At 34.3% G+C, this 42,244-nt stretch carries 32 protein-coding genes; 10 read left to right on the top strand and 22 right to left on the bottom strand.

From position 1 onward, the window contains the following. Window positions 1–324 (top strand): IS30 family transposase (locus C4S35_RS14995; RefSeq protein WP_159916778.1); only part of this gene is annotated, 324 nt, incomplete at its 5' end. Between the two features lie 69 nt (window positions 325–393). Here the strand turns inward: C4S35_RS14995 and lgt are convergent. From lgt to C4S35_RS14970, 5 genes are all read right to left on the bottom strand, one after another. After that, the gene (gene lgt / locus C4S35_RS14990; protein WP_104000958.1) at window positions 394–1,320 is read right to left on the bottom strand and encodes a prolipoprotein diacylglyceryl transferase; all 927 of its coding nucleotides are present in this window, start codon (window positions 1,318–1,320) and stop codon (window positions 394–396) included. A gap of 65 nt (window positions 1,321–1,385) precedes the next feature. Further along, the gene (gene yidD, locus C4S35_RS14985; RefSeq protein ID WP_104000957.1) at window positions 1,386–1,625 is read right to left on the bottom strand and encodes a membrane protein insertion efficiency factor YidD; all 240 of its coding nucleotides are present in this window, start codon (window positions 1,623–1,625) and stop codon (window positions 1,386–1,388) included. A 70-nt stretch (window positions 1,626–1,695) separates the two neighbouring features. Then, window positions 1,696–3,174, bottom strand: a complete 1,479-nt coding sequence (gene cysS / locus C4S35_RS14980) for a cysteine--tRNA ligase (RefSeq protein ID WP_104000956.1) — start codon at window positions 3,172–3,174, stop codon at window positions 1,696–1,698. Between the two features lie 118 nt (window positions 3,175–3,292). After that, entirely contained in the window at window positions 3,293–3,964 is a 672-nt protein-coding gene (folE, locus tag C4S35_RS14975) for a GTP cyclohydrolase I FolE (protein ID WP_104000955.1), read from the bottom strand. Window positions 3,965–4,199: 235 nt separating this feature from the next. Continuing rightward, complete coding sequence (locus C4S35_RS14970) at window positions 4,200–5,420, bottom strand: pyridoxal phosphate-dependent aminotransferase (protein ID WP_104000961.1); 1,221 nt, start codon at window positions 5,418–5,420, stop codon at window positions 4,200–4,202. A 125-nt stretch (window positions 5,421–5,545) separates the two neighbouring features. Here C4S35_RS14970 and C4S35_RS14965 point away from each other — a divergent pair, with 125 nt between their 5' ends. After that, window positions 5,546–6,880 (top strand): PDZ domain-containing protein, encoded by a 1,335-nt coding sequence (locus tag C4S35_RS14965; RefSeq protein ID WP_104000954.1) that lies wholly within the window; start codon window positions 5,546–5,548, stop codon window positions 6,878–6,880. 55 nt (window positions 6,881–6,935) lie between these two features. Here C4S35_RS14965 and C4S35_RS14960 read toward each other — a convergent pair whose 3' ends face one another. Continuing rightward, window positions 6,936–7,325 (bottom strand): DUF1573 domain-containing protein, encoded by a 390-nt coding sequence (locus tag C4S35_RS14960; RefSeq protein ID WP_104000953.1) that lies wholly within the window; start codon window positions 7,323–7,325, stop codon window positions 6,936–6,938. 218 nt (window positions 7,326–7,543) lie between these two features. Here C4S35_RS14960 and C4S35_RS14955 point away from each other — a divergent pair, with 218 nt between their 5' ends. After that, window positions 7,544–10,177, top strand: a complete 2,634-nt coding sequence (locus C4S35_RS14955; RefSeq protein ID WP_104000952.1) for a valine--tRNA ligase — start codon at window positions 7,544–7,546, stop codon at window positions 10,175–10,177. 246 nt (window positions 10,178–10,423) lie between these two features. Here C4S35_RS14955 and C4S35_RS14950 read toward each other — a convergent pair whose 3' ends face one another. The 13 genes from C4S35_RS14950 to C4S35_RS14885 all read right to left on the bottom strand — a co-directional run bounded on the left by C4S35_RS14950 (window position 10,424) and on the right by C4S35_RS14885 (window position 28,855). Continuing rightward, window positions 10,424–10,933 carry a pyridoxamine 5'-phosphate oxidase family protein gene (locus C4S35_RS14950; RefSeq protein WP_104000951.1) on the bottom strand — a complete coding sequence of 170 codons (510 nt, stop codon included), beginning with the start codon at window positions 10,931–10,933 and terminating at the stop codon, window positions 10,424–10,426. Window positions 10,934–11,575: 642 nt separating this feature from the next. Then, a complete protein-coding gene (locus C4S35_RS14940; protein WP_104000949.1) occupies window positions 11,576–12,904 on the bottom strand; it encodes an APC family permease in 1,329 nt (442 codons plus the stop codon). A 123-nt stretch (window positions 12,905–13,027) separates the two neighbouring features. After that, complete coding sequence (locus C4S35_RS14935) at window positions 13,028–13,576, bottom strand: PepSY-associated TM helix domain-containing protein (protein ID WP_104000948.1); 549 nt, start codon at window positions 13,574–13,576, stop codon at window positions 13,028–13,030. Between the two features lie 59 nt (window positions 13,577–13,635). Further along, the gene (locus tag C4S35_RS14930; RefSeq protein WP_104000947.1) at window positions 13,636–15,840 is read right to left on the bottom strand and encodes a TonB-dependent siderophore receptor; all 2,205 of its coding nucleotides are present in this window, start codon (window positions 15,838–15,840) and stop codon (window positions 13,636–13,638) included. Window positions 15,841–16,202: 362 nt separating this feature from the next. Then, a complete protein-coding gene (locus C4S35_RS14925) occupies window positions 16,203–18,377 on the bottom strand; it encodes a TonB-dependent receptor family protein (RefSeq protein WP_104000946.1) in 2,175 nt (724 codons plus the stop codon). A gap of 25 nt (window positions 18,378–18,402) precedes the next feature. After that, the gene (locus C4S35_RS14920) at window positions 18,403–19,500 is read right to left on the bottom strand and encodes a cytochrome-c peroxidase (protein WP_104000945.1); all 1,098 of its coding nucleotides are present in this window, start codon (window positions 19,498–19,500) and stop codon (window positions 18,403–18,405) included. A gap of 189 nt (window positions 19,501–19,689) precedes the next feature. Continuing rightward, entirely contained in the window at window positions 19,690–20,169 is a 480-nt protein-coding gene (locus tag C4S35_RS14915) for a DUF6265 family protein (RefSeq protein WP_104000944.1), read from the bottom strand. 236 nt (window positions 20,170–20,405) lie between these two features. Further along, window positions 20,406–22,697, bottom strand: a complete 2,292-nt coding sequence (locus C4S35_RS14910; protein WP_104000943.1) for a DNA topoisomerase 3 — start codon at window positions 22,695–22,697, stop codon at window positions 20,406–20,408. 536 nt (window positions 22,698–23,233) lie between these two features. Beyond that, the gene (locus C4S35_RS14905) at window positions 23,234–23,929 is read right to left on the bottom strand and encodes a hypothetical protein (protein ID WP_104000942.1); all 696 of its coding nucleotides are present in this window, start codon (window positions 23,927–23,929) and stop codon (window positions 23,234–23,236) included. Window positions 23,930–24,110: 181 nt separating this feature from the next. Continuing rightward, entirely contained in the window at window positions 24,111–24,695 is a 585-nt protein-coding gene (locus C4S35_RS14900) for a fasciclin domain-containing protein (RefSeq protein ID WP_104000941.1), read from the bottom strand. A 147-nt stretch (window positions 24,696–24,842) separates the two neighbouring features. After that, the gene (locus C4S35_RS14895; RefSeq protein ID WP_104000940.1) at window positions 24,843–25,271 is read right to left on the bottom strand and encodes a copper resistance protein NlpE N-terminal domain-containing protein; all 429 of its coding nucleotides are present in this window, start codon (window positions 25,269–25,271) and stop codon (window positions 24,843–24,845) included. A 374-nt stretch (window positions 25,272–25,645) separates the two neighbouring features. Then, window positions 25,646–26,728 (bottom strand): L-dopachrome tautomerase-related protein, encoded by a 1,083-nt coding sequence (locus C4S35_RS14890; protein ID WP_104000939.1) that lies wholly within the window; start codon window positions 26,726–26,728, stop codon window positions 25,646–25,648. A 309-nt stretch (window positions 26,729–27,037) separates the two neighbouring features. After that, window positions 27,038–28,855, bottom strand: a complete 1,818-nt coding sequence (locus C4S35_RS14885; RefSeq protein ID WP_104000938.1) for a hypothetical protein — start codon at window positions 28,853–28,855, stop codon at window positions 27,038–27,040. 497 nt (window positions 28,856–29,352) lie between these two features. Here C4S35_RS14885 and prfA point away from each other — a divergent pair, with 497 nt between their 5' ends. From prfA to C4S35_RS14860, 4 genes are all read left to right on the top strand, one after another. Continuing rightward, window positions 29,353–30,429, top strand: coding sequence for a peptide chain release factor 1 (prfA, locus tag C4S35_RS14875; RefSeq protein ID WP_104000936.1), 1,077 nt, complete (start codon window positions 29,353–29,355; stop codon window positions 30,427–30,429). A 58-nt stretch (window positions 30,430–30,487) separates the two neighbouring features. Next, window positions 30,488–30,847 carry a four helix bundle protein gene (locus C4S35_RS14870; protein ID WP_104000935.1) on the top strand — a complete coding sequence of 120 codons (360 nt, stop codon included), beginning with the start codon at window positions 30,488–30,490 and terminating at the stop codon, window positions 30,845–30,847. Window positions 30,848–30,884: 37 nt separating this feature from the next. Beyond that, window positions 30,885–31,706, top strand: coding sequence for an orotidine-5'-phosphate decarboxylase (gene pyrF, locus C4S35_RS14865; protein ID WP_104000934.1), 822 nt, complete (start codon window positions 30,885–30,887; stop codon window positions 31,704–31,706). A gap of 116 nt (window positions 31,707–31,822) precedes the next feature. Next, window positions 31,823–32,629 (top strand): ABC transporter substrate-binding protein, encoded by an 807-nt coding sequence (locus C4S35_RS14860; RefSeq protein ID WP_104000933.1) that lies wholly within the window; start codon window positions 31,823–31,825, stop codon window positions 32,627–32,629. Here the strand turns inward: C4S35_RS14860 and C4S35_RS15770 are convergent. Next, window positions 32,624–32,767, bottom strand: a complete 144-nt coding sequence (locus C4S35_RS15770) for a hypothetical protein (protein ID WP_167386530.1) — start codon at window positions 32,765–32,767, stop codon at window positions 32,624–32,626. The two genes, C4S35_RS14860 and C4S35_RS15770, sit on opposite strands and share 6 nt — an antisense overlap. 105 nt (window positions 32,768–32,872) lie before the next feature. Here C4S35_RS15770 and C4S35_RS14850 point away from each other — a divergent pair, with 105 nt between their 5' ends. Continuing rightward, complete coding sequence (locus C4S35_RS14850) at window positions 32,873–33,658, top strand: alpha/beta fold hydrolase (RefSeq protein ID WP_104000960.1); 786 nt, start codon at window positions 32,873–32,875, stop codon at window positions 33,656–33,658. A gap of 945 nt (window positions 33,659–34,603) precedes the next feature. Here C4S35_RS14850 and purU read toward each other — a convergent pair. Continuing rightward, window positions 34,604–35,458 (bottom strand): formyltetrahydrofolate deformylase, encoded by an 855-nt coding sequence (gene purU, locus C4S35_RS14840; protein ID WP_104000930.1) that lies wholly within the window; start codon window positions 35,456–35,458, stop codon window positions 34,604–34,606. Window positions 35,459–35,509: 51 nt separating this feature from the next. Then, complete coding sequence (locus C4S35_RS14835; protein ID WP_104000959.1) at window positions 35,510–36,217, bottom strand: DUF4197 domain-containing protein; 708 nt, start codon at window positions 36,215–36,217, stop codon at window positions 35,510–35,512. 287 nt (window positions 36,218–36,504) lie between these two features. On the opposite strand from C4S35_RS14835, the gene C4S35_RS14830 reads away from it, so the two are divergent. Then, on the top strand, window positions 36,505–39,957 hold the full coding sequence (locus C4S35_RS14830) for a methylmalonyl-CoA mutase family protein (protein WP_104000929.1): 3,453 nt from the start codon (window positions 36,505–36,507) through the stop codon (window positions 39,955–39,957). 968 nt (window positions 39,958–40,925) lie between these two features. Further along, window positions 40,926–42,244, top strand: a 1,319-nt coding sequence (locus C4S35_RS14825) for a SprB repeat-containing protein (protein WP_208618890.1), incomplete at its 3' end; no start/stop codon positions are given.

Raw genomic sequence — 42,244 nt, 5'->3', positions numbered from 1 at the left:
ATCGAATTACTACAGAACTGGAAACACTTTATAAATACAATAACTTCTGATAATGGAAAAGAGTTTGCGCAACATCAAGAGATTAGTTTGGCACTTGAAATAGATTTTTTCTTTGCCAACCCTTACAGCCCTTGGGAACGTGGTGCAAATGAAAATCTAAATGGATTAATAAGACAATACATACCCAAATCATCATCATTTGATGAAATAACTCCAGATAAAATTATAGAAATACAAGAGAAATTAAACAATAGACCAAGAAAAAGATTTAATTTTGAAACACCTAATTATATGTTTAATCAAAAAGTTGCATTTATAACTTGAATCCTGCTTTCAATGGTTTCTGTTTAATAAGAAATTCAAAACTTGCATTATTTATTAAATTACTTGAGTCTAAATTTGAACTGGTTTTTCGGCAGTAAAAACGAAATAAAATCCGATTAAAATAAAAGGAATGCTTAACCATTGTCCCGTGGATAATAATCCTAAAGCGTTTTCAAATCCACCTTGGCTTTCTTTTACAGATTCCACGACAATACGAACAGAAAATAATAGAACTAAGAATAATCCAAATAAAAATCCTGATTTTTTTCTAGCGTCAGTTTTCCAATATAAGAAAAACAAAATTGCAAAAACAAAAATATAGCAAAAGGCTTCATATAATTGTGCAGGATGCTTTGCAGGAACTTGTTCTAATAAAGCAGCAAATTTTGGGTCAGTAGCTATAGCATGATAAGCGTCATTTGGGTTAGCTATTTGGGTTGCATTAGTGGCGTCATTAGAACTAAATTTATCACGAATGAAACGAATTCCAAAAGAAGATGTTGTTTCTTTCCCGACAATTTCCGAATTGAAAAAATTCCCTAATCTTACAAAAATGGCTCCGCTAGCGACTGGAATGACTACTCTGTCTAAAATCCATAATTGAGGTCTTATTAATACGTTTTTACTAAAAAAGTACATAGCAATTATTATGGATATAGCAGCACCATGGCTCGCTAAACCTTGATAACCCGTAAACTCAAATTGAGGCGAAAAACGAAAAGGTAAAAATATTTCTAATAAATGATTGCGAAAATATTCCCAATCGTAAAATAAAACATGACCCAAACGGGCTCCAATTAATGTAGCTAGTACGGTCCATATAAACAAAGAATCTAATTTTTCTATTGATTCTCCTTCTCGTTCAAATATATTCTTCATAATATACCATCCTAATCCAAAAGCGATAACAAACATTAAGCTGTAATATCTAATTACAAAAAAACCTAAATCAATTCCTTCTGATGGATTCCAAATTATATTTAAAGCGTGTGTCATGTATGATTATTTTTTAATATTTTGTAAAAATAAAGAATTAAAGTAAAATTCGTACCAATAAAAGGTTAATGTTCATGATTGCATTTTTTTTTGGGAACTGGGTCATAACCGCTTTTTCCCCAAGGATGACAACTCAAAATTCTTTTCACTCCTAAAAATCCGCCGTAAAATAATCCGTATTTTTGTAGTGCTTCAATCATGTATGAAGAACAAGTTGGTTCAAATCTGCAAGCAGAAGGCGTAAATGGGGATATTGCGGTTTGGTAAAACCGCACTAATAAAACAAAAGGCGTGGTTATTTTCATGATTAAATTAGCTAATATGTCAATTAGAAAATGGCTAATTAATTAATTCTCTAATTGAAAAATTATTCCATTATATTGTAAAAGTAGTGCCGTCCTTTCCGTCTTTCAATTGAATTCCTAAGGCAATTAATTGATCGCGAATCTGATCAGACAATGCAAAGTTTTTGTTATCTCTGGCTTGTTTTCTCATTTCAATAAGCATATTTACAGTACCTTCTAATTTATCGTTATTGGTGTCTGAAAGTTTCTCGTCCTCAAGACCTAAAACATCAAATACAAAAGCTTGTATTGCTGTAGAAAATGTCTTTAAATCAATAGCGGCCAACGTTTCTTTTCCTTCCTTTAGCAAATTGATAAATCGAACTCCTTCAAATAATTGTGCAATCAAAATTGGAGTATTAAAATCATCATTCATAGCATCATAGCAAGACTGTTTCCAGCTCGCAATATCTAATGTACTATTGGAACTTGAATCTAATTCTTTCAATGATTCTATGGCTTCCATCAATCTTTTGTATCCTTTTTCGGCTGCAACAATCGCATCGTCAGAAAAATCAAGAATACTTCTATAATGTGCTTGCAGCATAAAAAAACGAGCTACAGATGCAGAGAATGCTTTGCTTAAAATGCTATTATCACCAGTTAAAATCTCCCTTGGCAAGATATTATTTCCAGTAGATTTAGCCATTTTTTTACCATTCAAGGTTAGCATATTAGCATGCATCCAATAATTTACTGGAGTTTGACCCGTACAAGCTTCATTCTGTGCAATTTCACATTCATGATGAGGAAATTTCAAATCCATTCCACCTCCGTGAATATCAAAATGATTGCCTAAATATTTAGTGCTCATAGCCGTACATTCTAAATGCCAACCTGGAAAACCATCACTCCACGGGGAAGGCCAACGCATAATGTGTTGTGGTTCGGCTTTTTTCCAAAGTGCAAAATCTTGTGGATTTCTCTTGTCAGATTGCCCGTCAAGATCACGGGTATTGGCAAGCATATCTTCAATATTTCGACCGCTTAATCTACCATAATGATTTGTTTCATTGAATTTTACCACATCAAAATAAACAGATCCATTGGCTTCATAGCCAATTCCTTTGTCAATAATGGTCTTAATAATTTCAATTTGCTCAATAATATGACCTGTTGCTGTAGGCTCGATACTTGGAGGTAAAAAGTTAAAAGCATTCAAAATATCATGAAAATCCACCGTATAACGCTGAACAACTTCCATAGGTTCCAGCTGTTCTATACGTGCTTTTTTAGCAATTTTATCCTCGCCCTCATCCACATCGTCAACAATATGGCCTACATCAGTAATATTACGGACGTAACGCACTTTGTAATCTAAATGCAAAAAATACCTAAATATCACATCAAATGACATAAATGTTCTCACATTCCCAAGATGCACATTACTATAAACTGTTGGCCCACAAACATACATTCCAACATTGCCTTCGTGAATAGGTGTGAAAGTTTCTTTTTCTCCCGAAAGAGAGTTGTATATTTTTAGGATTTGAGAACTGTATAATGGCATTTATATATGTTTTTTTTGGAGCTATTTCCTGCTTTCCGTTTCAATCCACGCAAAAAAGCGTGGGATTTACTCTTCAATCAGGGCTAGGCTTTATTGGTTAAATAGAATTTATTTTATTCTAGAACTTTGTTTCTAATTTGATGTAATCCAAAAATTCTCTTCGAGTTTGATCATTTTTAAATTTTCCGCCAAATTCAGAAGTTACTGTACTACTTTCAATATCACTTATTCCTCTTGAATTCACACAAAGATGTTTTGCGTCAATAATACAGGCTACATCTTCGGTACCCAAAGCACTTTGTAATTCTTGAACGATTTGCATCGTTAAACGCTCTTGAACTTGAGGTCTTTTAGCATAATATTCTACAATTCGGTTCATTTTAGAAAGCCCAATCACTCTTCCGTTAGAAATATAAGCAACATGTGCTCTTCCTATAATTGGTAATAAATGGTGTTCGCAGGTAGAGTAAACGATAATGTTTTTCTCTACTAACATTTCACCGTATTTGTAGTTGTTGTCAAAAGTAGAAGCTGCTGGTTTTCTGGCAGGATTTAAACCTCCAAAAATTTCTTTTACAAACATTTTTGCTACACGATTGGGCGTACCTTTCATGCTGTCATCTGTCAAATCCATCCCAAGGGTGAGTAGAATATTTTCAACATCTTTTTTTATTTTTTCTATTTTTTCTTCATCAGAAATAGCAAAAGCATCTTTGCGTACTGGATTTTTTGCAGATAAACCAATGTGATTGTCTCCTATTTCGTCTTGAAATTCTTCGTTATTTATCATTAAAAGCAACTATTATAGTGGGTGTATATATTTAAGCGGTAAAGATAATTAATAATAATTAAAGAATTTCTATAGCTTCTACTATTTAATGATGACTTTATGGATCTCATTAGCGAAGTGAGTTGATTAATCAGTTATAAAAAACTAAAGGCAATAACGTTTTTGTTACTGCCTTTGATTAAGTATTTGCGATTTTTTAGTTACTGAATGATAAAGCAAAGTTTTTAACTCATAATTATTGGGCAGCAATTAGTTTTTTTAGTCGGTTTGAATTGTAAATCGGGATAGCTTCTTTAAGAACACGTACAGCACTTATCAAATCTTCTTTTTTCAATACATAGGCAATGCGCACTTGATTTAAACCCATTCCTGGCGTAGAATAAAACCCGGCAGCAGGTGCAACCATAACCGTTTCTCCATTTAAATCATAACTTTCTAAAAGCCATTGCGCAAAAATATCAGCATTGTCAACAGGAAGTTGAGCAATGCAATAAAATGCCGCCTTAGGTTTAGTTACAATAACACCTTCTATTTTATTTAATTCAGATATTAAAGTGTCTCTACGTTCTCTGTATTCTGAAATTACTTCATCAAAATAACTTTGTGGAGTGTCAATAGCAGCTTCACACGCAATTTGTTCAACAGTTGGAGGACTTAATCGTGCTTGTGCAAATTTCATAGCAGTCGCCATCACTTCTTTGTTTTTGGAGACCAAGCATCCTATTCGTGCCCCACACATACTGTAGCGTTTTGATACAGAATCGACCATTATTACATGTTCTTCAAGCCCTGCAATATTCATTACTGAATAATGACTGTCCCCATCATAGATAAATTCTCGATATACTTCGTCAGCGATTAAAAAAATATCGTATTTTTTTACTAATGCTGCCAACTGCATAATCTCCTCCTTTGAATATAAATAACCCGTTGGATTTCCAGGATTACAAATCAGAATGGCTTTTGTTTTGGGTGTAATTAATTTTTCAAATTCAGAAATGGAAGGGAGCGCAAACCCTGTATCGATAGTTGAAATTACAGGAACTACACTACCACCTGATGCCGTGGAAAAAGCACTGTAATTGGCATAAAAAGGTTCGGGAATAATGATTTCATCACCCTGATCCATAATCGTTCCCAATGCAAACAATAAGGCTTCTGATCCTCCGGTAGTAATTATAATATCGTCATAGTCGACAGCAACATTTTGGTGCTTGTAAAACTCCGATAATTTTCTTCTGTAACTTTCATTTCCAGCAGAATGACTGTATTCTAAAATAGTTAAATTGATATTTTTTATCGCATTTATAGCTATTTCAGGTGTTTTTATATCTGGTTGACCTATGTTCAGATGATATACTTTGTGTCCCTTTTTCTTTGCAATTTCTGCGAAGGGAGCCAATTTACGTATTGGTGATTCAGGCATATTCTTGCCTTTATTGGATATTTTTGGCATGGTTGATTTATTAAAGTGCAAATTTGCATTTTTTTTTTGAAAATTTCTGTTAAACGCAATTGTAAATGTGACAGAAACGGTACAAATAATCAATATTTTGTGTATTTTTATCAAAATGATTATAAATGAAAAATCTAACTTCGGTATTTTTTATTCTGTTTTGTTTTTGGCCTATTTTGGCACAAGATAGTTTTCAATTCACCAAAGGGGTTGATAAAATAACTGTTCCTTTCAAATTTATTAATAATTTAGTTTTTATTCCTATCAAGGTCAATGGGGTCGAATTAAATTTTTTGTTGGATTCCGGGGTTGAAGAAACTATTTTGTTTAGTTTGGAAGAAAAAAAAGAAATTTCATTTTCTAATGTTGAAAAAATCACTCTTCGCGGTTTAGGTAGCGAAACGGCAGTTGAAGGACTAAAAGCAACCAATAATATCTTAGATGTTCAAGGAGTAAAATCGACAAATCATTTATTATATATTGTTTTGGACCAAGAATTTAATCTGTCTTCTCATGTTGGAATTCCCGTAAATGGAATTATCGGGTATCATTTTTTTAAAAATAATTTGGTACTGATTAATTATGAAAAGAAAAGAATTACTATCCAAAGAAATACGGATACGAATAAAAGAAAAATAGAAAAAAAATTTAGTAAAACCTCCATTACTATTGAAAAAAACAAGCCGTATATCGTAAATGGCGTAACGATTGATTCTATTGAAATTCCTGCAAAAGTATTAATAGATATAGGTAACAGCGATGCATTATGGCTTTTTGAAAAAGAATCTAAATTAATAAAAGTACCCGCTAAAAATTTTGATGATTACCTGGGGAAAGGATTTAGTGGAGATGTCGAAGGGAAAAGAGCGCGTGTTCTTAAATTTAAAATGGCTGAATTTGAATTTAAAAATCCTATTGCCGCTTTCCCGGATTCGATTTCATTAAAAAGTGTGAAAATGGTTTCTGGCCGTGTAGGATCAGTGGGAGGTGAAATTTTAAGACGTTTTACAATTGTTCTTGATTATGAGAATGGCATTCTTTATTTAAAGAAAAACAGGGAATTCAATGCGCCTTTTAATTACAATAAAAGTGGAATAGAAATTCAACAGCAAGGAATGCAATGGGTGCAAGAAACACTCTATTTGCAGACAGTGCCTATTGTAGTTTCCGAAGATCCTTTTAATATTAGAACAGAGAAGACTGGTAATAATTTTAAATATAAATTCAATTTAAAACCTGTTTATTCAATTGCTAATGTTCGAAAAAACTCCCCTGCTTTTAATTCTGGTTTGCAAAAAAGCGACATCATCATTTCTATAAATGGAAATCCTACCTATAAATATTCATTGCAACAAATGAATGCATTTTTGAAATCAGAAGACGAACAATGGATTACTATGGAAATTGAAAGAAATAAAAAAGTAATTAAATTTAAGTTTCAGTTGCAAAATGTTTTATAAAAAAAAGCGCTTAATGAAATTTTCATAAAGCGCTACATAGTATTAAATCAGGAATTTAATTGGCAAGAACTTCTCCTTTTATTTTTAGAGCTACTCTTCCTTCATCGTAATTCACTGCATTAGATTCAACCGTAATTGTTTTTCGAATTGGCCCTGCAGTCATATTGTATTTTATCTCGATTTTTCCTTTTTTACCGGGCAGTATTGCATCTTTTGTACTCGATAATATCGTGCAATTTGCTGTTGACTGTATTGAGGTAATTATTAAAGGAGAATTCCCTGTATTTGTAAATTCAAAAACTCGAATACCATTATCACTTGATTTAGATACTTTACCATAATCTATAGTGTTGTCTTTTGCTGAAAAATCAATTTTAGCTCCAGACTGGGCAAAAACCACACTGCTTACTAACAGGATTGCCATTAAAGTAATTATTTTTTTCATTTTTATTTTTTTAAATTCGTTAAAGTAAATGTACTTTGTTTTAATTAACGTACAAATATTTATTTCTCTTTTTATAGTGTACTTAATTATTTACTTTTGTTCCCACTATTAATTACAAATATCAGACCAAATTTTAAAAGGTTATTTGTTTAGTTGATTATTCATTTAACTGAACAAACATACAATCTAATTTAACGAATAAACGAATTTACGATAAAATGACAATTCCTGCACAATTTGACGCTAAAACTATTGAGAATAAGTGGTATGACTACTGGATGAAGAACAATTATTTTCACTCAGAGCCAGATCATAGAACGCCTTATACCATCGTAATTCCTCCGCCTAACGTAACTGGAGTTTTACATATGGGACACATGTTGAATAACACAATTCAGGATGTTTTGATAAGAAGAGCGCGTCTGAAAGGTTTCAATGCTTGTTGGGTTCCTGGCACAGATCACGCTTCTATTGCTACTGAAGCTAAGGTTGTTGCTAAATTAAAATCCGAAGGAATCAATAAAAATGATTTGACTCGTGAGGAATTTTTGGCTCATGCATGGGAATGGACGGATAAATATGGTGGTGTAATTTTAGACCAATTGAAAAAATTGGGTGCTTCTTGTGATTGGCAGAGAACAAAATTCACCATGGATCCAGACATGTCAGCTTCTGTAATTCGTTCTTTTGTGGATTTATATAATAAAGGATTGATTTACAGAGGATACCGAATGGTAAACTGGGATCCTGAAGCAAAAACTACTTTGTCTGACGAAGAAGTAATTTATGAAGAACAAGAAGGGAAATTATATTTCCTAAAATATAAAATTGAAGGAGGTGAAGATTTCCTAACTATTGCCACCACACGTCCAGAAACTATTTTTGGGGATACTGCTATTTGTATCAATCCAAATGACGAACGTTTTGCTCATTTAAAAGGCAAAAAAGCGATTGTACCTATTTGCGGCAGAGTGATTCCAATTATTGAAGATGTATATGTTGATATCGAATTTGGAACGGGATGTTTAAAAGTGACTCCGGCTCATGATAGTAACGACAAGGCGCTGGGAGAGAAGCATAATCTTGAAATTATTGATATTTTCAACGAAGATGCGACTTTAAATAGTTTTGGATTGCATTACCAAGGGAAAGATCGTTTTGTAGTTCGGGAAGAAATTGCCAAAGAATTAGAGACTATTGGCGCTTTGGCCAAAACAGAAATTCACTTGAATAAAGTGGGAACTTCTGAAAGAACGAAGGCAGTTATCGAGCCTCGTTTGTCAGATCAGTGGTTTCTGAAAATGGAAGATTTGGTTAAGCCTGCCATTAAATCGGTATTGGTTGATGGTGAAATTAAATTGCACCCTGCTCGTTTTAATAATACATATGCACATTGGTTAAATAATATACGTGATTGGAATATCTCTCGTCAATTATGGTGGGGACAACAGATTCCTGCTTATTTCTATGGAGACGGAAAAGAAGATTTTGTGGTTGCTGAATCTATCGAAGAAGCTTTAGAATTGGCAAAAGCCAAAACCTTAAATTCGAAACTTGAAATAAAAGATTTGCGACAAGACGTTGATGCTCTTGATACTTGGTTTTCTTCTTGGCTGTGGCCAATGTCAGTTTTTGGCGGAATAATGGATCCGGAAAGCGAGGATTTTAAATATTATTACCCAACCAATGATTTAGTTACCGGCCCGGATATTTTGTTTTTTTGGGTGGCGAGAATGATTATTGCAGGATATGAATATACTGGTAAAAAACCATTTACAAATGTATATTTGACTGGTCTGGTACGTGACAAGCAAAGACGTAAAATGTCTAAATCACTAGGTAATTCACCCGATCCTTTGGATTTGATTGAGAAATTTGGTGCTGATGGAGTTCGTGTAGGATTGCTTTTGAGCGCTTCTGCAGGGAATGACATTATGTTTGATGAAGAATTATGTAACCAAGGAAAAGCCTTCACGAATAAAATCTGGAATGCATTTAAACTAATAAAAGGTTGGGAACTTTCGGATGCTATTCCGCAACCGGAATCGTCAAAAGTGGCAATTGAATGGTATGAAGCTAAATTGCAACAAACCCTTGTAGAAATCGAGGATAATTTTGAGAAATATAGAATTTCCGATGCTTTAATGGCAATTTATAAACTGGTTTGGGACGATTTCTGTTCTTGGTTTCTGGAAATGATAAAACCGGCATATCAACAACCAATTGACAGCGTTACTTTTGCAAAAGCGATTGAAATGCTCGAAAACAACTTGAAGTTATTGCATCCGTTTATGCCGTTCTTGACAGAAGAAATTTGGCAGATTCTTGCTGAAAGAACTACTGAAGAAGCATTAATTGTTTCCACATGGCCAGAATTAAAACCTTTTAACGCTCTTTTAATTATAGATTTCGAAAATACAATTGAAGTGATTTCTGGAATCAGAACGATTCGTAAAGACAAAAATATCCCATTTAAAGATACCATTGAATTGAAAATCGTAAATAATGATAAAGCTTCAACCTATTTTGATTCGGTTCTGACTAAATTAGGGAACATAACTGATCTGGAATACGTTTCCGATAAAGTAGATGGCGCTTTGTCTTTCCGTGTAAAATCAAATGAATATTTTATTCCTATTACCGGAAATATAAATGTAGCAGAAGAAATTGCAAAATTAGAGGCAGAGTTGGTCTATACACTAGGTTTCCTGAAATCAGTTCAAAGCAAATTAGCGAACGAGAAATTTGTGGCTGGTGCACCGCAAAAAGTTTTGGATAACGAAATTCAGAAAGAAGCAGATGCTCTATCTAAAATTGAAACCATCAAGCATAGTTTGGCAGGATTGAAATAAAAAACAGCCTATTTATGTAAAAATCAAATCCCAATCCTGATATTTCAGCATTGGGATTTTTTATGTTTGAAAATCAAAATTCTGATTATATTTACGAACAAGGAGTTTACACAAGTTGCAAAAATAGAACTTTTTACTAATTCTATATTTTACTATTTTAGAATTAGAGTGATAAAATGTTCATTAAACAAATAAAATTGATCTTAAAAATTGTTTAAGAAAGGAATTATTGAATTTGATTATTTCCTATACATTCAAAGCTCCTTGATTGCCAGTAATTAAATTTGTTCCTGTGGCAACGGAAGCGACCATTTTAATAAAGTTTATCATTTGGTTGCCGGCCGTATCCCAATAATAAGCTGTCGTTGGACTTACTTTTATTACTGAAATATTGGGATCTTCTTTACCTTCTTCGAACCAAATTTTAGCTACTGGTGTCCATAGTTCTTCAATTTTTGTTTTGTCCAAAATTATTTCTGCTTCACCGTTTACAACTAAATAGCTGCTTTTACCAGGATGCGAAAAAAAGAGTTGCACATTTTTACCTTTTTCTATGGCTTTATTTTTATCGCTGTTCTTTTCACTGAAAAACCAAATATTACCTTCGTCACAAACTTTTATAGCTGACATCGGTCGGCACGTAGAGCCATCATCTGTTTCAAGGTCGGTGCAGAAAAGACAAATCATTATTTCATCAACTAAACTTTTCAGTTTGTCAATGGCTTCTTTGTTATTCAAATTTTTTGTGGTGCTCATTTTGTTTTTTGTTAACTTGGGATTATAATTTTACTCCGTTGAAATCTTGTTTTTATTTTTCTTTTCTCTTGTTATTATGAAAATCTTCATTTGCATAGTAGTGAACACAATCTTTATCTTTTTCTGCTGCGTTGCAGTTGTTGTAAATTCCGATGGTTGATTTTTATCTATTGTAAAGGAACTTAATTGTAATGGATCCTTATTAGTAAAGGTCAACTTCTTAATAAAAAGGAGTGTTACACAATTTGTGAAAAAGGTTGCAAAATTCACAGTACTTCCAAGAAAAGTTGCCAGTTTATTAAACCTTTTTAAAAACTTTGTGAGCGAAGTTTTAATCTTTGTATCCGCTTTTAATGATGATACGTCGATTTTTAATTTTCATCTTAAAATTAAAAGGGATGTGCAGGGTAACAAAGCCTAAAGCTACTTTGAGACGATAATTTTTTTAGTAATTCTTATGTATGCTGCGCCGTCGATACCTTGTCTAATATTGAAATTATGAAGCATAGGTTGGCTGGATTGAAATAAAATATAGCCTAATTTAAAATTTATATTTCAATCCTGATATTGCAGAATTTGGATTTTTTTGTTTGAAATAGGTACGGTTGTACCACTTGTTATTAACGAAATCTCTATCAAAATTTAAACCGAATCCTTTTTATTTCTTCGATTTAAAAGCAAAAAAACAGGGTAGGAAAGTCCTGAAATAACAAGAATAATTATAAAATTTTTAGTGTCGCCATAAGCAAAACCAATCAATAATGCTACTGTAGCAGTAATCGCGAGTATCGTGGTCCAAGGATAAGCCCAAGAGCGATAAGGTCTGGGTAAATCGGGTTCTTTATTTCTCAATTTTATAAGCGAACAATACGCCAATCCCCAAACAATAACTGACATGAAGGTTCCAAATGAAAAAAGCACTTCAAAGGAACCGATATAAATCAGTAGTAAACTAATTGATGAAGAGACTAAAAGCGCTATTATGGGAGTGCCGCCTTTGTTGATTTTAGTCCCTTTTTGAATAAAAAAGCCATCGCGACTCAATCCAAACAGAATGCGCGCTGGAATCATCATATAGGCATTGAGAATACTAATCAAAGAAAAAATGGCTATAACGGTTACTATAATTGCACCCCTAGTTCCAAATACCACTTTAGCAACATCTGCAGCGACCAATGGTGAATTAGCTAATGCGGAAACGGGCAATACATGAAAGAATGCCGTATTTATTAAAACATAAAGTACGATGACAATTATGGCTCCGGTATATAATGATTTAGGAATGTTTTTACTTGGGTTTTTATCCTCTTCTGCGAAAAAGCAAACGGCATACCAACCATCATAAGTACCAATTATTAATTGAAGTGATTTAAAAAATCCAAATATTATTCCCATTTCAAAAAATGGAGTGTCTTTTTCAATAGGATTAAATTGGACTCCCGAATACATAAAACAAGCGACGATTAAGGCCACAAAAACTCCGACCTTAATAATACTTGTCAACTGCTGGAAGTAACTGCCGTTTTTTACTCCACTTACATGAAGTACGGTAAAGGCAATTAAAAAAGCAATAGCAATAATTGTAGTCTGATTTTCCAAACTTGGAAATAAAATAACAAGATATTCGCTGATAACGATACAGTAAAATGCAGGTGGAACAGAATTTGCAATATAATCAAACCATCCTGATAGAAAACCGGCATAATCCCCAAAAGCTCTTTTTATATAATTGTAAGATCCTCCAGCTTTGGGCAACATTGTGGCTAATTCTGCATAGGAGTTTGCACCAATCAAGATATATATGCCACCAAAAATCCAGCAAGCAATTATTAGCCAATAATTATCTAACAGACCAGCAATAATACCTGGTGTACGTAAAATTCCAACACCAATTGTACCGCCAATTAATACTGCAATACCAAAACTTAAACCTAAACTTTTCTTTAATTGGTTGTTGTTTGAATTTTTCATAATGATTTTTTCGGGTTCATTTTTTGTTGGTTGTTCAAATATAGTAAAACGCGCTTTCTTTTTTAAAACAAAATCCTCGTTTATTACTAAACGAGGATTGGATATTTATGTTGAACAGTGTTTTTAACTCAGTAAAATCAAAAATAGTATAGGAAAAATAACGCCGGCTAATGCCAGTTTCCACCCTCTTTTTTTGAAACTGAATTTCCCTCCTTTTATCATTATTGTTCCGGTTAATGCAATGGTAATTAAGCTTAAAGCAAAAATATCAGAATAATATATCCAAAAATTGGAAGTATTTTTATGTAATATCATGGATTGACTGATAATTGGTGTTTTCATGAAAGAGACCACTTCTCCTTTTCCGGTTTTTATATCAATTTCGACATCATGGTTTTCAAAAGAGATTTTAAAGACATCCTTCTTTACATTATGGCGTCTCATCTTGTCATCGATACCTAATTTTTTTCCTAAATCTTCAGCAAATTTCTCGTTGATTTCACTTTCTGCAGGAAGTTGTACTTCTATGGCTTTGGTTTCAGTTGTGTATTTTTCAGGTTGCCAAGAATCTCGGTGATTCATCATCAGTCCTGATAAAGCAAATGATACGATAAGTCCAATATAGAAATAGCCCAAATCTCGATGTAAATTTCTGAAGGTCTTTTTGTTCATGTTTTTGGTCTGTTAAAATGATTAAAAAAATTAGACTCTTTTTTTAATAAAAGGTTTAATTAGAATTTATATTTTAAACTCGTCATTACTTGGCGTGGTGCAATTGGATTCACACTATAATTTTCATGAACAGTATAATTCAATTCATTCGTAATATTAGATAATTTGCAAAGGATTGAAAACTGTTTCCATTCGTACCCCGCAGATACATCAATAGTGGTATAACCGTCTAAAGGAATTTCTCTCTCCCAAACCCCATTTGGCATCTTTGAATCATATTGGTTATTCCACCCGCCCAATCTATTTCCAATGTAATTAGCCATAGACCCTACAGACAATCCTTTTAATACGCCTGTTGGTAATTTGTAGAATAAACTGAAGTTGGCAGTGTTGGCTGGCGTTCTAGCCAAACGGTCTCCCTGAATATTGCTTCCGTTTAATCCTGAAGTTTTGGTATAACGCATATCGTTATAACTGTAACCAGCCATGATATTCAAACCATCAATTGGTTTTGCGGTGATGTCTATTTCTACTCCTTTACTTTTAGTTGCTCCGCTCAAAACCTTTACGTTAGAATCTATATTTTGTGTAACACCATCTGCTTTAAATTCAGCAGTCTGAGCTAAGTTGCTATTTGTAATTTGATATAAAGTTACGTTAGTACTTAATATTCCTCTCCAGAAATCTTTTTTAACTCCAACTTCATATTGATCTATAACCGAAGGTTTAATTACTTCATTATTTACTGTAAATCCAGTATTTGGTGTGAATGAGTTAGCGTAGCTCGCAAACAAAGAGGTGTTTTTTGTTGGTTGAAATACCAGTCCCACTTTTGGCGAAAAAGCCTCATCAATACGTTTTTTCTCCTCCGTAATGGTGTTTTTTATCATGTCTGATGTTTCCGCATGTGCTTCTTGCCAAGACCAACGTACTCCTGCCAAAACCTTAAATTGTTCGGTAACTGAAATTAAATCTTGTGCGTAAATTCCAAAACGATTGGTATCTGTCTTTACTATTTTGGTGTTTTTTGAATTTGGTATAGCTCCACCTTGATCAAAATTATCAAAATCAAAAATAGTACCGCTACCATAAGTTGTTGGAGAAAAGGTAAAGGTATAGGCTTGTAAAAAGGAGTTTTCAAAATCCATACCAGCAAATAATTGGTGTTTCACTTTTCTCGTTGTAAAAGTTCCTTGCAAACTGAATTGTTCTCCTATGATTTGTTCTAAGTTTTTATTTTCTCCCAATGGTCGTTTCCAATCTCCATTAGTTGCAGGTACGATACGTTCTGTTCCTTTAGACGTTCTGTTGTAATCTTGCATTGAAGTATTAAAATCTAGTTTCCAGTTTTCATTAAAATTATGGCTTACCAATCCGGAAATGGATGCTGTTTTGGTTTGTCCATTAGACCAAGTTGCCCCTAAATAAAGACTACGAGGAAGATCGAGAATTTCTTTTCCAATGCTTCCCGTTCCAAAATCAGGTGTCCAATTGTCTTTTAAATAGTCTCCTTGCAAAGTAATTTCGGTTTTATCACTCACTTTGAAAAGAAAAGAGGGATTAATGTAATAACGTTCTTTTTTTACAACATCTCTAAAGCTTTCCGAATTTTCATAAGTACCATTAAAGCGGTAGGCGATAAATTTATTCAAAGGACCATATATATCAATTGACGGCTTGTAAAAAGAATAGCTGCCCAATTGCATAGCAATCTCTCCTCCTTTTTTGAATGAAGGGGTTTTAGTTACCATGTTCAAAATTCCTCCCGGAGCTACGTTTCCGTATAATAATGCAGCACTTCCTTTTAATATTTCTACTTTTTCCAATGAAGTTACTTCTGGAATTGAACCGCCATTTAAACGAAAACCATTTTTAAACATGTTGTTAGCGGTCATATCGTAGCCTCTTGACCAGAAAGATTCCTGAGCCCCACCGCGTATAGAGCCAACGTAAATACCGTTAACATTTTTTATTACATCGCTTAATCTAATTGATTGTTGTTGCGCTATGATTTCTGCACCAATTATTTGCACGCTTTGCGGAACATCCATTGGTTTTAAACCTGATCGTACCGCTGAAACTGATTTTTGTGGTTGTGTTATAATAACTTCTTTAAGAATTCCCCCTTTTTTATTTTTTATAGTATCTGAAACAGTATCAAATGTTTCAATTGAATTTGCTTTTTCAATACTACTTGCTGCTTCTTGTGCAAAGCCAGCCATACTAAATAATAAGGTTAAAGTTGGGAGCAAAATATATTTCATGATTGTTTATTTAGAATAATTAAAAATAATAATGCAAATATATAACCCACTTTTGATTTAACAAAACTTATTTAGACTAAATATTAATTAAAAACAAAATGAATTTTAAATTACTATAAATGAGAATATTAAAAATTATTTAAGAAAAAAAGTACTACTGGCATTAATCCAAATTATTTTATTTAATCTTGCAGGATGTGTTTTTTAACAAAAAAAAAACACATCTCAAAATGAAATGTGTTTAATGGAAAGTTGCGATTTGGTAATTTTACTATCTGTTTATTCGTTACCGATACTAAAAATAAATTAGGCGCAAATTGGTCATAACTTTTTATCTTTAAAAAAGAAAAATTAAATATTATTTATTGAAATTTAGCTGTAAAACCTAAATAAAAGCTTCTTCCTACCGCTGGTATAATGCCAGGCCCAGGATATTCATCTGTTCTACGGGTAAAGTATGATTTATCAGTTAAATTGTTGGCACCTAACCTAATTGCGAAATTTTGTAATTTGTAGGAAGCACTCCAGTCTAAAACTGTGTAGGCTGGAATATAACCCGCAACCGGATCTTCGCTGCTCATTGCATTTGAAGCGTCACCGTAAGCATCTCCAACAGAATTAACCTGAAAAGTGGTTGATAATTTACTAGTGCTAAAAATTAAACCCACGCGATTTATGGTTTCAGCTGCGGCCTCGACTCTTTTTCCTTTAAATTCTCCTGTGGTGTATTTTGCATTTACATAGGCAAAGGAATTGAAAATACTTAAACCAAAATTAGATTGTGAATTGAAGTATTTAAGAATATTAAACTCAATATAACTTTCGATACCCTGATGTACACTATTAGCAATATTTTTTCTAACAGAATAATAATCTCCAGAGATAGGGTCTGTCGCCAACGTCACGCCAATACGTTTGTTATAAGCCATATAAAATCCACCAATATCAAAATTCAGATAATTTCTAATCGTACCTCTGTATCCTAAATCACTATTAAATCCTTTTGAATCTTTAAGGTTCGGGTCAATTTTTGAGCTAACGCCAAAAGGTTCTAATTGGCTATAATCTATCGGGCGATAAGCTTGACTAATATTGGCATATATGCTGGTGTTTTTTGCTGGTTTTAATTCCAATCCAAGTCCTGCTAATGCAAAAGTTCTATTTCTAACTTCATCTGTAATTTGAATGTCGCCTTCTACTTCTTTATGTCCTTTAGCGGTACTTCTTAAATATTCAAACCGGAATCCAGGTGTGACAGTAAAATTTTTGGAGACTTTAAAAATATTTTCTACAAACGGAGCTAGATTGGTCGTTGTGAATTCTAAATCATATCCCCAATCTCCTGAAATTGACAAATTAAAATCGCTATTTGTTGTTCCTTCTCCACCACCTTGACGCTTAAACCAAGCAGAGCTTTGGCGAAAACCGCCTGCAAAAGTTGATTTTTGGTTGCCTAAGGAATAATTTTGTGAAAAACGTATTTCGGTAGTACTATTATTCATTTTTTCGATTCCTACTTCTCTAGGAACAAAAGCATTTGTAATAGGATCAATGTCGTCTGTCGCTGCTGCACCACCGTCTTCATTTCTCCAAACTAATGAACGGCTACTAAACAAAAAAGTTGACTTGACACTCAAAAGGCTATTTTCCGAAGGCGTATAATTGGCGTAAGCCGCTATGATATTCCATGGGCTTTTTAGCCAGTTTCTTGCACGTGTTGATATTTTTGGATTAGCATAGAATAAACTATCGGTTAATCCTCCCGGCATTTTTATTTTATTTCGAAGCAAAGAATATTCAATACCAAAATTTAATTTATCGGAATGATTGTATTGTATTTTTCCAAACCCAGAAACTTGTGATTGCTGACTATTGGGTCTGTAACCTTCCATATTACGGTATTGTAAAAATCCATAGTAACTTATTTTTTTATAATTCCCACCAACAGAATTAAAGGAATTATACAAACCGTAACTTCCTATAGTTTGTGAAGTAATGAATTCAAAAGGTTTGTTTTTTGGAACATCTTTAGTAACATAATTGACTAAACCGCCAAATTGTGAACCAAATTGCAACGATGCTGCACCTCTAACCATTTCGATACGACTTACGGCTTCCATTGGTGGAATATAATAAGATTCATTATAACCATAAGTATCAGCACTGATGTTGTAGCCATTTTGTCTCGTGTTCATCTCGATACTTTGCGATGGATTGAGCCCACGTGTTGCAATTCCGTTGGCAGTAAATCCGCTACTTTCCGTTTCTACAATATTTAATCCTGGGATTCTTCCCAGTATCTGACGCGTATTATTAATGGCTTTATTGGCATCGAGACTGTCAACAAGAATAATTTCATTTTTTTTGCCGGCATATATTATTCCGTCTTTGCTATCGGTCATATGACCCACACCATTTACGGTTTTGAACCCTTTTACAATGACTTCTTTCAAGATATTTTCCGTATCTTTTTGTGCCTGTATGGTTTGTAGTCCAGCTAAAGCAACAAGGGCAAGTATTATTTTATTAAAATTCATACAATGTTTTTTCTATTATAAAAAATTATTTTCGGTAATGATCGGTTAGTGTTCCAAGAAACGTTTCTAATTGCTTTTCTTCGTCGGCTGTCATTTTTAAATCGCCCAATTCATCTCTATTTACGTTTTCAAGTACTTCTGGGGCGGCGAATTCGCTGGGATTTACATCTCGAATATTATAAAAATGAATGACTTCTTTTAACGTTTTAAACAATCCGTTATGAAAATATGGTGCCGAAACAGCAATGTTTCGTAATGTTGGAACTCTAAATTTCCCATTGTGTTTGGTTTGCGAAACTACCGTTCCAATCCCTAAATCAATAAAGTTCGCTCCCGCGGGATTTATGGCTTTTGATTGATTATAAAATGGATTTTTTTCGTTTCTAGGAACTCCAATGTTGTCATAACTAAAATCAGTAAATAGAATTTTGCCCATTCTGGCATCCGGTTCTAAAACATGACATTGTGCACATTTCCCTTTTCCTTGAAAAATGGCTAAACCTTTCTTTTCAGTATCTGAAAATTTTATTAATTGTTTGGAGAAATAATCAAATTTAGATGTAAATGAATTTACTTCTTTAGATGTTTCAAAAGCGGCTAAAGCATCGGCAACATAAGACATTAATTCTTTGTCAGTCTTTCCTAATCCGTATTCTTTTTCTATTTCCGAAAAATAGGAACTGTTTTTTATTTTGGAAACAACGTTTGCAATATTTCCATTATTCATTTCTACTGCACTTATGAAGGGATGAATGAGCTGTTCTTTTAGGCTTAAAGATCGTCCATTAAGAAAAAATCCACCGATATAAGTTTCATCCTTAGCGTTATAAATACGCTCTGGGGAAAATATATTGTAAGCTATATTTGGAGAATTGATACTTGAAAAAGTACCAGATACAGCTCCTTCTGAAATGTCTCTGTGCAAAGGATCACTAAAGCCAGTTTCAGGCGCATGGCAAGAAGCACATGCTTGACCGATTGGGTTTGACAGGCTTTTGTCAAAAAAAATCAGTTTTCCAATGGCTATTTTATTGTTAATAACGGGCACATATTCAGAATCGTCGGTACAGCTGCATAGCATTATCGAAACAATATAGCCAATTAAAAAGCATTTTTTATTCATTTATTTGGAATAATTAAAAATAACGGTGCAAATATAGAAAGTCATTTGTATTTAACAAACTTATTTAGATTAAATATGAATAGTGGTTTAAAAATACTTTTTACATTGTTGAAATTCAGTATTTTAGCGGCATAAAAAAACCTCGCATTTTTAAAGCAAGGTTTTGATTTGAGTATGAAATGTTAATTTTTATTTGATTTTCTTCATCGAAAATTTCTCTGAACTTGGTTTTCCTGCTAGAATTCCAGAAATTTCAGCTACTAAACTATCTTCGGTTATTTGTGTATAACTGATTTTTTTCGGATAATCATGTTTTGAATTCTCAAAGACCAATTGTTTTTCGGTTAAATTGGTAAGTTTGAAAGTAACAGGCTTATCACCGTTTTGTCCTATTACGGCTGCATTATAAGTCAATTCTTCTCCTTTTTGTTTTAATGTTATGGTTTCAAAATGCAAGGTGTCTTTTTCTTTTATAAAGTAGGACTGTGCTTGAAAGGTGCTGTCATTTACTTTTTTCCAAGTTTCGGAAAGCTTTCCGTCTGCCAATTTGTTTTCCCAGTTTCCCAGTAACCAGCGTGCTACTTTGATTTTATCTTTTTCATTTGATTCGGAGTTTTTACAGGAAACAGTAGCTAACAATAGCAGTGCAAGAGTTATTTTTTGAAACATTATATAGAAATTTTTTGATGTTTTTTTGAAAGGCTAAATTATGAAAAAATAAAACAGTCTCCTTTTTTAGTTTTGGTATTGCAAAATAATGATCTTATATTCCACTTTCTTGTATCAAGTGCAACCGCTTTTAAAACTGTACCATATTAGTCATATTAGGAAATATAAGCACTCCTTTTTGCAGTTCGCTTAAAAATTCTTCTATGTTTTATAGGGTTAAACTTAAATTTATGGTATCAAATACTTTCTTTCAAAATAGTGTATACCAATTCTTTAGTGGGTTTTTGATCTTTTAGTTTAGTTCTGACGATATCAAAAGTGACTTTGAAATCACAACCCAATTTATAATCGCTGCAACCATAAGCCGTGTTTCCCTTGAGAACGATTCCTTTTTGGCATTTAGGACAAGCTAATTCGTCTGGAATGGCTTTCGCCAAAGTTTTCTTAGGTTCTAATTTGAGTTTGAAATTTTCGTCAAAGCGAAGCAAACCTTCCACAATGCCGGCATCTGTTTTGAAATCTTTTAAATTTACCGTAGACCCTTTTTGAAGCAATCGCAAGTATTGGTTCTCAGATATCTTTTTGTCTGCAAAAGTATAGGGCAATTGAAACGTACAACCCGCTTTGTAATCGCCACAGCCATAAGCTGATTTCCCTTTAATCAGCGTCGCTTTCTTGCATTTCGGACAGGCTTCCGCCAAAATTCCTATCGCTTTCTTTTTCTCGACAACAGCTTCTTGTTTTTGAACACTTCCTTTATGCGAAATATTGGCACGTTTGGTTTCACTGCGTACTTCATACACCAAAACTTCAACCATGCGTTTCATATTGTTGATAAACGAGGCGGCGGTAAAAGTCCCTTTTTCAATATCTTTCAACTGCTTTTCCCAAGAACCCGTGAGTTCAGCTGACTTTACCAAATCATTTTGAATAGTATCAATGAGCTGAATTCCTGTGGGTGTTGGCAGTACTTGTTTTTTGTTTCGAATGATATATTGCCGTTTAAAAAGGGTTTCAATAATATTAGCTCGTGTGGATGGACGACCAATACCGTTTTCTTTCATCAATTCGCGTAAATCTTCGTCGTCCACCTGTTTGCCTGCGGTTTCCATGGCCCGCAATAAAGTGGCTTCTGTAAACTGGTTGGGTGGCTTTGTTTCCTTTTCTAAAAACGAGGGTTCGTGTGGCCCTTTTTCGCCTACAATAAAACTGGGTAATAAATCGGCTTCTTTTTCTTTGACGTTTGTGTCTTCAAAAACTATTCGAAAGCCTTTTTTTAAGATTTCTTTTCCGGTGGTTTTGAAAGCTACATCAGCTGCTTTCCCAATTACTGTAGTATTGGCAACCAGACAATCGTCATAAAACACGGCAATAAAGCGCTTGGTAATTATGTCATACACTTGTTGCTGATTGTATTGTAAATTGGTTTGAATCCCCGTTGGAATGATCGCATGGTGATCGGTTACTTTTTTGTCATTAAAAACTTTGGTCGATTTTTTAATCTTTTTTCCTAAAAGTGGTTGCGTCAACGCGGCATAATTGGTCAACTTTTGCAAAATACCGGCTACTTTTGGATAAATATCATTGGGTAAAAACGTGGTGTCGACTCTAGGATACGTGACTACTTTTTGTTCGTACAAAGTCTGTACAATTTTAAGCGTTTCATCGGCCGTAAAACCAAACTTGGTATTGCAATACACTTGTAATCCCGTTAAGTCAAACAGTTTAGGAGCAAACTCATTACCGTTCTTTTTTTCAACAGAGACAATTTCGAACTCACTTTCTTTGACATTATTGGCCAAAATTTCTCCATCATCTTTTTTCAAAAAGCGTCCTTCCTCATAGCTGAAAAGCGTGTCGCGATACAAGGTTTGCAACTCCCAATACGGTTGCGGCTTGAAATTCTCAATTTCCTTGAATCGGTTCACGACCATCGCTAATGTTGGGGTTTGCACCCGTCCGATAGACAATACTTGTTTGTACCCGCCATGTTTTACGGTGTACAAACGCGTGGCATTCATACCGAGTAACCAGTCGCCAATGGCTCTGGAAAAGCCTGCGTAATATAAATTATCGTAGTTGGCAGATGGTTTTAAGTTTTCAAAACCCTCTTTGATGGCTTCAGTGGTTAAGGATGAAATCCACAAGCGTTTTACTTCGCCTTTATAATTGGCTTCGTTCATCACCCAGCGCTGAATGAGTTCTCCCTCTTGCCCGGCATCCCCACAGTTAATGACCAACTCGGCTTTGTCAAACAGACTTTTTATGATTTTGAATTGCTTTTGAATACCCGAATTTTCGACCACTTTGGTTTCAAATTTGTCGGGAAGCATGGGCAGGTTATTCAAATCCCAGCTTTTCCAGTGGGGTTTGTAATCGTTCGGTTCCTTCAAGGTACATAAATGACCAAAGGTGTACGTCACAACATAGCCGTTACCTTCGTAATATCCATCGTGTTTGGTATTGGCTCCTAAAACGGATGCGATTTCGCGGGCTACACTTGGTTTTTCGGCAATACAGACCTTCATTTTTCCTTCTAATTTAAAGGCGCAAATTAGGAATTTAGAAATTGGTATTAAAGAGAAATGGTATGGAGTTATGAACGGGCAAGGTATGCCGCTTTTTAGGAGCAGAACGAATGGTTTTTTCAAGGACGAAATTTCCTGCTGTCCGCTGTATCTCGCAGTCCCGATGCTTCGGGACTGCGAGGATGCCGCTTCCATCAGGGCTACTGATTACGTTTCATTTTCATAAGAACCAAAGCAAATGATTCTGCATTTTGCAATTCTTCGACTTATTCCAGTTCAGTATTGCTTTTAAAAATTACTTTCAAACTCGATTTTTATATCTCAATGGCTTTATAAATAGACGCTTTGGTTGAGTAGTAATAGTCGCAATTGCTTTATTCTAGGCTGAAATTTTTTGGCGTTGCTTATAAAGACATTAACTATGGAATTCATGTTGCTCAATTCAGAATCAAGGCAATAATGCCAAAATACAAGAAATTAAAAAAATAATTTCCTATTTAAGATTTTATGCTGTATAACTATTTTCCTGTTTTAATTTATCTGAAATTACAACTTAGCCCGCTCCATAAACTTGTAATTTTAGCTTCCTTTTTCGGACCATCAAAAATACCATACAATCCTGACGAAGTTGAAAATTCGTAGCCTAAAGTGGTTTGGGAAACAGTAATTACATAAGCACTTTCCATTTCAGCTCTGGTCGATCCAATATTAATTCCGGCCATCGTCGATACCTTTTGTGCATTGCCGGAACTAATACCCATATACCAACCCGCAAATTTCCAATCGGTTTCTGAGTTTGTTTTATCTGATTTTTTTTGCTGAAATACTAATGTTAAACCATTGTTCCAAGAAGCCATTTTTAATGGTCCGGCGCCGCATTCATTATTTATTCCTATAGATGATGGTTTGGATTGCAGCGCAGTAGTTGTAATTTCAATCATCTGGTCGATGGGTTTACCAAAAGGAATTTCAATAGTTGAACCTGTTTTTCTATGTACTAATTGTAGCGCATTGGTTGTCAGTACTAATTTATGGGTATTTATAGTTTCGATAGTTGCAGTACTATCAATGGTTTTCTCTTTGCTTTCTTCAAAACCGGCAACGGTATCCAAACCAATTTCTGTATTTGTGGTTTGCGTTGACTTGTTTTCTTTATTTTGGCAACCAATCAGCGTCGCGGAAATAAAAATTAAAATTTTATACAAGTGCATAATAGAAGTTTTAGAAATCATTTTTTAATTTTTCAAAATCGATTTTTAACTCTCATTTTATTTTAAAACAAATATTTCGACGCCAAAGTTAGTTAATGACGATATAGTGGCACAAAAAAGGTAATTGTTATTTGTTGGTAAAAATCCATAAAAAAAAACCGTTACAATTTTGCAACGGTTTTTGGATTGCTAAATTAAAACCTTATTTAGGCATAACAACGGTGTCAATTGCATGAATTACTCCATTAGAAGCGGCTACATCAGCAAGAACAACTGTTGAAGTTCCTCCATTTGCGTCAGTCAACATCACCTTTCCGTCTTTCAGGCTCAAAACAATACTACCACCTTGAACAGTTGTAACGCTATATTTTCCGTTATTTTTGTTTATTGCATCAGTCACCGCAGCAGCATCAAATTTTCCTGCTACAACATGATACGTCAGTATTGCTTTCAATTTGTCTAAACTTTCGGGTTTCAACAAACCATCAACAGTTCCTGCTGGAAGTTTTGCAAATGCGGCGTTATTTGGTGCAAAAACCGTAAAAGGTCCATCACCACTTAACGTTTCTACTAAACCTGCTGCTTTTACGGCAGTAACTAATGTGGAGAAATCTGCATTTCCTGCTGCAACATCGACAATGTTTGATGTTTCCGCTACAACGGCAGTATCCATTGCTACTGCGGTAGAATCAGTCATTTCTGAAGATTCAGCTTGTTTTTTTTGTCCACAAGAAATAGTTATTATTCCTAATAATACAAATGCGCTAATTGTTTTTACTAATTTCATAATCAATGTTTTAGGTTATAATTATTTAATATAATCAAATATACAATTTTAAAATTATTGTCTAGCTTTTTTAACAAATAATTAAACACAAAAATAAAATAGGCAGTCATTGCAAACGAACACTATTGAAGAATTTGTAATGCCTATTTATATTTTAAAAACATCCAGCCTTTGTATCCACTGAATTTCTGAATCTACAAACGTTAGTTTGGTCTTGATGATTCGGTCCGATTTATCTCTGGGATTTTTAGTAACAAATCTCGCCTTGGAATTGTTGAAATGCAACTTGTATTTTGCATCAAAGTCTTCTTGTTTGTTGGAAGAAAAAGTAATGACATTGTCTTTCGCAGTCCATTTTCCTTTTCCGTATTTATTCACTTCAGGTGGAACTCCATTTTTGATTTTAGAATAGGAATGAAATACGAATGTGCCATCTTGATGTAAGGTCAATTTATATTCAATTAAATGATCTCCTTCTTTGCTAAAAGTGCGATTGTAATCACCAGCAAATGCATTCGATTGCGCGAATATCGTCAGGTTAAATATTAAAAGCAAGGTGGTATGTAGTAATTTCATCGGTTTGGTTTTAAATGTTTTTATAACTTTCTGACTTGTTTTATCTACCCTCGTTTATGGGCACAGAATGCAATTCTGCGCTAACGATTGTGGATATCTGAGCGATCGGGCGAAGTAATACTGCGCTGACGACTATGGATATCCAAGCGATCGGCATCTTTTATTGCTGTTGAAATTCAATTCCATTTTTTGCACAACTATTGCTGTAACATTGTAAGTTGTGAAAGTAGTGAAACTTATTTTTTTTGATAAAAAAAATGGGTCCGAAAAATCAAACCCATTTTACATCATAGATTGAAACTATAAACGATTGTTTCAAATCAGTAAACTTTGTATCCACTGCAAATGCTGGATTTGTTAAGAAACTTTTTTTACTATTTGGCTAATTTTGTTTTGTTTAAAGTAAAAGTCAAATTTGAGATATCAGCTGTAACCTCATTTATTCTTGAGTTTGTAAAATACAAATAGTTGTTATATATACTAAATGTATCTGCCCACTTTATCATATCACCTTCTACCAAAGTGTGAATACTGCCATCTGGTTTTCGATACTGGATTTTATTATTTTCTAAATCGGCAAAATATAAATTGCCGTTGTCGTCAAATAGCATGCCGTCCGGTGCGGCGGTTTTTGCCTCAAATCTAACGCTTTTTTCCATGCTTTTTTCATCTTCAGAATTAAGCATATTTGTTGCAATTGAATAGAGACTGTATCCTGTAAGGGCGTGAAAATAAAGTCGGTCGTTTACAGTGTCTAAGGCTATTCCATCAGAATGAATGGTATTTTTCCATTTTTTGCCTCCAAATGTCAAAAAGCCTTGTTCGGCAGCTGTTGATTTATGATTGTCTAAAACTCTTCTAGAACGACCGGATTTAATGTCTATGATCACAATACCAGAGTTTCCTGAGTCAGTAAGATAGATTTTTTGAGTTTTTTTATCTATCCTAAGATCGTTGATATAAGAATCAGGGTGGTAGCTGTTTTTATCTAGAACATAGGTTTTAACTAATTTATCAGTTGTTAGATCAAAAACAAAAAGACGAGGCGCATCCAGTACATTTTCGAATAATTGGCTTCTGGTGTCTAAAACATACAATTGGTTTTCAAAGGCAATTACTGATTGCACTCCAACAAATTTATTGGCTACAACTGGCTGTCCAATCTCCCAAGAATTCCAATTTTCATCCGGATAGCTTTTTTGAACGGTCGTATTTGTTATTTCTACGACGGAATTATCAACTCCTTTTCTCCATCTCGGAAAATTTACAAAAATACGCCCGGCATCAGTAAGTGTAACTCCGGTAACTTGTTGCCCTTTGAACGCAGCAACTTCTATCACTTGATTTGCTGTGCTGTCAACTTGTTGATTTTTAACTTCGGCCGCTTTTTTGGTCTTTGTTTCTTTACAAGAAACAAAGAATGTAACTATTGAAAATATAATAAGAATCTTTTTCATTTCAGTTGGTTTTGTTTTTGGGCGATTGCATTAAGGAATTACGTGGAACGAAGAAATCCCATTGCTATTATTTACTGCTCGTTGTGTGCACAGTTTGCAAAAGTACGGTAACGATTTTAGATATCGAAGTGATCGGGTTTATTTTCTAGCGTCTTGTTTTAGTCATTGCGAGGTATGAAGTAATCCCATGAAGTTTGTCTAAATGTTAATTTGTTCATTGTTGTGGGCACAGTTTGCAAAACTGCGCTAACAATTGTGGATATCTGAGCGATCGGGCTTCTCGTTATGGGCACAGTTTGCAAAACTGCGCTAACGATTGTTGATATCCGAGCGATCGGTTGATTTTTCAATTTCTATTATGTTATAGCTCTCATCTGAAACTGATTTATTGTCTATGATTTTATTGAACTCTTCAATTGTTAAAACTCTTGGAATAGTATCGGATATCCAATACTTTTTGTTTGTGGAAGGCGTAAACTCTTTAAAAGCCGATAAACCTACCGGAAGTAAATACTTAAACTTAGAGATATCATAATTTTTGCCTTTAGGATTTCGTGATAGCCATATAGCTTTTTCATTTGATTCGTTGATTGACTTATCAATTACTTCCTTTCTCCGGCTTTCAATTGACTCCATATTACCTTTATAATATCCAATGGAGTTTTCCTTGAGTTTACACTCGCATATAATAATAATATTGTTTATGGCGATAGCATAATCAATTTGTTTGGATGAATTATCAAAGGCAAAGCATTGATTATTTGGTAAAATAGATTTTGTTTTGTTTGTAACAAGTTCAAATAAGTCTCCCTTGAAATTTTCATTATCTATACCAACTTGAAACATTAAATCATCTAATATTTGGGGTATTTTACTATAATCAATAATTAATCTATTTGAAGAAACAGGAATGAAAAGTTTTAGTGGTGCAGCAAAAAGAAGATCAATTAATTCTCGATTTTCTACTTTTAAAAAATTATAACCGTCAGTAATATTAACTGTTTTTTTTTCTTGCTCATTTAAATCTAAATTTAGAAATGCAAAATTTTTATAATATTCTAGTTCTTTTAATATATCATTTTCCAAAATAGGTCCTTGATAACCTCTCAAGAAGAATGGTTTTACCATTCCGAGTTCTTTTTCAAGAAAAAATTTATGAAAAATCCTGTAGGCTACCGCTGTGATAACAGTAAGAATTGAAACAACCTCAATTTTATATTTTTTTGAGAAAGCGGCAAATAGTGGTTTATTATTGTTATAAAAACCTCTTAAGGGATAAGCAATAGGAATAAAGTTAGTAACCATATCATCTCCAAAGGAAAGGGGAATTTCAAATTGCTTAAAAATGGAATTTATTATATTAATTTTGGTGTTTGCAATATTATATGTAGGTACAAATAGAATTCCAGAATTTTTATCATCTTGATCTTCTAACACAACACCTTTACGAGAAGTGATAAAGGAAAATTTTCTATCATCATAATTGTTTATTAAGAAATCAAGTTCAGGACTTCTTAATTCTGTGAAATATTCCTTGTCTGAATGAATAACCTTTATTATTGCACCTTTGCCAAGAGCTCTTAATGTTGCACCACATTTCCAAACTTCATACGCTAATTTTTCAAGAGTATAATACTCAAGCATATTTGTTTGGTTAAATTTTGTAAGCACTACTTGACGAGGCAATTTTTCAAGTAATTCTCTTTCATATTCGAAATATTCGCTTAACAAAAGCCCATCAAATACTTCACTAATATTAATATCTCCCGTTATACCAACACATTTACAAAATTCATCCTTCCCATATTTTTCAATTGCTGCATCTATGATTTTCCTTGTAGCTCCTATTGTTATTGGTGATTTATCTTTTCCAGAAGTACTAGGTAGAATTCGACGGGATAAATGAAGCCAATAAATTCTTGATTTCGAAGAAATTATCTCTTCAATTTCTTTCAAAACTACATCGTAATATTCTAAAACTAATCGTTTAGCTTGTAAATAATTATATTCTCTTTCAGGAACTAAACTCCAATAAGACTTTCTCTTTAAGTGAGGTTGTTTTATTATCTCTCTAATTATTGGTTGAGAAATAGTGATAAATGGTCTTTGGTAATAGTCTAGACTCACAGCTTTATTTAATGATAATTAATTTTCAAATGATTGTTAACCGACATTTACACATCCGAATTTAGCAAGATTATTGCTTTATTGTAGCAATTTTTATTTCCAAATATATAACTTTCTACCGAAAATACTGATAAAAATATATCAAGTTTAAATCAATACCCAAAACTAACTTCTTTTGATTCAGGGATTTTACGGAAAACCGTAAAGGCTGTTTTTTTACACAAATGCCCTAGCCCTGATGGAAGGGAAAATCCTTTTTTGATAAAACGCGAAGCAAGTTTTATCAAAAAAGATTGGAATGACAGCAGGAAATAGCTCCTAAAAAGACTATAATGGTTTAAAAGTTCACCGTTTAAAGTTTCTACCATAGTACTGTTTGTGTTAATGATGGCTTTGTGTCTGGAAAGTTTTCGATTGATAGGTGATACACCAAAAACGAACCTTGCAAACTGAATACTTTTTTCGTAATTTTGCACCCTAAATAAAGGAATAAGAAAATGTTAGATAGACTTCAAATAGTAAAACAACGTTTCGATGAGATTTCGGATTTGATTATTCAACCGGATGTAATCTCGGATCAGAAGCGTTATGTGCAATTGAATCAAGAGTACAAAAGTTTAAAAGCTTTGGCTGAAAAGCGCGATGAATATGTGATTTTGATGGCAAATATCGAAGAAGCAAACGAAATAATTGCGGATAACAGTGATGCGGATATGACCGAAATGGCCAAAATGCAACTGGAAGAAGCGAAGGATAGATTGCCGGAACTGGAGGAAGAAATCAAGTTTATGCTGATTCCTAAAGATCCCGAAGATGCTAAAAATGTCATGGTTGAAATTCGTGCCGGAACGGGTGGGGATGAAGCGAGTATTTTTGCCGGGGATTTGTTCCGTATGTACACGAAATATTGTGAGAACAGAGGTTGGAGAACATCTGTGGTGGATATGAATGAAGGAACTTCGGGTGGTTTCAAAGAGGTTATTTTTGAAGTTACCGGCGAAGATGTTTACGGGACGTTGAAGTTTGAAGCGGGTGTTCACCGTGTGCAGCGTGTGCCGCAAACAGAAACTCAAGGACGTGTTCACACTTCGGCAGCGACTGTTATGGTATTGCCGGAAGCGGAGGAATTTGATGTACAGATTGATATGAATGATGTTCGTGTGGATTTCTTTTGTTCGTCAGGACCAGGTGGACAATCGGTAAATACAACCAAATCAGCGGTTCGTTTGACACACATTCCAACCGGATTAGTGGCGCAATGTCAGGATCAAAAATCACAACATAAAAATAAAGACAAGGCATTTGGCGTTTTGCGTTCCCGTTTGTACGAACAGGAATTAGCCAAAAAACAAGCGGAAGATGCCACAACGCGTACGTCACAAGTAAGTTCTGGAGACCGTTCGGCAAAAATCCGTACCTATAATTACGCCCAAGGTCGTGTAACGGATCACCGTGTGGGATTGACATTGTACGATTTAGGAAATATCATGAATGGTGATATTCAGAAAATTGTTGACGAGTTGGCGTTAGTCAACAACATGGAAAAATTGAAAGAAGCCAGCGAGGTATTTTAATAGGTGTTAGGTTTTGGGGGATGGGTCTTGGCGTTGGATTTTTGTAAAACTAAAATATATGAGAAACTTTAGGGATTTAGAAGTTTGGCAGAGTTCTGTTTTATTTGTTAAAAAAATTTATATCGTTACTGGTTCTTTCCCCAAAGAAGAAAAATTTGGACTTGTTTCCCAAATAAATAGATGTGCAGTTTCAATTCCTTCGAACATAGCCGAAGGTTGTTCCAGAACTTCTCAAAAAGATTTCTCTAGATTTTTACAGATAAGTTTAGGTTCGGCCTTTGAATTAGAAACTCAAATTGAAATAGCTAAAGAGATTGGTTTTGTGGATGGAATTTTACACTTAGAAATTATTTCCCAGCTTAACGTAATTCAAAAAAGAATTCAATCCTTGAAAAAGTATGTTGATTCCAAGGTTTAATTCCAACACCTAAAACCCAATACCCAATACCCGAAAAATGACTACTCAACAACTTATTGACCAAATTCAACAAAAGAAATCGTTTCTATGCGTAGGTTTAGATGTTGATTTAAATAAAATTCCACCCCATTTATTAGAACTTGAGGATCCTATTTTCGAATTTAATAAAGCGATAATAGATGCTACACATGATTTAGCCGTGGCTTACAAACCCAATATTGCTTTTTATGAAGCGAATGGTTTAAAAGGCTGGGTGTCGTTGCAAAAAACAATTGTGTACATCAATGAAAATTACCCGGAAATCTTCACAATCGCTGATGCTAAACGCGGAGATATTGGCAATACGTCTTCGATGTATGCCAAAGCTTTTTTTGAAGATTTAAACTTCGACAGCGTTACTGTTGCTCCATATATGGGAAAGGATTCGGTGGAGCCATTTTTAGCTTTCGAAAATAAACATACCATTATGTTGGCTTTGACTTCCAATGAAGGTGCTTTTGATTTCCAGACGTTAAAAATAGATGGGAAAGAATTGTACAAACATGTATTGGAAACATCTAAAACATGGAAAAACAGTGAAAACCTGATGTACGTTGTAGGTGCTACCAAAGCCGAATATTTTACTGAAATTCGTAAAATTGTTCCGGATAGTTTCTTGCTTGTTCCCGGAGTGGGAGCACAAGGAGGAAGTTTGTCTGACGTTTGCAAATATGGAATGAACGAGAATATTGGATTGCTGATTAATTCCTCAAGAGCGATTATTTATGCCTCAAACGGAATTGATTTTCTTGAAAAAGCAAGAGCCGAAGCTTTGAAAATGCAACAGGAAATGGCAGCAATATTAAACACAGTTCAATAAAAATAAGCACGAATTTCAAAGATGTATAGATATCTATTTGTAAAAATTTTGAAATCTGTGTCAAAAAAACTCGTTGAATCTTTGTGTGTTTCTCTAAATCTTTGTGAAATAATAGTATGAAAACTTTAATCGATCAACTCGGAACTTCTCATTCTTTTGAAACTTCGCCAAAACGCATTATTTCATTGGTTCCTTCACAAACGGAATTACTGTATGATTTAGGTTTAGAAGACCGAATTATAGGAATTACCAAATTTTGCGTGCATCCGTATCATTTTAAATCAACGAAGAAACTCGTAGGTGGCACCAAGAAAGTACATTATGAGAAAATCAGATTGTTGCAACCGGATATTATCATTTGTAATAAAGAGGAAAACACAGCTGAAATTGTGGAAGAATTGCGTAAAATTTGTCCGGTTTGGGTGACCAACATCATCACTATTGAAGATAATTTTCAAATGATTACTGATTTTGGTCAACTTTTCAATTGCAGAACCGAAGCCCAGAAATGGAACGACAAATTGGCTTTTGCCTTGAACGATTTTAAAAACTTCATCAAAGATAAACCAGAACAAAAAGTAGCGTATTTCATTTGGAAAAACCCTTTTATGGTCGCAGGTTCGGATAATTTTATCAATGAATTATTAAAACTAAACCACTTTCAAAACATTTATGCTGGCAATTCCGCGACTTCGGGGCGTTACCCGGAAATTGAACTCAAAAAAATGCGTTTAGAAGGCGATCCGGATTTGGTTTTCCTTTCTTCAGAACCGTATCCTTTCAAAGAAGAAGATGCATTCGAAATAGGAAGGCACACGCATCATGCAAAAACGATTTTTGTTGATGGGGAAATGTTTTCTTGGCACGGAAGCAGGCTGTTAAAAGCGTTTGACTATTTTAAAAAAATGCATCAAAAATTATAATTCGCATTCCAGCAGCACTGATTCTTCTACTACAGTTTCGTTAGGCATTTTTTCAATATTGAAGTTTTGCTCAGCAAGTATTTGGTATTCTTTTTTGAGCTTTTCTATTTCACTTTTCTCTTTCAGTAATCCAGTCATGGGTGTAATTTTTTGCAAATTTACGTTTTGTAAATAATAATTCCGCATTATTATATGTTAAGAATCGAATTTAAAATTATTGTTCTATTTTTGCAAAAAAAAGAAGTGATAAATTACACCATTTACAAGAACGAAAATAGCGAGCAATGGGTGACTTTTGTGCATGGCGCTGGTGGGAGTTCTTCTATCTGGTTCAAACAAATTCGGGATTTTCAGAAACAATATAATGTATTGCTGTTAGATTTACGTGGTCACGGAAACTCTAAGCCTACACTTAAAACAGCTTTCAAACAAAAATATACCTTTTCGGCTTTGGCCAATGATATTCTGGAAGTTTTAGATTTTCTTAAAATCAAAAAGTCACATTTCGTCGGGATTTCCTTGGGAACAATTCTGATTAGACAATTAGCGGAAATGTATCCGGAACGCGTACAAAGTATGATACTTGGTGGAGCAATCTTAAAAATGAATTTTCGTTCTCAAGTACTAATGAGATTGGGAAATATGTTCAAATATGTATTGCCTTATTTGGTTTTATATAAATTTTTTGCTTTTGTGATTATGCCTAAAAAAAGTCACAAGCAGTCTCGATTACTTTTTATCAATGAGGCTAAAAAATTATACCAAAAAGAATTCATAAAATGGTTTAAATTGACTGCGGAAATAAATCCGGTTCTAAGATGGTTTCGCCAAGTGGAATTAAATATCCCAACGCTTTATGTTATGGGAGAAGAGGATTATATGTTTTTACCTTCTGTTCGAAAGGTCGTGGAAAACCATTATAAATCTTCAAAACTCTTTGTAATCGAAAAATGTGGACATGTGGTAAATGTGGAACAGCCTACTGCTTTCAACGATGCCGTTCTTTCCTTTATAAATACTGCCAAATAAAAAATGCCTGCATCATTTAGACGCAGGCAATTCTTTAACTAACCAAAACCAAAATAATAAATAACCAGTTTATTACTCAGCAAAGATCATCAATATTCGTACATTTTGCTGTTAAGATTATGTTATTACTTTGTTGTATATAAGTTAAGTTTTTTTCACATTATTTATGTAGCGATATTTAGGCCATCCGCTATTATGTAATACAGGGTGTTTCATAACGCTAGTTTTAAAACTCACGGTGTTTTGCTGCTCTGCAATAATTATTGAAATGGACTAATTACAATTATAAAACACATCAAAATTATACGCAGTGGTTTTATACTGACGTTATCGGCTTGAAAACTATTTCGAAAAACAATTCCAGTACTTCATTTGTGATTGGTTTCACAAAATTAACTTTCAGATCTTCTGAAAATTAAAACCCAGTTTATCATTTTGCTTTGGATAAACCTAATAATAAGTTGTAAGAAGCCTTTTCTCTGATAAAAAATAAAACGGAAATTCTAGACGTTATTCCACCTGATAAAATTGTAAATTTTCATTATTGGAATGCAAAGTCCTTTTATTTTTATAACAATAATTTAAATATTTTAGAATTCAGCACCCGTTATAATTTAGATAATCCATAGAAGAAATCATTCAATGGGTCGTCACTTGTATCCATTAGTGAAATTGGTTCTGTTTCTAAAAATGTTTCACAGCTTAGTGATGAAATTCGTGAAAAGTATGGTCTTTCTGTATTTTCAAAGCAACCAAAACGGAATAAATTCATTTTGGAGTAAAGTAGTATTTGACAATAATGGGAAACAGGTGAAATTAAAATTATAGGTTAAAAAAAATGCTCACCAAAAGTGAACATTTTTTTATAATAGTCTTTATCGATTATGGCTCCCTTTTTTTGGAGAGTCCCGTTCCGAAGCTTCGGGATCGGGAGGGATAAGGATTTTAAGAAAACACCACCGTTTTGTTATTATAAACCATCGTTTTTCGCTCTGCATGTAATTTTACAGCTCTCGCTAAAACGGAGCGTTCCAGATAACGTCCTTTCATAATAAAATCTTCTATGGAATGGCTGTGTGAAACTCGGGCAATATCCTGCTCAATAATCGGGCCTTCATCTAATCCTTCCGTAACGTAATGGCTGGTAGCACCAATAATTTTTACGCCACGTTTAAAAGCCGAATGATAAGGCTTAGCTCCAGGAAATGCAGGTAGAAAGGAATGGTGAATATTAATGATTTGATTCCTGTAAAGTGTAATTAAATTGGGAGTAATAATTTGCATATAACGCGCCAACACAATAAAGTCGATATCATATTTTTTTAATAAGTCCATTTGTTGTTGTTCTCCTTGCGCCTTTATTTCTTTGGTAAAAGGAACATAGTGAAACGGAATCTCAAAACGTTTTGCTACTGACCTTAAATCTTCGTGATTACTTACAATTAAAGGAATTTCAAGAGGTAATTCTCCTGCACTGTATCGTCCTAAAATATCATACAAACAATGGTCGTATTTAGAAACAAATAATGCCATTTTAGGTTTTTGTTCTTGCGTATAAATTTCCCAATACATATTAAACGGAGTCGCTAAATTGGTTTGAAAGTCATTTTTTATGATTTCTATGTCCCAATTTTGAGAACTGAATTCACATTCCAATCGCATAAAAAACACATTTTCATCGGCATCAACGTGCTGGTCTAAATAAATAATGTTTCCTTCAATTGAGGCAATGTAATTAGTCACAGAGGCAATAATCGCCTTCTGATCTTCACAATGTATGAGTATGGTAATTTTTCGCATTTCTATTTTGTTGTTGCCGCATTTCTGCACTTCAAAAGTTTATTTTCAAAATTACATCTTGTCCTGCATCGCAAAAACCTTTTGCAATAAAATAGAAGTTCTTGAGCTTATATTTGTTCTAATGTTTTTTTCTTCTACAGCAACCATTTTAAAAACGCCGTTCATCGCTTGATTGGTAACATAATCAGTCAAATCTGGATTTACTTTATTTATTAAAGGAATACTGTTGTATTTAGTAATAATATTTGCCCATACTTTATCCGCGCCCACTTTAGTAAACGAACTTTTAATAACTGGATTAAATTTTCCGTACAAAGCAGTTGAAGTACTATTTTGTAAATAATTTGTTGCTGAACTTTCATTCCCCATCAAAATTGATTTGGCATCCCTAAAAGTCATGTTTCTAACGGCGTCAACAAATATTGGCGTCGCTTCCTTCACCGCATCTTCGGCAGCACGATTCAATACTTTTAAACCTTCATCAGCCAATGAACTCAAACCAATTTTTCTCAAGCCGGCATCTACTTTTCGCAATTCTTCCGGCAATAAAATTTTTACCGCTTCATTTCTGTAAAAGCCATCAGTAGCTGTTAGTTTTGTCACTTGTTTCGAAATTCCGTTGTTCAATGCTTCCCTCAATCCGCCAGCAATATCAACACCTCCGATTCCCTGCGTTTGTGGTAATTGATTAAGAACCTGTTGCATTTCGGCACAACTGGAAAGAGACACGGCCACTATTAAAATTAAAATTTTCTTCATCGTAATTGTTTTTATAGGTTTAATTCGTCTTTTTGCCATGCGGCTTGTGTAAAAATACTACTTATTCAAAAACAAAGCCACAATTATTTTTAGGAGCACAAACTTTATATTTATTAAGGAACAGTTGTCCCGCTGTCCGCTGTATCCTCGCTGAAAAAGCGAGGGATGCCGCTTCCATCGGGGCTAAACAACAAAATCCTTGCTTATTTATAAACAACTATGGCAGACATTAAATAATTTTTAAAATAAAATCGTAAATTGCGCACTTAAATTATCATATTCATAAAATGGAACCCGTAAAACCGTATATCCCTGTTAATAAAATAAGAATTGTCACCGCTGCAGCCCTTTTTGATGGTCACGATGCAGCAATAAATATCATGCGCAGAATTATTCAATCTACTGGTGTTGAGGTGATTCATTTGGGTCATGACCGTAGTGTGGAAGAAGTAGTCAATACAGCAATTCAAGAAGATGCCAATGCAATTGCAATAACATCGTATCAAGGAGGTCACAACGAATATTTCAAATATATGTACGACCTGCTTCAAGAAAAAGGAGCCGGACAAATAAAAATATTTGGCGGTGGAGGAGGAGTAATTCTGCCTTCTGAAATAGCTGAATTACAAGCCTACGGAATCACCAGAATTTATGCGCCAGACGATGGTCGTGCCATGGGATTGCAAGGAATGATAAATGATTTAGTACAACAATCGGATTACGCTATTGGAGATAAATTGACTGATGAAATCAATCATCTTGAAGAAAAAAATCCAAAAGCAATTGCACGTATAATTTCAGCCGCTGAGAATTTTCCTGATGTTGCAGCAGCAACTTTAGATGCAATTCATAAAAAAAACACCGATTGTAAAACGCCAGTTTTGGGAATTACAGGGACGGGTGGAGCAGGAAAATCATCCTTAGTCGATGAATTAGTGCGTCGTTTCCTTATCGATTTTCCAGAAAAAACGATAGGACTAATCTCTGTCGATCCATCCAAAAGAAAAACGGGTGGTGCACTTCTTGGCGATAGAATACGTATGAACGCGATCAATAATCCTCGTGTTTATATGCGTTCTTTGGCAACACGCCAATCAAATTTGGCTTTGTCAAAATATGTTGCCGAAGCAATTCAAGTAATCAAAGCGGCAAATTATGACATCATTATTCTGGAAACTTCCGGGATCGGGCAATCTGACACGGAGATTATGGACCATTCTGATGTTTCCTTATATGTAATGACACCGGAATTTGGTGCTGCGACTCAATTGGAAAAAATCGACATGCTTGATTTTGCTGATTTGGTTGCAATCAATAAATTCGACAAACGCGGTTCTCTTGATGCCGTAAGAGACGTGAAAAAACAATACCAACGCAACCATAATCTTTGGGATGCTAACTTAGATACACTTCCGGTTTATGGCACCATTGCTTCTCAGTTTAACGACCCGGGAATGAATACGCTGTACAAAGCGATTATGGATAAAGTTCATGAAAAAACGAATTCTGATTTGAAATCAACTTTCAAAATCACGCGTGAGATGAGCGAGAAGATATTCGTTATTCCACCACACAGAACCCGCTATTTATCTGAAATTGCTGAAAGTAACCGAAAATATGATATTACGGCGGTTAGTCAGGAACAAGTTGCTCAAAAATTATACGGGATTTTCAAAACACTAGAAAGTGTTTCCGGAAAATTCCCAGTCATAAGCAAAACTGGAATTGATGAAGATTCGGTATTACCAACTGCTTTGGAAACCGAAAAACAAGGAATTCCTGAAAATAAAATTTTCCTAAATCTTTTACTCAATCAGTTTGATAAAGTAAAAATGGATTTGGATCCTTACAATTGGGAAATCATAATAACTTGGAACGAAAAAGTAAACAAGTACAAAAACCCAGTTTACACGTTCAAAGTTCGTGACAGAGAAATTAAAATGGCTACGCATACGGAGTCGCTTTCTCATTCTCAAATTCCAAAAATTGCGTTACCAAAGTATCAGGCTTGGGGTGATATTTTACGTTGGTGTCTGCAGGAAAATGTTCCGGGAGAATTTCCTTTTACCGCTGGTTTGTATCCTTTCAAACGCGAAGGAGAAGATCCTTCTCGTATGTTTGCCGGTGAAGGTGGACCGGAAAGAACCAATAAACGTTTTCATTATGTGAGCGCAGGTTTGCCGGCAAAACGATTGTCGACTGCTTTTGACAGTGTGACTTTATATGGAAATGATCCACACGTTCGTCCTGATATTTATGGAAAAATCGGGAATGCAGGTGTTTCTATTTGTTGTTTGGATGATGCTAAAAAATTATATTCTGGTTTCGATTTAGTGCATGCAATGACATCAGTAAGTATGACCATTAATGGACCGGCTCCGATGTTGTTAGGCTTTTTCATGAATGCTGCTATTGACCAACAATGTGAGTTTTACATTAAAGAAAACAATCTTGAAAAAGAAATTGAAGCAAAAATCAACAAAATATATGCAGCAAAAGGAGTTGAAAGACCGCATTACCATGGCGATTTACCTCAAGGGAACAACGGTTTAGGGTTGATGCTTTTGGGCGTTACCGGAGATCAGGTTTTGCCTTTGGAAATATATAGTGATATCAAAGCAAGAACGCTGTCCCAAGTTCGTGGAACAGTTCAGGCTGATATTCTTAAAGAAGATCAAGCACAGAATACCTGTATTTTCTCAACGGAATTTGCTTTGCGATTGATGGGTGACGTACAGGAATATTTTATTACCAAGAATGTTAGAAATTTTTATTCGGTTTCTATTTCAGGATATCATATTGCCGAAGCAGGAGCAAATCCTATCACGCAATTGGCTTTTACACTTTCTAATGGTTTCACGTATGTGGAATATTATTTGAGTCGTGGAATGAATATTAACGATTTTGGACCCAACTTATCCTTCTTCTTTTCGAATGGAGTTGATCCGGAATATGCAGTTATTGGTCGTGTAGCACGTAAAATTTGGGCGAAAGCCATGAAAAACAAATATGGAGCGAACGAACGTGCTCAAATGTTAAAGTATCACATTCAGACTTCTGGGCGTTCATTGCACGCACAGGAAATTGATTTCAATGATATTCGTACCACTTTGCAAGCTTTGTATGCCATTTATGATAACTGTAACTCGTTGCATACCAATGCTTATGATGAGGCAATTACAACGCCTACTGAAGAATCAGTACGACGTGCAATGGCGATTCAGCTAATTATCAATAAAGAATTAGGTCTTGCCAAAAATGAAAACCCAATTCAAGGAGCTTTCATCATCGAAGAATTAACAGATTTAGTGGAAGCAGCAGTTTTACTCGAATTCGACCGTATTACCGAACGTGGTGGCGTTCTTGGTGCTATGGAAACGATGTACCAACGAAGTAAAATTCAGGAAGAAAGTTTGTATTATGAGACTTTGAAACATACGGGTGAATTTCCAATTATCGGAGTGAATACGTTCTTGAGTTCTAAAGGTTCTCCAACGGTTATTCCAGCTGAAGTAATTCGTGCTACCGAAGAAGAAAAACAATACCAAATAGATATGCTGCACCATTTACACCAATCCAATCAGGATTTAGTGACGGAACATTTAAATACACTTCAGGAAGCAGCCATAAAAAACGAAAACTTATTCGAACACTTAATGGAAGCGACAAAGGTTTGTTCTTTGGGACAAATTACTTCGGCTTTGTTTGAAGTGGGAGGACAATATAGAAGAAATATGTAATAAACAACCACTTTTTTGTTCTGCAAAAAGTATTTCATTTAGATTTTCGTTCCTAAAATAACGATAAAAGATTATTAGAAAAAAACCTTTCAGAAATGGATTGCCCCCAAATAGTGTCTAACTTTTTTGGGAGAAGTCCAAAATGGGAGGTTTTTTCTTTAAATGTAAATGAAATATATTATTTGAAGTAAGAAAATGATTCTTAATTTTAAAATATTTTATTTAACGCGTAATAAACTATTAATCAGCTACTTAAAAATAAAATTATTTTTTATTTGTATGTTTATTTTCTTACTTAGTAATGTTAATTATCGGGTAAATTAGCAATTCGTCTATTTTACTACTCCTTTTTTTAATCTTTTTATTTTAATCATTAATTTTATGTAGGAAAAAAATGAAGTTGTTTTTTGACGACTTGAAGCTTGTTTTAGGATATAGATTTTGTTCCCCGCATTTTATACTCCTATGTTTGAACGCTCACTTCAATACTTTTTTAATTGAAGATGATTTAGTGACGGTTAGACGCATTTCCCCAATGCGTACTATTCTGGTAACAACCTTTTTTTAGTGTTTAATTTATTCGTTTTGAGATTAATCTAATCCATTTTTACAACTCGATTTTGGTAAATGATAAAGATATTTTTATTGTCGTGATAAAAACATGCTTTAACGACGGTTGCCTTCATGATTTTTATCGGAAGATTTTTTATTCGCCCTCATTCTGTAAACTGCCTATTAAATTAAATGTATGGTGTTAAAATACTATTATTATGAAAAAGAATACAATTTTTAAGTTTTTCGATTTCTTATACAACAAAATAATACGTTGTCTTTTAACGAAAAACGCTATTTCTAAATTAAATTTTTTAAAATTTAATAAGACAAATTCTATCGATTGCCTAACAAAAGTGTGGCAGAATTATTGCCACCAATGGATTACACTGTCACTTTTGTTAGTAACAATTTTAATGACAACTACTACAGTAAACGCGCAGGGATCTTTAAAAGGTATTGTACCTGTTATCTCACCTAAAAGCGGTTCTGGAGTTGATGGCGATGCCTATGCGCATTCTCCTGCTGGATATGAAAATGTAGGCGACTTGTTTGATGCTCAGCATCCTGGCATTGACGGCCACGGCGTTATTAACCCGTTTACGGGAGAATTGCTTTATCCAGGTCAAACTTTTATGCTGCAGGATCGGTATATAAATGATTTAACTGTTTTTACGGCATCCAATAAAATAAATGATAATCCCAATACTTACACTTGGGGTCCAGGAAGTTCACCCAACAAAAATGAAATCGAAAATGCGGGTGCTCATTTTTCTTATGGAGATCCTAAATTAGGTGGATTATCAACTGATTTGTGGTGTTTATTTGCCGGTGACCGTCAGGTCACAATGGGTAGTAGTTATATTGATTTTGAATTTTTACAGAAATCAATGACTATAACTGGAGCAACTACTAGTGCTACTGGAGCAATCACAGGAGGTAGCGGTAGTTTTAGTAGTTTAGGAACTGACGGTGGTCGTACTGTAGGTGACATTCTGATTACTATTGAGTTTACCAATGGAGGTGGGGATGCAAATGCAGTAATTAGAGTATGGACTGCTATGACAGGAGGTGGTTTCCACTATGTAATTCACCCAAATTCAGAGTTTTTGGGTAGAATATTCATTGCTAATAATACCTCTATGACCCATGTACCTTTTGATGTCTTTGGTAGTGATCCTAATAATACTGGTGTGGGTGGTGATTACGCTCCAAATCAATATGCTGAAGGTGCGATTAACCTTACCCAAGTGTTCAAACGAGCGACCGATCCTTGTTTTTCACTCAGTACATTATTTATTAGAACTAGATCTTCTGGTAATTCAGAACAATCTGAATTGAAAGATTTCCCAGGAGCTCCTATTCAATTTAAAGTAGATTCAAATCCAAAAGCAGTTGCAGTTACTACTACTCCAACATGCAATGGCGGGTTTGGTTCAATAAATCTTACGGTCACTGGAGGTATTGCTCCTTATACTTATTCTTGGACAGGCCCAAACAGTTTTACAGCAAATACCGAGGATCTTTCCAATATTAAAGCTGGAACTTACCAGTGGGAAGTAAAAGATTCTAAAGGGTGTATTACAACAGGATCGGTAGTTCTTGCAGAACCACCACCTATAGTTGTTTCGTCGGCAGCTTTGGTTAATCCTAAATGTAATGGCGCAAGCGATGGTTCTATCACCATCACTGCTTCAGGAGGAACAGGGATATTGATGTACTCTGCCAATAACGG

Source organism: Flavobacterium urumqiense, from assembly GCF_900108015.1.
Lineage (GTDB): Bacteria > Bacteroidota > Bacteroidia > Flavobacteriales > Flavobacteriaceae > Flavobacterium > Flavobacterium urumqiense.
The sequence above is the reverse complement of the archived record's forward strand: the minus strand, read 5'-3'. Positions and strand labels throughout refer to the sequence as shown.

Coding starts and splice junctions, on each gene's coding strand:
- lgt (WP_104000958.1), bottom strand. CDS start 1,320: ATGACACACGCTTTAAATATAATTTGGAATCCATCAGAAGGAATTGAT.
- yidD (WP_104000957.1), bottom strand. CDS start 1,625: ATGAAAATAACCACGCCTTTTGTTTTATTAGTGCGGTTTTACCAAACC.
- cysS (WP_104000956.1), bottom strand. CDS start 3,174: ATGCCATTATACAGTTCTCAAATCCTAAAAATATACAACTCTCTTTCG.
- folE (WP_104000955.1), bottom strand. CDS start 3,964: ATGATAAATAACGAAGAATTTCAAGACGAAATAGGAGACAATCACATT.
- C4S35_RS14970 (WP_104000961.1), bottom strand. CDS start 5,420: ATGCCAAAAATATCCAATAAAGGCAAGAATATGCCTGAATCACCAATA.
- C4S35_RS14965 (WP_104000954.1), top strand. CDS start 5,546: ATGAAAAATCTAACTTCGGTATTTTTTATTCTGTTTTGTTTTTGGCCT.
- C4S35_RS14960 (WP_104000953.1), bottom strand. CDS start 7,325: ATGAAAAAAATAATTACTTTAATGGCAATCCTGTTAGTAAGCAGTGTG.
- C4S35_RS14955 (WP_104000952.1), top strand. CDS start 7,544: ATGACAATTCCTGCACAATTTGACGCTAAAACTATTGAGAATAAGTGG.
- C4S35_RS14950 (WP_104000951.1), bottom strand. CDS start 10,933: ATGAGCACCACAAAAAATTTGAATAACAAAGAAGCCATTGACAAACTG.
- C4S35_RS14940 (WP_104000949.1), bottom strand. CDS start 12,904: ATGAAAAATTCAAACAACAACCAATTAAAGAAAAGTTTAGGTTTAAGT.
- C4S35_RS14935 (WP_104000948.1), bottom strand. CDS start 13,576: ATGAACAAAAAGACCTTCAGAAATTTACATCGAGATTTGGGCTATTTC.
- C4S35_RS14930 (WP_104000947.1), bottom strand. CDS start 15,840: ATGAAATATATTTTGCTCCCAACTTTAACCTTATTATTTAGTATGGCT.
- C4S35_RS14925 (WP_104000946.1), bottom strand. CDS start 18,377: ATGAATTTTAATAAAATAATACTTGCCCTTGTTGCTTTAGCTGGACTA.
- C4S35_RS14920 (WP_104000945.1), bottom strand. CDS start 19,500: ATGAATAAAAAATGCTTTTTAATTGGCTATATTGTTTCGATAATGCTA.
- C4S35_RS14915 (WP_104000944.1), bottom strand. CDS start 20,169: ATGTTTCAAAAAATAACTCTTGCACTGCTATTGTTAGCTACTGTTTCC.
- C4S35_RS14910 (WP_104000943.1), bottom strand. CDS start 22,697: ATGAAGGTCTGTATTGCCGAAAAACCAAGTGTAGCCCGCGAAATCGCA.
- C4S35_RS14905 (WP_104000942.1), bottom strand. CDS start 23,929: ATGATTTCTAAAACTTCTATTATGCACTTGTATAAAATTTTAATTTTT.
- C4S35_RS14900 (WP_104000941.1), bottom strand. CDS start 24,695: ATGAAATTAGTAAAAACAATTAGCGCATTTGTATTATTAGGAATAATA.
- C4S35_RS14895 (WP_104000940.1), bottom strand. CDS start 25,271: ATGAAATTACTACATACCACCTTGCTTTTAATATTTAACCTGACGATA.
- C4S35_RS14890 (WP_104000939.1), bottom strand. CDS start 26,728: ATGAAAAAGATTCTTATTATATTTTCAATAGTTACATTCTTTGTTTCT.
- prfA (WP_104000936.1), top strand. CDS start 29,353: ATGTTAGATAGACTTCAAATAGTAAAACAACGTTTCGATGAGATTTCG.
- C4S35_RS14870 (WP_104000935.1), top strand. CDS start 30,488: ATGAGAAACTTTAGGGATTTAGAAGTTTGGCAGAGTTCTGTTTTATTT.
- pyrF (WP_104000934.1), top strand. CDS start 30,885: ATGACTACTCAACAACTTATTGACCAAATTCAACAAAAGAAATCGTTT.
- C4S35_RS14860 (WP_104000933.1), top strand. CDS start 31,823: ATGAAAACTTTAATCGATCAACTCGGAACTTCTCATTCTTTTGAAACT.
- C4S35_RS15770 (WP_167386530.1), bottom strand. CDS start 32,767: ATGACTGGATTACTGAAAGAGAAAAGTGAAATAGAAAAGCTCAAAAAA.
- purU (WP_104000930.1), bottom strand. CDS start 35,458: ATGCGAAAAATTACCATACTCATACATTGTGAAGATCAGAAGGCGATT.
- C4S35_RS14835 (WP_104000959.1), bottom strand. CDS start 36,217: ATGAAGAAAATTTTAATTTTAATAGTGGCCGTGTCTCTTTCCAGTTGT.
- C4S35_RS14830 (WP_104000929.1), top strand. CDS start 36,505: ATGGAACCCGTAAAACCGTATATCCCTGTTAATAAAATAAGAATTGTC.